The sequence below is a fragment of the Phocaeicola barnesiae DSM 18169 = JCM 13652 genome (assembly GCF_000374585.1).
GTDB lineage: Bacteria > Bacteroidota > Bacteroidia > Bacteroidales > Bacteroidaceae > Phocaeicola > Phocaeicola barnesiae.
The window spans coordinates 230,687-278,197 of the sequence record NZ_KB894645.1 but is presented as its reverse complement, the minus strand read 5'-3'; the positions used below and the strand labels follow the sequence as shown (position 1 = coordinate 278,197).

At 47.6% G+C, this 47,511-nt stretch carries 32 protein-coding genes and 1 rRNA gene (1 of these 33 running past the window's edge); 17 read left to right on the top strand and 16 right to left on the bottom strand.

The window, feature by feature from the left end; genetic code table 11:
- The first annotated feature begins 118 nt into the window (after positions 1-118).
- Positions 119-227, top strand: a 5S ribosomal RNA gene (gene rrf, locus C510_RS0105065).
- Between the two features lie 387 nt (positions 228-614).
- Here rrf and nadB read toward each other — a convergent pair.
- Positions 615-2,192, bottom strand: a complete 1,578-nt coding sequence (gene nadB, locus C510_RS0105060) for an L-aspartate oxidase (RefSeq protein ID WP_018710252.1) — start codon at positions 2,190-2,192, stop codon at positions 615-617.
- Positions 2,193-2,366: 174 nt separating this feature from the next.
- Between nadB and C510_RS0105055 the strand changes: the two genes are divergently transcribed.
- The 4 genes from C510_RS0105055 to dacB are packed head-to-tail and all read left to right on the top strand — an operon-like array spanning position 2,367 to position 6,000.
- Entirely contained in the window at positions 2,367-2,795 is a 429-nt protein-coding gene (locus C510_RS0105055; RefSeq protein ID WP_018710251.1) for a PH domain-containing protein, read from the top strand.
- Between the two features lie 15 nt (positions 2,796-2,810).
- Complete coding sequence (locus C510_RS0105050) at positions 2,811-3,203, top strand: hypothetical protein (RefSeq protein ID WP_022340483.1); 393 nt, start codon at positions 2,811-2,813, stop codon at positions 3,201-3,203.
- Between the two features lie 46 nt (positions 3,204-3,249).
- Positions 3,250-4,593, top strand: a complete 1,344-nt coding sequence (lpdA, locus tag C510_RS0105045) for a dihydrolipoyl dehydrogenase (RefSeq protein ID WP_018710249.1) — start codon at positions 3,250-3,252, stop codon at positions 4,591-4,593.
- Positions 4,594-4,602: 9 nt separating this feature from the next.
- Entirely contained in the window at positions 4,603-6,000 is a 1,398-nt protein-coding gene (gene dacB, locus C510_RS0105040) for a D-alanyl-D-alanine carboxypeptidase/D-alanyl-D-alanine endopeptidase (RefSeq protein WP_026320109.1), read from the top strand.
- An 82-nt stretch (positions 6,001-6,082) separates the two neighbouring features.
- Here dacB and C510_RS0105035 read toward each other — a convergent pair whose 3' ends face one another.
- The 5 genes from C510_RS0105035 to C510_RS0105010 form a co-directional block, all read right to left on the bottom strand.
- Complete coding sequence (locus C510_RS0105035; protein WP_018710247.1) at positions 6,083-6,694, bottom strand: polysaccharide deacetylase family protein; 612 nt, start codon at positions 6,692-6,694, stop codon at positions 6,083-6,085.
- Between the two features lie 8 nt (positions 6,695-6,702).
- Positions 6,703-10,032 carry a DUF2723 domain-containing protein gene (locus C510_RS0105030; RefSeq protein WP_018710246.1) on the bottom strand — a complete coding sequence of 1,110 codons (3,330 nt, stop codon included), beginning with the start codon at positions 10,030-10,032 and terminating at the stop codon, positions 6,703-6,705.
- Between the two features lie 545 nt (positions 10,033-10,577).
- On the bottom strand, positions 10,578-11,354 hold the full coding sequence (locus C510_RS0105020) for a metal ABC transporter ATP-binding protein (protein ID WP_018710244.1): 777 nt from the start codon (positions 11,352-11,354) through the stop codon (positions 10,578-10,580).
- Positions 11,355-11,364: 10 nt separating this feature from the next.
- On the bottom strand, positions 11,365-12,240 hold the full coding sequence (locus tag C510_RS0105015; protein ID WP_025892207.1) for a metal ABC transporter solute-binding protein, Zn/Mn family: 876 nt from the start codon (positions 12,238-12,240) through the stop codon (positions 11,365-11,367).
- Positions 12,241-12,422: 182 nt separating this feature from the next.
- Positions 12,423-16,367, bottom strand: a complete 3,945-nt coding sequence (locus tag C510_RS0105010; RefSeq protein ID WP_018710242.1) for a two-component regulator propeller domain-containing protein — start codon at positions 16,365-16,367, stop codon at positions 12,423-12,425.
- A 359-nt stretch (positions 16,368-16,726) separates the two neighbouring features.
- On the opposite strand from C510_RS0105010, the gene C510_RS0105005 reads away from it, so the two are divergent.
- Genes C510_RS0105005 through C510_RS0104990 form a run of 4 tightly spaced genes read left to right on the top strand, consistent with a single transcriptional unit; the run spans position 16,727 to position 24,308 of the window.
- On the top strand, positions 16,727-18,379 hold the full coding sequence (locus C510_RS0105005) for a carboxylesterase/lipase family protein (RefSeq protein ID WP_018710241.1): 1,653 nt from the start codon (positions 16,727-16,729) through the stop codon (positions 18,377-18,379).
- Positions 18,380-18,414: 35 nt separating this feature from the next.
- Positions 18,415-21,471: a SusC/RagA family TonB-linked outer membrane protein gene (locus tag C510_RS0105000; RefSeq protein ID WP_034775854.1), complete on the top strand. Its 3,057-nt coding sequence runs from the start codon at positions 18,415-18,417 to the stop codon at positions 21,469-21,471.
- Positions 21,472-21,483: 12 nt separating this feature from the next.
- The gene (locus C510_RS0104995; protein ID WP_022340472.1) at positions 21,484-23,073 is read left to right on the top strand and encodes a RagB/SusD family nutrient uptake outer membrane protein; all 1,590 of its coding nucleotides are present in this window, start codon (positions 21,484-21,486) and stop codon (positions 23,071-23,073) included.
- 35 nt (positions 23,074-23,108) lie between these two features.
- Entirely contained in the window at positions 23,109-24,308 is a 1,200-nt protein-coding gene (locus C510_RS0104990; RefSeq protein WP_025892210.1) for an esterase, read from the top strand.
- 117 nt (positions 24,309-24,425) lie between these two features.
- On the opposite strand, the gene mnmC2 is transcribed toward C510_RS0104990, so the two are convergent.
- The 7 genes from mnmC2 to C510_RS0104955 all read right to left on the bottom strand — a co-directional run bounded on the left by mnmC2 (position 24,426) and on the right by C510_RS0104955 (position 32,676).
- Positions 24,426-25,085, bottom strand: a complete 660-nt coding sequence (gene mnmC2 / locus C510_RS0104985) for a tRNA (5-methylaminomethyl-2-thiouridine)(34)-methyltransferase MnmC2 (RefSeq protein ID WP_025892211.1) — start codon at positions 25,083-25,085, stop codon at positions 24,426-24,428.
- A gap of 30 nt (positions 25,086-25,115) precedes the next feature.
- Positions 25,116-25,577 (bottom strand): YqaA family protein, encoded by a 462-nt coding sequence (locus C510_RS0104980; RefSeq protein ID WP_018710236.1) that lies wholly within the window; start codon positions 25,575-25,577, stop codon positions 25,116-25,118.
- Positions 25,553-26,488: a hypothetical protein gene (locus tag C510_RS0104975; protein ID WP_018710235.1), complete on the bottom strand. Its 936-nt coding sequence runs from the start codon at positions 26,486-26,488 to the stop codon at positions 25,553-25,555. Before C510_RS0104975 ends, C510_RS0104980 begins: the two co-directional genes overlap by 25 nt.
- Before the next feature lie 15 nt (positions 26,489-26,503).
- Positions 26,504-27,778, bottom strand: a complete 1,275-nt coding sequence (gene purD, locus C510_RS0104970) for a phosphoribosylamine--glycine ligase (RefSeq protein ID WP_018710234.1) — start codon at positions 27,776-27,778, stop codon at positions 26,504-26,506.
- Between the two features lie 23 nt (positions 27,779-27,801).
- Positions 27,802-30,078, bottom strand: a complete 2,277-nt coding sequence (locus C510_RS0104965) for a S9 family peptidase (protein ID WP_018710233.1) — start codon at positions 30,076-30,078, stop codon at positions 27,802-27,804.
- A gap of 16 nt (positions 30,079-30,094) precedes the next feature.
- Positions 30,095-31,660: a THUMP domain-containing class I SAM-dependent RNA methyltransferase gene (locus C510_RS0104960; protein WP_018710232.1), complete on the bottom strand. Its 1,566-nt coding sequence runs from the start codon at positions 31,658-31,660 to the stop codon at positions 30,095-30,097.
- A 110-nt stretch (positions 31,661-31,770) separates the two neighbouring features.
- Entirely contained in the window at positions 31,771-32,676 is a 906-nt protein-coding gene (locus C510_RS0104955; RefSeq protein WP_018710231.1) for a serine O-acetyltransferase, read from the bottom strand.
- Positions 32,677-32,950: 274 nt separating this feature from the next.
- Here C510_RS0104955 and C510_RS0104950 point away from each other — a divergent pair, with 274 nt between their 5' ends.
- The 3 genes from C510_RS0104950 to C510_RS17815 are packed head-to-tail and all read left to right on the top strand — an operon-like array spanning position 32,951 to position 36,389.
- A complete protein-coding gene (locus C510_RS0104950) occupies positions 32,951-34,723 on the top strand; it encodes a DUF6057 family protein (RefSeq protein WP_018710230.1) in 1,773 nt (590 codons plus the stop codon).
- 14 nt (positions 34,724-34,737) lie between these two features.
- Positions 34,738-36,219 carry a TolB family protein gene (locus C510_RS0104945; RefSeq protein ID WP_018710229.1) on the top strand — a complete coding sequence of 494 codons (1,482 nt, stop codon included), beginning with the start codon at positions 34,738-34,740 and terminating at the stop codon, positions 36,217-36,219.
- Between the two features lie 38 nt (positions 36,220-36,257).
- Positions 36,258-36,389 carry a hypothetical protein gene (locus C510_RS17815; RefSeq protein ID WP_018710228.1) on the top strand — a complete coding sequence of 44 codons (132 nt, stop codon included), beginning with the start codon at positions 36,258-36,260 and terminating at the stop codon, positions 36,387-36,389.
- A 108-nt stretch (positions 36,390-36,497) separates the two neighbouring features.
- Here C510_RS17815 and rnr read toward each other — a convergent pair whose 3' ends face one another.
- Positions 36,498-38,747 (bottom strand): ribonuclease R, encoded by a 2,250-nt coding sequence (rnr, locus tag C510_RS0104935; protein ID WP_018710227.1) that lies wholly within the window; start codon positions 38,745-38,747, stop codon positions 36,498-36,500.
- 242 nt (positions 38,748-38,989) lie between these two features.
- On the opposite strand from rnr, the gene C510_RS0104930 reads away from it, so the two are divergent.
- The 3 genes from C510_RS0104930 to C510_RS0104920 all read left to right on the top strand — a co-directional run bounded on the left by C510_RS0104930 (position 38,990) and on the right by C510_RS0104920 (position 42,003).
- The gene (locus C510_RS0104930) at positions 38,990-40,000 is read left to right on the top strand and encodes an NAD-dependent epimerase/dehydratase family protein (RefSeq protein ID WP_018710226.1); all 1,011 of its coding nucleotides are present in this window, start codon (positions 38,990-38,992) and stop codon (positions 39,998-40,000) included.
- A complete protein-coding gene (locus C510_RS0104925; RefSeq protein ID WP_018710225.1) occupies positions 39,991-40,971 on the top strand; it encodes a phosphatase PAP2 family protein in 981 nt (326 codons plus the stop codon). Before C510_RS0104930 ends, C510_RS0104925 begins: the two co-directional genes overlap by 10 nt.
- Positions 40,972-41,055: 84 nt before the next feature.
- Positions 41,056-42,003 carry a GIN domain-containing protein gene (locus C510_RS0104920; RefSeq protein WP_018710224.1) on the top strand — a complete coding sequence of 316 codons (948 nt, stop codon included), beginning with the start codon at positions 41,056-41,058 and terminating at the stop codon, positions 42,001-42,003.
- Positions 42,004-42,076: 73 nt separating this feature from the next.
- Here C510_RS0104920 and dusB read toward each other — a convergent pair whose 3' ends face one another.
- On the bottom strand, positions 42,077-43,066 hold the full coding sequence (dusB, locus tag C510_RS0104915; RefSeq protein ID WP_018710223.1) for a tRNA dihydrouridine synthase DusB: 990 nt from the start codon (positions 43,064-43,066) through the stop codon (positions 42,077-42,079).
- 89 nt (positions 43,067-43,155) lie between these two features.
- Here dusB and C510_RS0104910 point away from each other — a divergent pair, with 89 nt between their 5' ends.
- Positions 43,156-44,418, top strand: a complete 1,263-nt coding sequence (locus C510_RS0104910) for a peptidase U32 family protein (protein WP_018710222.1) — start codon at positions 43,156-43,158, stop codon at positions 44,416-44,418.
- 248 nt (positions 44,419-44,666) lie between these two features.
- A complete protein-coding gene (locus C510_RS0104905) occupies positions 44,667-46,442 on the top strand; it encodes a DUF4091 domain-containing protein (protein WP_025892212.1) in 1,776 nt (591 codons plus the stop codon).
- A 258-nt stretch (positions 46,443-46,700) separates the two neighbouring features.
- Here the strand turns inward: C510_RS0104905 and mnmA are convergent, their stop codons facing one another.
- Positions 46,701-47,511 carry the 3' portion of a tRNA 2-thiouridine(34) synthase MnmA gene (gene mnmA / locus C510_RS0104900; protein ID WP_018710220.1) on the bottom strand. 248 nt of this gene lie beyond the right edge of the window, so 811 of the gene's 1,059 nt are visible here — the last part of the coding sequence; the start codon falls outside the window, past its right edge; its stop codon occupies positions 46,701-46,703.

Genomic DNA, 47,511 nt, shown 5'->3' with positions numbered 1-47,511 from the left:
ATTGCCCGTCGACTTTCCCCGTTTCACGGAGGATGGGTGGCATATACGTCCGGCGCTTGCGTCGGGGACTTGGGCACTGTTGCTTGAGAATCATGTTACAGGGATATATGAAAGGTATTCAGGTGACTATAGCACGAAGGTTCCACCTCTTCCCATTCCGAACAGAGAAGTTAAGCTTCGTCACGCCGATGGTACTGCGCAAGTGGGAGAGTAGGTAGTCGCCGTCTTGAGGCCCCGGATTCCGCAAGGAGGTCCGGGGCTTTTTTTGTGTCCCGTCGTGCCGTCGGTCCGCCGGACGCCCCGCACGGCCTTCCGCCGTGAATCCTCGCTCGCGGGACATATCCTTCACGGTGAAACATCCCCCTTCACCGAAAATGCCTTGTATACCAGGCTGCTGCCTGGCTTGTGAAGGCGTGAAGTCTGTTTCCGGAAACACTTCTGTAAGAGATGCTGTGCTTGTCTATCTTCGTTTCATTGATTCTACCCTATATTTTTATACTTTGAGTAGAGGAATATCTACATACATGAAAGATTATAAAAAATGCCTTCTAGAAAATTTGATAACATTTTCTGGAAGGCATGATGAAACTCTTAGTCAAAAGACGAAGCTGTTGTTATTCTTGGTTTGTATGATGCGGATAATCGATGGTGTAGTGCAAACCACGGCTTTCTTTGCGTTCCATCGCTTGTCTGGTAATCAGATACCCTACATTAATCATGTTGCGCAACTCACAAATCTCACGAGAAGCCTTTACGCGCTTGAATAAGCGCTCTGTTTCTTCATAGAGTATATCCAGTCTGTTCCATGCACGAATGAGGCGGAGATTGCTTCGTACGATGCCTACATAGGCTTCCATAATCTGATTGACTTCCTTCATGCTTTGAGTAATCAGAATACGTTCTTCGTTGGATATGGTTCCTTCTGCATCCCATTCCGGAATATCTTCGTTGAAATCGTAGCGGTCTAGGACACTGATAGCATGTTTTGCGGCTGCATCTGCATAGACAACAGCTTCTATCAATGAATTTGAAGCCAGACGGTTTCCTCCATGCAGACCGGTGCAAGAACATTCACCGATGGCGTATAAGCGTTTGATGCTGGATTGTCCGTCCAAATCTACTTTGATACCTCCGCACAGATAGTGTGCTGCCGGTGCTACAGGAATATAGTCTTTGGTAATATCAATTCCAAGGCTCAGGCATTTCTTGTAGATATTGGGGAAATGTTTCTTGGTTTCTTCCGGGTCTTTGTGTGTTACATCCAGGTATACATGATCTTCTCCACGTAGTTTCATTTCACTGTCGATGGCTCTGGCTACGATATCTCTTGGGGCAAGAGACAGCCGTGGATCATATTTCTGCATGAATTCTTCTCCGGCCAGATTCTTGAGTACGGCACCGTATCCACGCATAGCTTCTGTTATCAGGAAGCTGGGACGATCTCCCGGATGATACAAGGCTGTGGGATGGAACTGGATAAATTCCATATCTTTTACTACTCCTTTTGCACGGTACACCATGGCGATACCGTCGCCTGTAGCTACCAACGGGTTTGTGGTGTGATTGTATACAGCTTCACAACCTCCTGTAGCCATGACTGTCACCTTAGAGAGGAAGGTATCTACTTCGCCGGTCGCTTCATTCAATACGTAAGCTCCGAAACATTTGATACCCGGAGTATGGCGGGTAACGATAATTCCCAAATGATGCTGAGTAATGATTTCTACCGCATAGAAATTGCTGAATACAGTAATGTTGGGGTGTTTCTTGACTGTTTCAATCAGACTGGTTTGAATTTCTGCGCCGGTATTGTCCTTGTGGTGGAGGATGCGGAACTCAGAATGTCCACCTTCCCGATGCAAATCAAATTCTCCGTTTTCTTTCTTGTCGAAGTCTACTCCCCATTTGATTAATTCTTCAATCTGTGCAGGAGCGTTCTTCACTACTTTTTCTACGGCAGCTGGATCACTTATCCAGTCACCGGCTACCATGGTATCGTGGATATGTTTTTCGAAGTCGTCTACTTTCAGATTCGTCACAGAGGCGATACCTCCTTGTGCATAGTAGGTATTTGCTTCTTCCAGTCCGGCTTTGCAGATCAGTGCAACCGAACCTTTATGCGCTACTTTCAGCGCAAAGCTCATTCCGGCAATTCCTGAACCGATAACGAGAAAATCGAATTTCCTTATCATAGTGTGTGTATATATATCACAAAACTACAAAAAAATTATCCGATATTTATTCATACAACTTTTTTTTACACAGATAAGCGTGCAGAAATTGCACATTTTGTAAAAAAATGGGCATTCCTTGCTTGATTTCTTCAGATTTTATATAACTTCACGGAAAATAAAGTCTTGTAATCTATGGATAGAATTTTTCATCCTCGTATCGGTTGGTGGTATTGGCTGTTGATAGCTGTTACTTCCGGCTTCTTGTTTTATTTCTTTTGGGAACATCACACACTGTTGATGTTGATATTGGCTGTCTGTGTCATTTTTGAAATAGAAATGCTTATCCATACACGTTATATCATTTCTGCTGACAATCATCTTCGGATAGAAACCGGGCGTTTTGTAAGGAATTCCACTATTGAACTGGAGCGTATTGTCCGCATCCGGAAAGTCCGTTCACTGGTATTCTGGGCACCTGCTCTTTCGTTTGACCGGTTAGAGATTATTTGTGAGAAGAAATCGGGAAATGGTACCGCTTCGGTGTTGATTGCACCGCAGAACCCGGATGATTTCATTCATTGGCTGTTGAAGCGCAATAGTCAGATTCAAGTAGATATTTAACTCATTTCAATATTTATGGTACGAAACTTTAAAATTAAACGGACTCCTCCCAGAGTGTGGATAGGAGTTATAATCGTGATTTTTGCTTTCATTTTAGTGGCTTGGAGTACAGATAGTTATTATGGCCTTATTCCGATTATCTTTCCGATTCTATTGTTGATAGATGAACTTCTTGCCAAGGTACAGGTGCAGGAGAATGGAGATATCTGGTTGAAAAGAGGTTTCAGTGGCAGTGTAAAGGCTTACGGAGTCATTCGGGTAGCACGGCGTAAGAAAGCTTTTTTTAGAGGTCGTATCGTGGTTTATTATACCAAAGGATTTATCAGCTTTGATTTGGCCGATGAAGAAGGCTTTTTGCGTTATGCCAAGGAATTGAATCCGCGTGCTATCTTTGTAGACGAAAATTAGAAACAATTTTTCTTCGGAACATCCCTTAACCATAAAATCTGAATCCATGAACTATCAACTTGCTATTATAGGTGGAGGTCCTGCCGGGTATACAGCTGCCGAGCTGGCTGGAAAAGCGGGATTGAGTGTCGTATTGTTCGAAAAGAACAGTTTAGGAGGTGTCTGCCTGAACGAAGGCTGTATTCCTACCAAAACATTGCTATATTCGGCTAAAGTCTATGATTCTGCCAAGCATGCTTCTAAATATGCAGTACAGGTATCGGACGCTTCGGTAGATTTGCCGAAGGTGATATCCCGAAAGAACAAGGTTGTCCGGAAACTGGTATTGGGTATCAAGGCCCGTCTGACGGCCGCTCACGTAAATCTGGTAACAGGAGAAGCTCGTATTGTAGACCGTCATACCATTCAGTGTGGAGAAGAATCTTATCAGTGTGAGAAGCTGATGATCTGTACAGGAAGTGAAACGTTTGTTCCTCAGATACCTGGTATGGAGGAAGTGAACTATTGGACACACCGGAATGCGCTGGAGGCAAAGGAGCTTCCGGCATCGCTTGTCATTGTAGGTGGGGGAGTCATCGGCATGGAATTCGCTTCTTTCTTCAGCAGTCTGGGAGTTCAGGTAACAGTCGTTGAAATGCTGGGAGAGATTCTGGGTGGTATTGACCATGAACTGGCAGCTCTTTTGCGGACGGAATATACCAAGCGTGGGGTAAAATTTCTGCTGAGTGCTAAAGTTATCGGAGTAAGCGAAGCGGATGGAAAAGTACAGGTGAAGATTGAACATCCGGATGGTCCGATAACAGTAGAAGCTGAGAAACTCCTGATGAGTGTAGGCAGAAGGCCTGTCATGAACGGATTTGGTCTGGAGAATCTGAATCTGGAGCTGACGGCCCGTAACCAGGTCAAAGTGGACGAACACATGGAAACTTCTGTACCGGGAGTTTATGTATGCGGTGATTTGAACGGGAAATCCATGCTGGCCCATACGGCTGTCCGCGAGGCAGAGGTAGCGGTTCATCACCTGTTGGGAGAGACTGATACCATGAGTTACCGTGCTATCCCGAACGTAGTCTATACAAATCCGGAAATCGCTTCGGTAGGAGCCAGCGAGGAATTTCTACAGATAACCGGTTTTTCCTACCGGATTATCCGTTTGCCGATGACCTATTCCGGGCGTTTTGTGGCTGAAAATGAAGGAGCTAACGGTGTGTGTAAGGCCTTGGTGGACGATGAAGGCCGTCTGTTGGGTGTACACCTGTTAGGAAATCCGGCATCCGAGTTGATTGTTCTGGCTGGAATGATGGTGGAAGACCACCGGAAATATACCGAATGGAAACAGTATGTATTTCCACATCCTACGGTTGGAGAAATCTTTAAAGAATTGGAGTAATCAATGAAAATACGCGAGATAGGAACCATATTCGTCTGTTGGCTGTCCGTAATGACCGGTATGGCTCAGAATTGGGCAGGACGGTTAGGACAGTTTCTGGATGAATCGCCTTTGCTGGAGACTTCTGAAGTAGGAGTCATGGTCTATGATTTGACTTCCGACAGTCTGGTATTTGCCCATCAGGCCGATAAGCTGTATCGGCCGGCTTCCACAGAGAAGGTCATTACAGCCGTTACGGCATTGGCTACGTTAGGAACCGATTATCCTTTCGTGACACAGGTGGCTTATACAGGAGAAGTAAAAGACAGTATCCTGAAAGGTGATGTGTACGTCATCGGTGCTTTCGACCCGGTATTTATGGAAAAGGATCTGGAACGGTTTTCCGATACGTTGGCAGGGAAGGGCATCCGCCGGATAGAAGGAAAACTGATAGGGGATGTTTCGCTGATGGATTCGGTGTATTGGGGACCGGGATGGTCGTGGGACGACACGCCTTATTCATTCCAGCCTTATCTGTCTCCGTTGATGCTGAACCGGGGATGTGTGGAGGTGACTGTACAACCTGCGGCCAAGGGGCTTCAAGGTACTGTAGAAGTATCTCCTTCTTCCGATTATTATCAGGTAGAAAACCGTTCGGTGAGTCGTACTCCTTCTGCAGGCAAACTGGTCATTACGCGCGATTGGCTGGAGCAGGGAAACCGTATTCAGGTGGCCGGTTGCATCTCTGCCAAACGGACCAAAACATTGAATCTATACGATTCTAAGGCCTTCTTTCTGGAAACGTTCCGTTATCAGTTGGCCAATCGAGGAATACAGGTGGATAGTGTAGGCTATGGCGAATGTCCGATAGGAGCCAAGGAACTGGTGCGCTGTACGCATCCTTTGACTGATGTATTGAAAGTGACACTCAAGAAAAGTGATAATCTGGCTGCTGAAGCCTTATTTTATCACGTAGGGAAGCACGGAACCGATAAAGGTGGTTCTTTAGGTAATTTGGACGGGCAGGTGGCTATCCGTAAATACATGAAGGAACTGGTGGGGATGGACCCTGACCGTTACAGCATTGCCGACGGAAGTGGAGTTTCCTTGTATAATTATATCTCTCCCCATCTGTTGTTGAGTTACCTGAATTATGCCTATCGTCATCCGGTTATTTTCCAACCTTTCTATGACTGTCTGCCGATAGCCGGGATAGACGGGACCTTAGCCAACCGGATGAAGAAGGGAAAGACTTACCGGAATGTACGGGCCAAGACAGGTACAGTAACCGGAGTTTCTTCTTTGGCCGGTTATGTGAAAGCCGGCAACGGCCATTGGCTTTCTTTCGTCATTATCAATCAGAATGTATTGAAGGGCAGGCAGGCCCGGCTCTTTCAGGATGAATTGTGCGAGATTCTGGCAAACTGAAGCCTGGATTATCCAATAAAATAAAAAGCGTCACAGAAGATTCTTGTAACAGTCTTCTGTGACGCTTTTAGTTGGGCTGTATTCAATCGAATACTTTGAATTCATATCCTTGTGCCAACAGCCATTCGATGGAGCGTGGAAGCGCGTATTTCATGTTCTGTTCCGATTTCAAGGAATCGTGGAAGGTGATGATGGAACCGTTCCGGACGTATTGCTTGACTTTCTGGAATACTTGCGGACCGTTCAGCCGTTTGCTGTAGTCGCGGGTTACCAGGTCCCACATCACGATGCGGTATTTGTGTTTCAGTACCCAATACTGAGGCCAGCGCATGTGTCCGTGAGGAGGACGGAACAAGTCGGTATGCAGATATTCATTGGCTTTATCTGCATTGGCCAGATAATTCTTGCTCAGGTATTCGAATCCCCGGATGTGGTTGAATGTATGATTACCGATACGGTGTCCACGTTCTACCACCATCTGATATTCTTTGGGATGTTTCCGGACATTGTCGCCTACCATAAAGAAAGTAGCCTTAATCTGGTATTTGTCCAATAAATCAAGCACCCACGGTGTCACTTCTGGAATCGGTCCGTCATCGAAAGTCAGGTAGACCGCTTTCACCTTCTTATCCATCCGCCAGAGGGCGTCCGGATAAAGAAGGCGTATCAGTTGCGGGGGTTGTTCTATAAACATGACTTTCTTTATTGGGCTGACGCTACACCAGCACGTTGTTCCAGCAGTTTATACAACTGGTTGAACTTATCTGTATAGTGAGTAGCCGAGTCTATTACTTTTCCATTTTCACCCTTCATCTGAGACAGTGTCTTGCATACATCGTCCAGGATGTATAAGTAGCGCATACAGTTCTCGTACGAGTTGGCGAATTGCAATTCATTCAGGCTCAAGTACCAGGTTATGTATTCTACGGCATTGTTTGCTAATGCGTTCAGAATATTTTCCGCCTTTTTATATTGACCTAATTGCATGTAGTCTTCCGCCATTTCCTTCGAGCTGCTCATGATGTAATCGTGCGGTACCGTAGTGCTTGGGATTACCTTCTCACAGTAGTCGAGTGCTTCCAATGCCTTGTCCTTCTTTCCTTCCTTGATGAGCTGGGTGGCCAGTTGGACGAACATGCGGCGGTGTGTGTCACACATGCGCAGTACGGTTTCATCCAGGTAGATGTCCGGATTGTCGATACCACCGAACTTGAACTTGTGCATCAGGTTGTCATACATCTTATCGGTATCAATACGTCTGCCAAGTTCTGTATTGTTGAACGGTGTGATACGGTAAGCCAGACCTTCCTGCAGGAAGTTGTCGGTCAGATTCAAATGGTTATCAGGTCCCACTGTAATGGCCATGTACATCGGTCGTTCCCAGTTGGTATTAGCCAGCATTTCCAGCATCATCAGTTCACTCTTATACAGCACCGATTTTCCCTTCAGTGAGATGTGCATGTATTCCGGAATGGAGTCCGGTGTCAGCATGCCTGAGCGTTTGATGGCTTCCTTATCCAGTTTGATGACGATACTGTCAGTCGGAATCATCTGCAGACCTGCGTCTTTCGGTGCACGTACCCAGTGAGCCAGGATATTCTTCAGTTCATACGGATTGTCGCCGAATTCCTTCTTGGCTTCCTCCGGATTCTGTTTGTAGAAGTTCAGTACCGTTTCCATGGCTTCCGGACGGACATAAACTGCTTCGTTATGACCCGATACATAGTCGATACGGTCCCAGTTGATAGGAACGGAAGGGGAATCATAGGCCGGACGTCTCATCTGGTCGATGTACCAGTCGGTCTGCAGATAGCTCAGGTTACATACACGTACATCGGTACGTACTCCTTCGGTATCCTGATTGTACCACAGAGGGAAGGTATCGTTATCTCCGTTGGTGAAAATTATCGGATTTCCTTCATCCTGTACAGAGTTCAGGTAATTCTGTCCGAAGTCGCGGCAGGTATATCGTCCGCTGCGGTCGTGGTCGTCCCAAGTCTGGCTCACCATCTGGATAGGAACCAGCAGACAGACTACACTGGCCAGGATGGCGGCAGGTTTCTCACCCATCTTCTTGCCGAGGTATTCGCTGATGGCAGCTACTCCCAGACCAATCCAGATGGCAAAGGCATAGAATGAACCGGCGTACGCGTAATCACGTTCACGCGGTTGCAGCGGTGTCTGGTTCAGGTACAATACGATGGCCAGACCGGTCATGAAGAAGAGGAAGAAGACCACCCAGAACTGCTGGATACCTTTTTCTCCCCGGTAAGCCTGCCAGAAGAGTCCGATGAGTCCCAATATCAATGGCAGACAGTAGAATACGTTGTGTCCCTTGTTGTTCTTCAGTTCACTCGGAAGCAGGCTTTGGTCGCCTACCAGTTTGTTGTCGATGAACGGGATACCTGTAATCCAGTTACCGTGTTCTATCTCGCCTTGTCCCTGGATGTCGTTCTGACGGCCGGCAAAGTTCCACATGAAATAACGCCAGTACATGTAGTTCAACTGGTAGATGAAGAAGAACTTGATGTTTTCCCATTGGGTAGGCATTTTCACCATAATCATTTCACCGCACTGGTCATACGGAACCTGGCGGCCTTCGATGCCTCCCAGCCAGTCTTCGTAGGCCTGTGCATGTGCATCGCTGTACATACGCGGGAAGAGCATGTTCTGGGCATATTTATATTCCGTTTTGTGACGTACGATTTCGTAGCTGTCCTTTTCATCGGGAGTTTCCTTTTCCTTCCGCTGGTAGACAGGAGCGCCTTCCACCACATCGTACATACATCCTCCGTCTACCTGCTTCAGTGCCGGTCTGGAAGAGTAAGCCTGTCCGTAGAAAAGCGGACGGGTACCGTACTGTTCACGTCCCAGGTATTCTCCCAAAGTGAAAATATCTTCCGGAGAGTTCTGGTCCATAGGCGGATTGGCCGAAGAACGGATAACGATGACGGCATACGATGAATACCCCACCAGCATCATCATCATGGCCAGCAGACTGGTGTTCAGTGTGCGTGCGCTGACGCGGTATTTCTGCGGAATATTGGCAAACAGGTAGAAAGCCAGGATGCCCAGTACGATGATACCGATGAAGACACTGCTCCATCCGTGACCGTAAAACGGAATACCCAGCATGGCTACACTGGCCAGGAAGGAAATGTTCATGCGTTTGCTGCTCCTCACCGTATAGCTTTCGTATACACTCCAGATGATGCAGGCAGTCAGCAGAATGATGTAGACTATCAGACCGCTGTTGAATGAAAATCCTAAATCGTTGACAAACAGAAGTTCAAACCAACCTCCTACTTTTACGATACCTGGAACGATACCGTACAGTACGACAGCAATCAGCACCATGGAACCGGCCAGGGCTAACAGACTGCCTTTCAGGTTAGCATTCGGATTCTTCTTGTAATAGTATACCAACACGATGGCCGAGATACACAACAGATTCAGCAGATGGACACCGATAGACAGACCGGTCAGGTAAGCTATCAGGATGAGCCAGCGGTCGCTGTGAGGTTCGTTCGCCCGGTTCTCCCATTTCAGGATGAGCCAGAATACCAGGGCTGTAAACAGGCTGGAGTAGGCGTAGACTTCGCCTTCTACGGCACTGAACCAGAATGTATCACTCCACGTATAAGCCAACGCTCCAACTACTCCGGAGCCCATGATGGTAATCAGTTTACCGGTAGTCATCTGGTTGTTGTCCGGACAAATCAGTTTTTTAGCCAGGTGGGTAATGCTCCAGAACAGGAACAGGATACAGGCGGCACTCATCAGGGCACTCATGATATTGACCATGCGGGCTACCTGCGACGGGTCACTGGCAAACTGACTGAACAAGTTGGCGGTAAGCATAAAGAAAGGTGCGCCGGGCGGGTGGCCGACTTCCAGTTTATAACCGGTGGTAATGAATTCAGGGCAATCCCAGAAGCTGGCGGTCGGTTCGATGGTCATGCAGTACGTAAAGGCTGCAACGACGAAAGTCAACCAACCTACCAGGTTGTTGATCGTGTTGTACTGTTTCATGAACTATTTTTTCTCGTTAACGTTAATCGCGGCAAAGATAGTAAACATTTGTCAATCAGAATACCAAAGAACGAATATTCTTGTCAACGCAAGTTAAAAGGCTTGTCAGGTTTCGGTATTTTCTTTAACGGTTCAGCTTTCAATGCTTACCTGAAGGTTTGAAGATATAAAATGCCAGATAAGTCAGAGCTCCACTGGCTAAGGTAGCTAACAAATAATAATAATCAAAAACGCCAAAAGGGATTATTTCATAAAGAAACCATACCATTACACTGTATAGAGTGGCTTTGTATGGGGTATATTTGTTCATTCCCACTACTAGCAGGGTTAAGGATGGAACAGCTACCCAGTTTCCTATAGTATCGGCAAAATGATAGTCATATAGATGATTGGCATAAATATATGGCCGATATGTATTGGACAATACTACTCCTAAGATAAAGAAAAACAGAGCACCTAAGATATATGTTATTTTATATTGCGTTTCTATTCGGCTGTTGTTTGGCTGATGTGAAGTGTTGATTGTCAATAGATTATTGATGAAATCAATGTTCTTCGGAATGGTGATGGCATTTCAGTACCCGGTGCGGCAGGTTGCCGTGTCCTAACAGCTCAATGGGACAGCCGAAATGTTCTTCCAGCCATTCGGCGGGGATTTCAGTGTCCGGATGATAGTCCAGGGTGCCGTTTACGCAGGCGATGGTCTTTACATTCTGGAGTACGGTGCCGATGTCGTGGCTGACCAGCACGATGGCGCATTCACGGTTGATGTCTTCCAGCAGGGAATAGAGTTTGGCTTCAAACCGCTTGTCGATGTATGTATTGGGTTCATCCAGGATAATCAGTTGCGGGCACGATACGATGGCCCGTCCCAGCAGAGCCCGCTGGAGCTGTCCGCCGCTCAACTGACCGATGGCTCGTTGTTCCAGCCCTTCCAGTCCCATACGGGCGATGGTTCTTTCTACCTGCCGGTGCTGTTCGGCGGTGAACCGGCTGAACAGTGATTTCTGTTTGTTCAGTCCGGAGAGTACCACTTCGTATACCGAGATGGGGAATTTCTTGTCGATGTGATTGTATTGAGGCAGATAGCCTATGCTTACTTCCGGCACTTCTTTTCCGTGACGGAAGAAACGGATGGTTCCGTGGACAGGTTTCAACAGGCCGAGGATAACTTTCATGAGGGTAGTCTTTCCCCCTCCGTTCGGCCCGATGACTCCCAGAAAATCTTTTTCGTACACGGTCAGGTTTACATCTGTCAGTACCTGTTTCCGGTCGTAGGCGGCCGAAATGTCGGTCAGTTGTATCAGCGGTTCGTGTGTCATAAGTCGGAGGTTAAGGGTTACTCAATGCTTTGGCGATGTTGATCATCTCCTCGTTCCAGTGGTAGCTGAGCGGATTGATGGGGATGACATTTACCTGCAGTTCCCGGGCGATGATTTCCGCGTTCCGCGTATCGAATTCCTTTTGGACGAAAATGATTTTGGGCTGTTCTTCCCGGCAGAGCTGAATCAGTTCCTTCAGGTGGGCAGGAGAGGGCTCCTTGCCATCGGCTTCGATGCTGATCTGGTTCAGTCCGTAATCGCGGGCAAAGTAGGTCAGTGCCGGATGATAAATCAGGAAAGTGCGGTCGGCATTTTCCATGAGGGTGTCCATTTCTTTTCCGGTATTGTCAATCACCTGAAGCAGGCTGTCCAACCGGTGCTGATAGTATGGAGTCTGCTCATTATCTATTTCAGACAGGGCCTGGAAGATGTTGTTGGCGATGATTCTGGCGTTTTTCACCGAATTCCAGATGTGCGGTTCCACACCTTCGTGCGCATGATTGTGGGCATTGTCTTCTTCGTGTGAACAGCTTCCGGCCATAAGGGCAACTCCTTTTGAGAGGTCGTAGAAAGGCTGTCCCGGAGCGTTGTCCTGCAGTTTCTTCAGCCAGGTCTGTTCGAACCCGATGTACCCGATACGCAGGAACGCCTTGCTTTTCGCTTGGGCGACAAGTTGCTGGGGGGTAGGGTCGTAAGTTTCCGGACTGTTCCCTTCGGGTACCATGCTGACCACCTTGAAACGGTCGCCCGCTATTGCTTCGGTAAAATAGCGCAACGGTTCGATGGAGACGGTAAGGGTCGGCTTTTCGTCGGTCTGTCTGGAAGGGGCACAAGCAGAAACGCCTATTGTAAATAGAATGATTATCAGGTATATGTATCTTTTCATAAATGAAATGTTTGTTTGATGGAGAGGCAAAGATACATATTTCTTTCCGTGTGCCGAAAACGAACTCATGTTTTATATCAAACGAACTCGTGTTTTCATGAAAACGTCCGGTTGTCTTCATGAAGACAACCGGACGTTTTTTTGCTGTTCAGGTCCGCTACCAGATACGGCAGTTTTCTTTCTTAATGTTTATATTCACTGGGCGGTACCCCGAATTTCTTCTTGAAACTGGCAGAGAAAAATGAAAGGGTGCTGAATCCGGTCATATCAGCTATTTCCGAGATTGTATATTTGCCGGTTGCCATCAGTTCGGCGGCACGGTTTAGTTTATAGTTCCGGAAGAATATACTTGGATTTTCACCCGTCAATGCTTTCAGTTTGTAGTAGAATTTGGTACGGCTTATCTTCATGACTTCTGTAATCTTGATGATATTCAGTTCCGGATTCGACAATTCCTTTTCCATCAACGCATACAGTTCATCCATGAATTTTTTGTCTTGCGGATTGATGGAACCTTCTTCCAGTTGTGTAGTATCTGTACTGTTGCCCAGAATGTTGCGAGCCATGTCTCTGTTGTTGAGTTGTGAAACCAGCAGTGCTTTCAGATATTCCGGGTCAAAGGGCTTGGTGACGTATGCGTTTGCTTGGGCTTTCAGACCTTCTATCTGTTCTTCCATCCTTGTTTTGGCAGTCAGAAGAATTACCGGAATGTGGCAGAAATGATTTCCCGACTTGATTTTCTTGCAGAAAGCTACACCATCCAGTTTTCCCGGCATGACTACATCGCTCAGAATCAGGTCCGGCTTGATGTTCTCCAGTTCGGAAAAAGCACTGTCGGCATCGTATCGGTGAACAATGTGATAACTTCGGCTGAACAGCAGTTTCAGATAAGCGGAGAGTTCGTTGTCATCTTCCACTATCAGTAATACGGGTTTTTCTGTATCTGTATCTGTTTCGTTCTCCAGTTTTTCTGTTTCATCTGTCATGGCTATGGATTCGAAGACAGGAACTTGTGTTGTAGATTGCCGTTCGTTTTCCGGATAGGCTTCATCGTCTACAGGAAGCAGGACAGTGAAGACCGCTCCATGAGGAACGGCATTCTTTACTTTGATGTAGCCATGGTGCAACCATACGAGCCGGCGTACAAAATACAGTCCGATACCTGTACCGCAATTGTAGACAGCTTGTTTGTCACTGTTTATCTGATAGTATTTCAGGAAGATACTTTCCATCTTTTCTTCCGGAATGCCGCAGCCAGTATCTGCCACTTCAAGCAGTACGTACTGATTGAATCTGTCATTTTCGTTCAGGGTGAATAAAGCCGAAGCCTGTTCATGGTTTATTTTTTCTACAGAAACGGTTATCTGTCCTCCTGACGGAGTGAACTTCAAGGCATTCGATAAAAGATTGGCCAGAATTTTTTCCAGTTTGTCTGTATCTATCCATGCAGATAAATTGGCAGGCATGTTGTCGTAGGCAAGTGTAATCTTTTTTTCATCGGCATTGATTTTTACTGTTTCCAGGTAATTACGTACTTCTTGTGTAAGGTCTGTTTTTGTAACGTATAGCCGCAGTGCGTCTCCTTCCAGTTTACCCAAATCCATGATTTGGTTAATCAGTTTCAGCATTCTGTTTACGCTTCGTTGTACCAGCTTCAGCAACCTGGTTTCTTCCTGACTGAAGCTGTTTTTCCGGCAAAGTGTGGCAATGGGGCCTGCTATCATGGTGAGTGGAGTACGGAACTCGTGTGATATGTTTGTAAAGAAGCTCAGGTGCATCTGATTGGTGCGTACTTCCTGTTCCCGTTCCATTTCTGCCCATTGCGCTTTCAGGTGTTCCTTACGGATTCTCTGGATGATATAGATACCAAGCAGGATGATTCCTAAGATAAACACAGAATAGATGAGATATGCCCACCAGCTGAGCCAGGGAGCAGGAGAAATGGCTATATGGATACTGTTTTCGGTTTCGACAATACTTTTGTCATTACTGAAAATACGTACTTTAAAGGTATAGTTTCCGGCGGGCAGATTGGAATAGATGGCTTCTCGGTTGTTCGAAGCATCTATCCAAAGCTTGTCGTGTCCTTCCAGTTTATATTGATAATGTATCTTTTGTGCATTGGTGAAGGTCAGTGCGGCGTACGAGATACTGAAACTGTTTTCATTGTAGTTTAGCCGGATATTGGGATTGAAGTTCAATGATTTGTCGATGATTCCTTCTTGGGTAGGATGTATCCATTCGTTGTATACTTTCAGCTGTTCGAACAGAACGGGAACCTGCTGTTTCCGTCCTACATCGATGGGGTTAAAGTAGGTGAGTCCATGGGCTCCTCCGAAAACGAGGGTACCATCTGCCAGTCTGCATGAACTGTATTGGGCAAACTGGTTTCCTCCGATACCGTCGGATGCATAGTAACCGGTGATGTGTGCATCGGTCTGGTCGTATTTAAACAATCCATATAAGGTACTTATCCAGATATTTCCCTGCTGGTCTTCCTCGAAACTGCAGATGTCTTCACTGGATACTCCTTTTATCTTTGTCAGTGTTTTCAGGTCGGGAGAGAAGTAATATACTCCATCTGAACGTGTACCTATCCAGACTTTTCCTTCTGAGTCCTGGAACATGCATTTTATGATGGCCAGTTTGTCATGAACCTTTTCTTTGAATGGGAGCGTAGTGATTTCGCCCGATACATTGTCGTACAGGTAAAGGTCCATATTGAATGGGGCTATGATGACTTTTCCTTCTTTGACAGGCAGGATGTCCTGTGAATAGATGTATGTTTTCGAACCTTGGCGGTCAAGGTATTGAATTTCTTCGAAGGTATTTTTTCCTGCCGACAGTTTGTATATGAATTCTTCCCGGGAGGATACGAAGACAGTACCGTTCGAATCGCTTCGTATGGCTGTACAAAGATTCGGAAGATGGAATTTCTGCCGGATCTGTAAAGTATTGTTTTGAAGGGTACAGCAATATATATCCTTTTCATTGCATAGAATCCACAAGTATCCTTTTTTGTCGAACTCGATAAACTGGATTCCCCGGGAAGATAAATAGGTGTTGTCCAGGGGAAATGGAACTGCTAGAAGTTCAATGTTGTCTTTCGAAGGTTGATACAGGTACAGGTGTGAGAACAGGTCGAAAGCAACCATTCTTCCTTCCTGGTCGGATGTGACTCCGGAAATATATTTTTTCTGGAAGAATTTGTCGACTACATTGTTGTAGTTGAAATAGTCTTTATTATTGGAGAGGAGGATGGCTCCTTGGTTGTAAGTGCCAAGCCACAGATTCTTTTGGGAATCGGTGAATAAGGTGGTTGCATGGTAGTCGGAAACCTGATACGGGAACGAACTCTCGGACTGGTGAATCATTTTCTGTTCATTGGACTTGTAAAGGAACAGCCCTTTGGAGGTAACCAGATACATTTCCGATTCGGTGTGAAAATGAATGAAAGAAACAATCGTTCCTTTGAAAAGCGGATGGGTAGTCATAGGAGTGGGGACAGGGATGAAATCTTCTGCCTTGGTATCGAAGATACAAAGTCCTTGTTCCGAAGAAATCCACAGATTTCCGTTATTGCTCAGAAAGTTGTATATGGCGATAAACGGTAGCTGGACTCGTTTGATGATTTGGTAGTTGTCTGGGGAGTAACATAATATTTCATTTCCTTCTACACTCCATATCCTGTCTTTCCGGTCTAGGAAATAATGTACAGAGGTAAATGGCTTGTCGTCGTCGAGGGTCAGTACGACATCAAAACTTGATGTCTTTTCGTTGTATTTGTACAGGTGACTGATGGCATCCAGATAGATTTCTCCTTTACTGTTCTCCAGGATGTGTTGAATATTCCAGTTTTCTCCATGTAAGATGAACTGTTTGAAGGTATCGTTTTCCTGATAGATGTTGACACCTCTTTGAGTTCCTACCCACAGACGTTTTTTAGAGTCCAGGTAGAGAGTATTTACTCCATTATAGCTTAAAGAGCTTGGATTGTCCGAGTGGAAGAACTGTTGGTATTGATAGCCGTTATATTTGTTCAGGCCTCTAAAGGTACCTATCCAGATATGGCCGAACTGGTCTTCGGTTATGCTTTGTACTTTCAGGTTGGAAATGGAATAATCCATTCGGACCATGTTTTCCGAATCCTTCGGCCCAGTTTCAAGCGAGGAGTGGCAACCAGGTAAAAATAAGCATACAATAAGGGCTAAGAGGCTAACTAAAGTTTTCATTTACTTTGTCGGTTTAGGTTTTTGTTTCAAGTGCTTTTCTGGTTTTGCAAAGGTAATATCTTTTGTGAAAGTAAGATAAAAATGATGGTAAAAAGTAATTGAAAGCCGTTCCATGAACACAGAAATAAGCCGTTGAACAAATAGAAAACTTCTTTTACTTGTACGAAAATCAATTGTACACGCATGAAAATCCACTGGAAATGAATTCTGTAATATTGTATTCAGAAAGTATAACCTTAAAACGAGTGAAGAATATGAAGAAACATCTGGTTACAGTGGGACTGTTTGCCGTGTTGTTGATGAACAATGCGTGCAGTAACAGCCAGGAGAAGGTTGGAAGGTATGAGAATACATCGCCGACTGAGCTGATTTCGTCTGAAGCAAGTACTGTGGCAGAAACAGAAGCAGGAAAGGTTTCAGGCTATATAGATAATGGAGTGTATATATATAAAGGTATACCTTATGCTACGGCCGAGCGTTTCATGCCGCCGGTTCCTGTAGAAAAGTGGGAAGGGGTAAGAAGTTCGAGAGCGTACGGACCTACTTGTCCACAGGCAGAGCGGGCAGGCTGGAGATCGGATGAGATAGCCTTTGCTTTCGATTGGGATGACGGATATCCGGGAGAGGACTGCTTGCGGGTAAATATCTGGACAAAAGGACTGGACAAGCAGCAGAAACGTCCGGTAATGGTATGGCTTCATGGCGGTGGTTACAGTGCCGGTTCCGGACAGGAATTGCCGGGTTATGATGGAGCGAACCTGGCCAGAAAGGGAGATGTAGTGGTGGTTACCTTGAATCACCGGTTGAATGTATTGGGTTTTCTTGATTTGTCTGCTTATGGAGAAAAATATGCCCAAAGTGGAAATGTCGGGCTATTGGACCTGGTAGCAGCATTGAAATGGGTACATGCAAATATCGCCAATTTCGGAGGTGATCCGAATAATGTAACCATTTTCGGTCAATCCGGTGGAGGAGGAAAAGTCTCTACGCTGTTGGCAACTCCTGCTGCCAAAGGATTGTTCCAGAAGGCTATTGTACAGAGTGGTTCCATGCTCCGTACCATGGAAAGCAGCTATTCACGCCGCATCGGTGCTGCTACTGTAGAGATTCTGGGCTTGAAATCACATAATATCGACCAGATAAAAGAAGTCCCTTATAAAGAACTGCTGGCTGCTGGTGAAAAGGCTGTTGCCCAAGTCAAAAAAGAAGTCGAAAAGGACGGTGTACATACATTTATTTTCGGATGGGCTCCGACGGTAGATGGAGTTGTCTTGCCGGCTCAACCGGAAGCATCCATCGAATTGTCGAAAGATATTCCGATGATGATTGGTACTACCTTGCATGAATTCTGTCCAAGTACGTATGTTCCGGCATTCCGTAATGCTACTATGGAACAGGTGAAGAAGATACTGCAGGATACATTTGGAAAACGTACGGATGAGTTTATTGATTTGTTCAAAAAGACTTATCCGGGTTGTCAACCCAAAGATATATTGGATGTAGACCGGATTTTCCGTCCGAATGCTATCGAACAAGGGAATTGGAAATCGGCAGCTCAAGGAGCACCGGTATATATGTATCAGTTTGCATGGGAGTCTCTGGCCTTGGACGGTATTTTACGTTCTACACACTGTATGGAAATACCTTTTGTGTTCGATAATATCGCCCGTAGTGCGGCGATGACCGGTGGTGGAAAAGATGCACAGGCATTGGCCGATAAGATGAGCAGTGCCTGGATACAGTTTGCCAAGACTGGAAATCCGAATGTAGCGGGACTTCCGGAATGGACGCCTTACACCAAGGAGAATGGTGCCTTGATGATTTTCAATAATACCTGCGAACTGAAATCTAATCCTGATACGCAACTGATGCAGTTCGTTGCAGAATTTCCTGTACGCGGCTTTTAATTCTAAATTACTAATATATGAAAATGACACAGAAAATGAATTGGATCAGACTGATCCTATGTGCGATGTTTGTATGCATGGCACATGTGGTATCCGCACAGCAGGTTGCGGTACGAGGACAAGTACTTGACGCTGGCACAAAAGAACCAATGATTGGAGTCAGTGTGCTTGAAAAAGGAACGACTAACGGAACCATTACCGATTTCGATGGTAACTATTCGCTGAACGTGGCTAGTGGAAAGACTTTGGTCTTTTCTTACATCGGTTATGTAACTCAGGAAATCGTTGTTTCCGGTGAAACAGTGAATGTAAGCATGAAAGAAGATTCAAAGACTTTGAGCGAAGTAGTGGTAGTAGGTTATGGTGTACAGAAGAAAAGTTCAGTAACAGGAGCCATTTCTCAGGTAAAGACTGAGGATTTGGAAAACCGTTCGGTTGCCAACCCGCAGGCAGCTCTGCAGGGTAAGACAGCCGGTGTGCAGATCATTTCTTCTTCTGCAGCTCCGGGTTCTTCACCTACAGTACGTGTACGTGGTTTCTCTTCTAACGTTTCATCCAATCCGTTGTATGTAGTGGATGGTGTCCGTCTGTCCGATATTTCAGGTCTTGACCCGAATGATATCGCTTCTATTGAAGTGTTGAAGGATGCTGCATCTGCTGCCATCTATGGTGCTGAGGCCGGTAATGGTGTCGTATTGATTTCTACCAAGAAAGGTACTAAAGGACAAGGTAAAATCAATTATGATTTCCAGTATACCATTCAGTCTGTAGGAAAAATTCCGGAACTGCTGAATGCGCAAGAATATAAGAACTATATGATGGAAGGTAATGTATACGATGCCAGTAAATTTGCGAATGACTGGGATGGTGTAACAGATACTAACTGGGCGGATGTTGTATTCGGAACAGGTATCATCCAGAAACATAATCTTTCATTCTCTAACGGAAATGATAAAGGTAACTATTACCTGTCTCTTTCTTATTTGGACAATGATGGTATCGTCAAAGGAGATGCCGACTTCTATAAACGTCTGACCGGTTCTATCAATGCGGATTATCAGATTAAAGACTGGTTGAAGGTAGGTACTACCAATCAGATTGAAAAATACAACTATCGTCAGCTGTCTCAGAACAATGCTTACGGAAGCTTCTTCCAGGCTGTAATGGAACTTGACCCGTTGACTCCGGATACTTATGCTCCGGGAAACCTGCCGGACAATATGGTAGCTGCAATGAACAACGGACAGACTCTGCTTACCGATGAAAACGGAAACTACTATGCTGTTTCTAAATTTGTGGAATCTGAAAACTATCATCCGATGATTATGAGAGACAATACAGTTCCGAAAAACAGCGGATTTAATGTCAACGGATCTGTATATGGAGAATTGAAACCGCTTGACGGATTGGTGATTACTTCTCGTTTCGGTTATCGTCTTTCCGGAACCCGTTCTTCTACAACGAACTTGCCGTATTATGGAAACTCTGTACAGAACAATAATTTCATTTCACAGAGTGGCACATCAAGTACAACCATTTATTGGCAGTGGGAAAACTTCGCGAACTATATCAAGACATTCAACGAACATACCATTACAGCTATGTTGGGTATGTCTTATCAGGAATCTACATACGATTATATTACAGCAGGCTATAGCGCAAACGGTGCAGATGCATTGCTGGGTAGAGATCCTTCTTTCTGGTATTTGAGCTACGGTAGCCCTTCTGCTTCCAAGAGTATTACCGGTGAAAAGACACGTACAGCCAAGTATTCTTACTTCGGACGTATCGGATATGATTTTGCAGGTAAGTATATGTTACAGGCTTCTCTTCGTGCTGATGCTGCCGATTTGGCTTATCTGCCTGCTAGCGGACGTTGGGGTTACTTCCCTGCAGTATCTGCCGGTTGGACAATCTCTGAAGAAAACTTCTTCGAACCGTTGAAGGATGTCGTTTCAAACTTGAAATTGCGTGCCAGCTGGGGTCAGAACGGTAGTTTGGCTGCCTTGGGTGGTTATGCATACGGTACTACCATGAACAATTCCGGTTATTATCCGTTTGTCCCGGGAAATACCTACATCACTGCTGTACGTCCGAATAGCTTGGGTAACGATGATTTGAAGTGGGAAACTTCTGAACAGTTGAATATCGGTTTGGATGCCCGTCTCTTCAATGACCGTCTGACTTTCTCTGTTGACTGGTTCAACAAGAAAACAAAAGACTTGCTGGTAACAGGAACTACTCCTTCCTTGATTATCGGTGGTACTACTTCACCGATTAATGCAGGTAATGTAAGTAATAAAGGTGTTGAATTTGAATTGGGATGGAGAGACAACATCGGTGATTTCAATTATAGCATTAAGGGAAATCTGGCTACATTGAAGAATGAGGTTACTTACCTGGATCCTTCTTTGACCCGTTTGGCAGGAACAACTTTCCATACCAGTACGATTACTTATTTTGAAGAAGGATATCCGGTTTACTATTTCCGTGGTTATGAATACGAAGGTGTAGATCCTGAAACAGGTGAACCGATTTTTGCAGATGTTGATGGTGATGGAACTGTCAATGAAAATGATAAGACTTATATCGGCGATGCAATTCCTGACTTTACATACGGTATTACTTTGACAGCAGCCTGGAAAGGATTGGATTTGACTGTATTCGGAAGCGGTTCGTACGGAAACGATATCTTCAATTGTGCTACCCGTTCAGACCATATTTCAGCCAACAAGATGAAGAAGTTCTTCTATGATGACCGTTGGACTCCAGAACACACACAAGCTTCTGTTCCGAGAGCAAATGCTACTTCCATGGATAAATATCTGGTATCTGATGCTATGGTATTCGATGGTTCTTATTTCAAGATCAAACAGATTCAGTTGGGTTATACATTGCCGAAAGCGTGGACAAAGAAAGCTTTCATCCAGAACATGAGACTGTATGTTTCTTTGGAAGATTTCTTCACGTTTACTAAGTATGATGGATTTGATCCGGAAGCTTCTGCCAGCGATACTTCTGGTATGGGTATCGATATGGGTACTTATCCTACTTCAAAGAAAGTAATGTTAGGCTTCAATGTTGAATTTTAAATCAGAATTATTATGAAAAAGAAAAATAGATTATATATGATGGCCGGACTTTTATGTCTTGCCAGCCTTACAGGATGTGAAGACCGCCTGAATATTGGAAAACATGGAGATGTAGGTAGTCAGGAAACCTATTATCAGACGGATGATCAAGTTGAATCTGCAGCGTCGGCTTTATATGTGGCTTTCCGTTCCCAGCATTACAATTGGTTTTTTGTCAAGAACCTTTTGTCAGACGATATGTATACCGGAGGTGGTTCACGAGGTGACAACTCTGATATGGAACGTTTGAATGAGTATACTTTCGGTTCGGATCATGGAATGATTTCCAGTCTGTATTCTGGTTTGTATACGGTGGTGTATAATGCGAATCTGATTATTGATAAGGTAACTCCCGATACAGAAGCAAAACGTAGGGCAATTGCCGAGGCAAAATTCTTCCGCGCCTTTTCTTATATTGATTTGATTACTCTTTTTGGTAATGTGCCGATGGTGGATCATCTGCTTACTCCGGATGAATACCACATGGGAAATACCCCGAAAGAAACCTTGTGGGCATTTGTTGAAAGTGACTTGAATGCGGCTATCGGTGATGTAAACGGTGCCAGTGACCTTCCATCTAAATCAGATGTAAACGACAATACAGGTAATATCCGTGTGACAAAGGAAGCAGCCATGTCCTATTTGGGAAAGGCTTACCTGTTCCAAGGAAAATATGCTGAGGCAGCGGCTATTCTGGATAAAGTGATAGAATCCGGTAAATATGCCTTGTATCCTAACCTGGAAGGTCTGCAGCATGTGGAAGCCAACAACTGCTGCGAATCTATTCTGGAAGGACAGATGAGAAATGATGCTGAACAGATGTGGAATCAGTTTACTCAGTTATACTGTATGCTGGGATGGCGTTCATCCATGATGGATTTCTCTGAACAGGCTTCTGCATTTTCACAGGGGTGTTACGGATTCGGTAATCCGACAAAGGAACTGTATCAGGCTTTTGTGGATGAAGAAGGTAAGGACGGATATCGTTTGAACAAGTCAATCATTACCTATGACCAGTTGAAGGCTTTGGGAATTACCGTTCGTGACGGACAGAACATGCCTGGAAATGCCGGATATTTCTCATGGAAGTACCGGGCCTTGAAATCAGATTGTATGTTCGATAATCCGGGACTGCAATTCTATCAGTACATTAATGTGAAATTCATGCGTTATGCTGAAGTACTGCTGATGGCAGCCGAAGCGCATGTAATGGCTGGTAGCGGACAGGACAAAGCCGATGATTATGTGAACCAGATTAGAACACGTGCACAACTTCCAAGCAAGACCAATGTAACGCTCGAAGACATCAAGATAGAGAAGAGACTGGAACTGTGTATGGAATCTGTACGTTTCCAGGATCTGGTACGCTGGGGAGACACCGATGTTTTGGTTAATCAAGGAAAGAGTGTACCTTCGTTTATGATGCAGAATGGTACACCTACAGTGAACGCCGATGGTTTTACTAATAATCAGGCTGGTTTTAAAGAAAAAAACTTACTTTTGCCTATTCCTGAAAAAGAAATCATGTTGAATACAAACATGGAACAGAATCCGGGATGGTAAAAACGGAAGATATGTGTAATTAAAAATGATTTATTATGAAAAAACTGACATTATTTGCTAGCGCCTTTTTACTTTGTTTGGGAGTGAATGCCCAGCAGGCTCTTTGGGGAGGTACAGATTTGGTTTCCCCTCAGATCAACGAAGATAATACGGTAACTTTCCGCATACATGCTCCTAAAGCTTCGAAGGTAGAGATTGAGGGGGATTTTCTTCCTCCTACCAAAGTAGATACTCCGTTCGGTCCGCAGGATATTCCGAGCAGAGCTTCCTTCAAGGAAGGAAAGAATGGAGTATGGGAATATACTTCTTCAGTATTGCCCAGCGAACTTTACAGTTATTCTTTGTATGTGAATGATTTGAAGATGCCGGACCCGAACAACGTTTATCAGAACCGTGATATTGCCACCATGACCAATATCTTTCTGATTGGTGGTGGACAGGCCGATAACTATATGGTTCAGGAAGTTCCTCATGGAACAGTTGCCAAGGTATGGTACAGTAGTCCGGGACTGGATATGGAAGCCCGGAGAATGACAGTGTATACACCGGCTGGTTATGAAAGCAGCAAGAAGAAATATCCGGTTCTTTATCTGTTGCACGGAGCAGGTGGCGATGAGAACGCATGGACAGAATTGGGACGTGCCGCACAGATTCTGGATAACCTGATTGCCCAGGGAAAGGCTGAACCGATGATTGTGGTTATGCCGAACGGAAACGGTGCCCAGGAAGCGGCTCCGGGTGAAGCTCCGAACAGCATGGTGAAACCTTCATTCATGAACCCGAAAACCATGGATGGAGCCATCGAAAAGGCGTTTCCGGATGTCATGAAGTACATCGAGAAGAATTATCGGGTATATACCGATAAGAATCACCGGGCTATCGCCGGTCTGTCAATGGGTGGATTCCATTCATTGTATATCTCGGCTTATTATCCGGATAAGTTCGGTTATGTAGGACTTTTCTCCGCGGCTACCAGTAAGCAGGTAAACAAAGGAGTTACCTCGGATGTATACGAGAATCTGGAAGATAAATTGGCTGTACAGTTCAAAAATGCTCCGAAACTGTATTGGATTGGTATCGGTAAGACAGACTTCCTGTACAAGGACAATGCAGATTTCCGGAAAATATTGGATGATAATGGCTATAAATATACCTATATGGAAACAGACGGTGGCCATATATGGAAGAACTGGCGTATTTATCTGACAGAGTTTGCTCCGAAACTGTTCAAATAAAAACGGATTATAGGTTAGTCTTGTTGATATAGGGGGTTAGAATCGCTGTATTAATGCTTCCACTGAGGCATTAGTTACAGCGATTCTTTTTTTGTTGGGGAGAAGGGTAAGATTGGTTCAGAGGCGTTTGGTTGCCCGTAGAATTTCCCGTTTTCCTCCCGGAGGACCCGGCAGACGTTCTACCATGAATCCTGCAGCCTGTAACATGCGTCTTACGGCTCCTTTGGCACAGTAAGTCGTCAGGATGCCTTGTGGATTCAGTTGTTGATACAAAGTGTCGAACAAGGATTGTGTCCACATTTCCGGCTGTTTTTCCGGTGCGAAGGCATCGAAGTAGATGACGTCGTAGGTGGCGGGAAAGGTATACGAGGTGAAGTCTGTTTCTACCTTGTGCAGGGTGAAATAAGGGGTTAGCTGTACGTCGGTATTCCAGGCAGCCTGATGCAGGGCCTGGAAATCATCCTTTCTTTCCGGACAAATCAGTTCCGGGTATGTCAGCTGTTCAATCAATGCCGGCGTAACGGGATAACGTTCCAGCGTTGTATAATGGATGTTCCGTTGGTCGGTATCGGCTGTCAGCAGCGTGAGGAAAGCGTTCAGTCCTGTACCGAATCCGATTTCCAGTACGTGCGGGGCTTCTACAGAAGAATGTTTCAGTCCCATCTGGATAAAGATATGTTCCGATTCTGTCAGTGCCCCTTTTACGGAATGATAATGTTCGTTCAGTTCCGGCACGAAAAGGGTCTGGCTGCCATCGGCTGTCTGTTCAATTTGAATCATAGGTGTTTTTGTTTTAAGAGGGAAAGTTTAGAAAAGGCGGAAGATGCCCAAAGCGGCTGCCACGAGCAGTACGTACCGTATCAGTTTCCCCAGGGTCATGGAGAAAGTGACGATACCTATGTGGGCACGCATCAGTCCCAATACGATGAGGATAGCGTCGCCGATGACGGGCAGAAAAGAAAACAGTGCCATCCAGGCACCTTTCCCATGGATGAAGCGGGATGCTTTGTCCAGCTGTTTCTTGTCCACTTTCAGGTATTTTTCTATCCATTCCATTTTGCCCAGGTGTCCTATCCAGTAGCAGGTCAGTCCGCCCAAAGCGTTTCCGGCGGTGGTGGAGATAGTAGACCATACGGGGTCGAGTCCCAGACCGATACAGGCCAGTAATACAGCTTCCGAACTGAAGGGCAGGATGGTCCCTGCCAGGAAGGCGGAAATGAACATACCGATGTATCCCCATTCCGTCAGATAGTGTAAAAATGCGTCCATACGTTGAAAAGTGTCATGATGCCTAGAAGGGCGAGGATAACCCACAGGCTGATTTGTGTGAACCGGTTGAATACCAGCGCAAAAAAATGGCCGAAGAATATCGAGGCGCATATCAGCAGCATCGGGAACAACCCGTTGAAAGAGGCAGGAAGTAACAGGATGAAGGCGATAACGATGATTTCCAGTGCCATGAGTGTCCGTAGCAGAATACGGGTCTGTACCTTGTCCTGATAGGTTTGAGTCAGGCTTTGTGCCGTACACAGAAGGGTGATGGCCAGTAGGATTCCCAACGACAGGTATTGGTCCCATCCGAGCAGGTTATAATCGGGTATAACCGGTATCAGCTGTTGGCGGAATTCCTGGGCTGTTTCCAGCCAGTTCCCTTTGTAGAGCAGGTAGCAGCTTCCTAACCAGTAGGGAGTCAGCAGTCCCAGCACACCGGCAAAGAAGGTGCGTGGATTCAGGGAGCGGAGCTGAATCATCAGCAGATACAGGACGGGAGTCAGGTAAAGTGTCTGCGGAACGATGATTCCGATGATTCCTACACAGCAGAATGCGTGATAGATGGTGGTCGATGCGGAAGGCAATTCGAAGCTTCTGAACAGGGAGAAAAGCATACCGATGAACAGCAGCGGCAGAAAGGTCCCGGCACCGAAGGTATGTAGGAACGGACAGACGGAAAAACAGACTAGAAAGAACGCGGAGGGGAGTGAAGTACGTGTCCGTATCAGGGCAAAGGTGGTGTTCAATTCGATAATCAGGTAGGTGACGCAGGCACACATGAGCCATGCACCCAGACTCTCCCAGCCCTGGAAGGAGATTCCGCAGAACACCAATGACAAAAGAATAGCAACGGGAAGAGTCAATCTACCCGTTGCTACCTGATATTGGAATCTGTTTTTTACAGACATAGTTTTCTTGATTGATTACAGATCGAATCCGATGTCGGAACGGAAATACTTCTTTTCGAAGTGAATCTTTCCGGCATTTTCGAATGACAGAGCCAAGGCTTCTTCCTTGTTGGTTCCGTAAGAGCTGACAGCGATGACGCGTCCGCCGCTGGTCACTACCTGATTGTCCTTCATGGCGGTTCCTGCGTGGAAAACGATACTGCCACCAGCCTTTGCTTCTTCGATACCTGTCATCGGGAATCCTTTTTCGTAGGCTTCCGGATAACCGCCGGATACCAGCATGACGCAGACTGCCGAACGCGGGTCGATTTCGAGGGATTTCTCGGCCAGGTTACCGGCAGCGACTCCTTCGAACAGGTCTACCAGGTCGCTCTTGATACGCAGCATGACACTTTCTGTTTCCGGGTCGCCCATGCGTACGTTGTATTCGATGACCATCGGCTCACCTTTCACATTGATGAGGCCGAAGAAGATGAAACCTTTGTAGTCGATGCCTTCGGCGGCCAGTCCTTCTACGGTCGGACGGATGATGCGGTCTTCCACCTTCTTCATCCAGGCAGCATCGGCAAACGGAACCGGAGATACAGAACCCATACCGCCGGTATTCAGGCCTTTATCGCCTTCGCCGATACGTTTGTAGTCCTTGGCTTCCGGCAGAATCTTGTAGTTTTTTCCGTCGGTCAGTACGAATACCGAGCATTCGATACCGCTCAGGAACTCTTCGATGACTACGGTCGATGAGGCGTTTCCGAACATACCGCCCAACATCTCCTTCAGCTCTTTCTTGGCTTCTTCCAGGGTAGGCAGAATCAGTACGCCTTTTCCGGCGCACAGACCGTCGGCTTTCAGTACGTATGGAGCTTCCAGTGTTTCCAGGAAAGCCAGTCCCTCTTCCAGGTTGGCGGCAGTGATGCTCTTGTAGCCGGCAGTCGGGATGTGGTGACGCTGCATGAAGCCTTTGGCAAATTCCTTGCTGCCTTCCAGTACGGCTCCGGCTTTGGATGGACCGATGACCGGAACGGCTTTCAGCGCTTCATTGTTCTTGAAGTAGTCATAGATACCTTTTACCAGCGGGTCTTCCGGTCCTACTACTACCATGTCGATACCTTTTTCCAGTACCAGCTGTTTGATGGCATCGAAATCGTCGGCCTTGATGGCTACGTTTTCGCCTACTTCACGTGTTCCGGCATTTCCCGGAGCGATGTATAATTTTTCGATTTTCGGGCTTTGGGCGATTTTCCATGCCAGGGCATGTTCACGTCCACCTGAACCTAATAATAAAAGCTTCATATCGTTGTAAAGGTTTAATTGGTTTATTTCAGGTAATCTTCAAAGTAACGGGTGATGTGTTCATGCAGGTGTACCCGGTCTCTTCCCATCATGTTGTGACCGTCCTCCGGATAGATGAACAGGTCCGGATGTGTGCCGGCTTCGATGCAGGCACGCAGGAAGGTATAGGTATGTTGCGGTACACAGGTCGGGTCCGTTCCGCCGATGATGACCTGCAGACGGCCTTTCAGGTTGCCGGCCTTTTCGCGGAGGTTGGAGTTCTTGTAGCCTTCCGGATTGTCCTGTGGACTGTCCATGTAGCGTTCTCCGTACATCACTTCATACAGGTGCCAGTCGATGACCGGACCTCCGGCTACGCCTACCTTGAAGATTTCCGGATAAGTCAGCATCAGGTTGGTGGTCATGAAACCTCCGAAGCTCCAGCCGTGTACACCGATTTTATCTGCATCTACATAGGGTAGGGATTGCAGGAATTTGGCTCCTTCTACCTGGTCTTTCATTTCTTCTTCACCCAGGTGACGGAAGGTGCAGTTCTCGAAGTTCAATCCGCGGTTGTCGCTGCCACGGCTGTCAACCGTAAGCATGACATATCCTTTCTGAGCCATGTACAGGTCCCATCCACGGGCATCGTAGAAGCGGTTGTTATGAATCAGTTGGGCATGCGGACCACCGTATACATAGATGATGGCCGGGTATTTCTTGTTCGGGTCGAAGTTGACCGGTTTGATAAGACGGTAGTAGAGGTCTGTCTTTCCGTCGGCCGATTTCAATGTACCCAGTGTGATTTCCGGCAGGTTGTAGTTTTCAATCAGCGGGTCGGTAGCGGTCAGCAGTACGGTTCCCTGTTTTCCGTTGGTCGGTAGCAGACTGATTTCACGTGGAACACTGAAGGAATTGAAGTTGTCTATCAGATAAGTACCGCTGGCCGATAATTGGGCGTAGTGCATACCGTCTTCCTTGCCGATTAAGGTACGCTTTCCGTCGTTTACATTGACCGTGAAGATATTGGTCTGCAACGGAGAGATTTCCGTACTTCCGATGATGACCTGTTTCTTGGCCGGGTTGAATCCCAATACCTGCTGTACCAGCCAGTCTCCCTGGGTCAGTGGAGTGACCTTGACAGATTCCTTGTAGGTACCGCCGGCCTTCGCTTCTTTTTCCACCGGAGTCACTTCCGATGCCGTATCAAACAGATACAGGTGGTTGAAGCCGTCACGCTGGCTCTGATACAGGAACTTGCTGCTGTCCCACGGCAGGAACAGCAAGGGTTGCTGAGGCTCTACGTATTTCGGGTGAGTCTCTTCGTAGAGAACAGCCTCCTTGGCACCGGTTTCGGCGTTGTAGCGTACCAGTTGGGCATGGTTCTGGTCACGGTTCAGTTCGATGACGTAGATGTTCTTTTCATCCGGCGACCAGCTGATGTTGGTGAAGTAGCGGTCGGTCGGATCGCCTGCCTGCAGGTATACAGTCTTGCCGGACTGTACGTTGTATACCCCGACGGTTACCTGATGGCTGGTCATGCCTGCCATCGGATATTTGTCCGGTTCCAGGGTGGCGATGCGGGTAGAGGTGTTCACCTGCGGATAATCGGTCACCATGCTCTGGTCCATGCGGTAGAAGGCCAGGTAAGTGCCTTTCGGACTCCAGAATGTACCTTTATAGATACCGAATTCGTTGCGGTGTACGGCCTGTCCGTATACGATGTCATGCAGTTTCTCGTTGTCTTTCTCCGGGCTGACAGCCTTGCTGGTCTCTCCCTGGTTGGCGATGTACAGGTGGTCGCCGGCTGTATAGGCCAGGTAACCGTTGGCCTTGCAGAAATCATAGTTGGCAGCTCCCTGTTCCGGGATACGGAACATGTTGGTAATCTGTTTCTTTCCGAAGTCGTAGCAGAACATGTAGTTTTCGCTGACCTGTTCGTTGCCGGCCTTTCCTGAGAACAGGATGACCTTCCGGTCGCCCCATGGCAGTGAAGCGCCGGACAAGGTACGCAGCGGTTTGATGGAATATTCCGGCTTATACGGCAGGTTGTTGCCGGACAAGGCCGCGTTTACCTCTTCCAGTGTAACGAGCGGTTTTTCTTTGCCGTTCTTTAAATCAATCTGTTGGATAGCTTCCACATCGGTGCGGACACAGACATCTCCCCACCATTGCAGGCCGGGCATTGATTTCGGAACCAGGTTGAAGTAGTTCTCTCCACCCGGAATGACATCTTCCAGGGTAAATGCCTTCTTTTCTTGTGCAGTAGCGCTCAGTGCCGTCATACAGCAGAACAGTATGAAATGAAATATACGTTTCATGAATAATCGGGTTTTATCAGTCTTCGTTCAATTCTTCTCTTTTCTTGCGCAGGTCGTGCATGTACTGCGGACGTGGTCCCGGTTTCGGACGTCCGTCGTCGGTATTCGGCCGTTTCGGACGCGGATTCTCAGTATCTCTGTTACGGAAGCTGTTGCGGCGTTCGCGGTCTTCGCGGAATCCTTCCTTGCGGTCTCCACGGAAACCTTCTTTCCGGTCACCTCGGAAACCTCCCTTGCGGTCTTCGCGGAAGCCTTCTTTCCGGTCGCGGAATCCACCTTTGCGCTCACCGCGTTCTTCTTCATTCCGTCTGCTGCGGCCTTCGGAACGTCTGTTCCGGTCGTAGGTAGCCTTTTCTGCTGTCATGCGTGGGCGTCTGAACGGTTTCTTGTCTTCTCCTTCCCGTTTCGGTTTGAATTCGGTATCGCTGTTTTCACTGCGGAAATCCTTGAATTTACCGTCGAAAAGCTGGTATTTGCGGAGCTGGCATTCCAGGGCACCGTTGAACAGAGGTATCTTTACAGAGGCTTTCAAGCCAATCTGGTCGAAACATTCGTCGCGGTAGCTCAGAATCCAGGCGTCATTCCCTGTAAAGGCATGTTTCAGGCGTTCACCGATCATCTGATACAGCCCCAGCAAGTCTTCCGAAGAGATACGTTCGCCGTAAGGCGGGTTCATGATGATGATACTCTTTTCCGCCGGCTGTTCGAACTGCTGGAACGGTTGGATGGCCAGTATGACATCCTTGCTGACGCCCGCTGCCTTCACGTTGTGGGTAGCGATTTCGTTCGCTTTCGGATTGTTGTCGTATCCGTATATCTTGTGGGTAAATTCTTTTTCCTGTGAATCGTCGTTATAGATGGAATCGAACAGTTCCTGGTCGAAGTCTTTCCATTTTTCGAAGCCATATTCCTTGCGGAACACACCCGGAGCGATGTTGCGGGCAATCAGAGCCGCCTCGATAGGAATGGTACCCGAACCGCACATCGGGTCAATCAGGTCGCATTCTCCACGCCAGCCGGTCATCAGGATGATACCTGCGGCCAGTACCTCGTTCAGCGGAGCTTCCACCTGTTCCTGACGGTAGCCGCGTCGGTGCAGTGACTCGCCGGAACTGTCGAGCGAAAGGGTACACTGGTCTTCGGCAATGTGGATGTTGATGGCCAGGTCCGGATTGTTGATGCGTACTGACGGACGGTTACCGGTCTTTTCGCGGAAATAGTCTACGATAGCATCTTTCACCTTATAAGCCACGAACTTGGAATGACGGAACTCGGTCGAGAATACTACGGCATCTACGGCAAAGCTGCTCATGTTGTCCAGATAGTTTTCCCAGGCGATGCTTTTTACGGCGTCGTATACTTCGTCTGCTGTCTTGGCAGTAAAATGTTTGATGGGTTTCAGGATACGGATAGCGGTACGCAGGCAGAAATTGGCCTTATACATCATAGCTTTGTCGCCTGTAAAGGAAACCATGCGGCGTCCGATTTCAATGTTGCTCGCTCCTAACTCGGTGAGTTCTTGTGCCAATACATCTTCCAGCCCTTGGAAGGTTTTGGCAATCAGCTCGAATTCTTGATTCATGTTGATTTAATTACGTAATTTCAAATGATTGTGCAAAAATAGGTATTTTCAGCCAGTCGGTCAACTGTTTGTACATAAAATGCTTGACATGACGGCTGTTTGGAAACAGCTTAGAAATCCTTGCTTTTCCGCTGTACGATGCGGGCGCCCGGTTCTACACTTTCCGTTACCCAGATGTTACCGCCGATGGTAGCTCCCTTGCCGATGGTGATACGGCCCAGGATGGTAGCGTTGGAATAGACAATGACATCGTCTTCCAGGATGGGGTGGCGGGGGATTCCCTTGATGGGGTTTCCGTCATCGTCCAGCGGGAAACTTTTGGCTCCCAAGGTGACTCCCTGATACAGTTTGACATTGTTTCCGATGATGCAGGTCGCACCAATGACAACTCCTGTTCCGTGGTCGATGGTGAAGTGGTGTCCTATCTGTGCGCCCGGATGAATATCGATACCGGTTTCCGAGTGTGCCATTTCGGTGATGATGCGCGGAATAAGTGGAATATTCAGTTTATACAGTTCGTGAGCAATCCGGTAATTCGTGATGGCACGGATAATCGGATAACAGCAGATGATTTCGCCGAAACAGGTAGCTGCCGGGTCGCCGTAGTAGGCGGCTTCCACATCGGTAGCCAGAATCTGCCGCATTTCGGGCAGGTGACTGATGAATTCGGCGGCAAGTTTGGCCGACGTGGCACGGCAGGGAGATTCATATTCCTGGATGCCGGAGTTCTCCACACCGAAACAGAGTCCGGCCTGAATCTGGTCGGTCAGCAGTTCGAAGAGTTCCTCGATGTTTACTCCGATGTGGTAGTTGATGGTCTGGCTGTTGATGGTGGAATTTCCGAAATACCCCGGGAAGAGGATGGAGCGGGCCAGCTCTACGATGCGTTGCAGCGATTTCCCCGACGGGAGCGGTTCACCTTCCTTGTGCTGGTGGAACAGTCCCTGATAGGATTGGCTGTCTGACAGCTCGTCCACCGCTTTGGTCAGTATGTGTGTATAATCTAACGGACTCATAATCGATTCTTTGTGTGATGATTTGCAAAGGTACGAAAAAATTGATGCAATGGGCTTTTCCCGCTTGAAAATGTATGCGATTATGCCGTTGAGATGTCTTCCGGAAAAACGTCCGTTTGTTTGACTTGGAACGAACGGACGTTTTCCTCAAGATGTCCGTTCGTTTGCTCCGATACGTCCGTTCGTTTTTTCCCGGGCTGTTTTTAGGGTTCTTGAGGAATCTTTTATACCTTTGGGCACTTATATGAAACACTGGAATATTTAAGGAAACTACATGGATACCTGGAAAAAACATGTCGTAAGTGGGGGAGGCTGGCTGCTGTTGGGACTGGCGGTAGCCGGTTATTGCCAGTCTTTTCTGGCTTATCATTTCTTTTATCAGGAACAGTTCTACATGTTCCGCTTCAGCAAGGAATATGCTGTCGATACCTTGTGGCAGGTAGGAGGTGTAACCGCTTATCTGGCTGCTTTCGTTGTCCAGTTCTTTCTGATACCTTTTGTCGGTCCGCTGGTAATGGGATTGTCGGTTGTAGTCCTGGGCTGGTTGATGAAAAATGTCTGGAGAAAGATAGCTGTGTCCTGCTCCCTTCCGTTGCTGTACCTGTTGCCGGGTATCTGTACGGTCTGGGCCTGTATGGATTTCAATTATCATTTTGACGGTCTGTTGAGCCTGTTGCTGGCGCTGGTCTGTCTGAACGGTTACTTACGGATAGGCAGTTTCCGCTGGCGGATGGTGTATGGGGCTGTTACCGCATGGGTAGGATATCTGCTGGCAGGTCCTCATCTGTTGCTGGCGGTGATAGCGGCCGTACTTTGGGAAGTATGTTGCGGGAAGAGCCGGTGGAAAGGAGGAAGCCTGTTGCTGCTTCCTTGGGGATTCGGACTTCCGTTGCTGTTGTATGGCTTGGGATGGGGAGGAGAATGGCGCCTGTTGGCTACGCCCGATGCCTATTATCATCCGTTGCTGCTGTCTCAGAAAGTCAATTACCTGCCGGGAATCCTGGTGCTGCTGAATGTGTTGGCAGCCTGTATATTGCACCGGAGCCGGAAATCTTTGTCCGGCTGGAGGCTTTGGGCTTCTTGGGGAATACAGATATGCCTGTTGGCCGGAATTTTCCATCAGGGCATCAGACACTATAGCAATGACCGGAACTATGAAATCAAGGTGTTGGATTATTACAGCCGTACCGGACAGTGGCAGCAGATACTCGATTATCCGGGACTGCGTGCCGGACAGAACGCCATGCACGCCTGTTATCAGAATCTGGCTCTCTCTCATCTCGGTAAATTGGGAGACGAACTTTTCCGTTATCCGCAGTGTGGAAGATGGGGGGCCGTCATTTCCTGGAATAAAACGGTCAATGCTTCCATGCTGTTGAGCGATGTCTATTATCAGATGGGGAATCTTGCTTTGTCTCAGGAAATGGCTTTCGAGGGAATGATTGCTTCGGAGCGGGCTGTGAATCCCCGCCTGTTGCTGAGGCTGGTACAGACCAATCTGATTGGCGGTCATGATGCAGTGGCCGAAAAATACATATCGTTGCTGGAAGAGACCTGCATGTATGCGGAACAGGCCGGTGCATACCGTCGTTTCCTGCATCATCCGGAACTGCTTCGGCAGGATGCGGAGCTGGGTCCCCGGCAGGCTTGTGTACAGCATGCTTCAGGACTGACGAATGCGCAGAAAGCGGCGGTAGACTTGTTTCAGGTGGTCCGCTCGAATCCGGAGTATCAGCCGGCTTTCCAATATTTCGGAGCCATTTGTCTGTTATGTAAGGATTTGAAGTCTTTCGGCGAACTGATGGAATACTGGAAACAGGCAGGCAGTGTCTGTCCGTTGCCGGTCGCTTTTCAGGAAGCATGGGTCTTTATGCATGCCGGAGAGCCGGAGTTATGGGCGGCATACGGTGTGTCGGAAGCTGTGGCCGGACGTTTCAAGGAATACGGAGGACTGGTCTCTGCCGGTCGGCAGGATCATAGTCTGGCCTATCGGTTGCAGAATCATTTCGGAGATACTTTCTGGTTTTATTACATGTTTACGAAATAAGAGAGAAAAAACAGATGAAACAGAATCGGATAATAATTATATATGTATGGTTCCTGCTGATGGCTTTTGTGGGGACAGGATGTTCTTCGTCTGAACCGGTGGCAGAAGAAACCTTATCGGAGCAGCCGGCTATTTTCCCGGATTACCTGGATGTGACAATTCCGGCGAATATTGCTCCTTTGTGTTTCTGCCTGGAAATGGAAATTGGAGAAGAAGCTGTGGCAACCGTGTCTTGCGGAACGGAGAAACTGGTGGTCGGTTCCAGTGAAGACGGTTTCCGGATTCCGGAAAAAGGATGGAAGCGGTTGTTGGAAACGGCAGCCGGCAAGGACCTGGAAGTGAAGGTATTCGTCAAGCGACAGGGAAAATGGGTGGTCTATCAGCCTTTCCGGTGGCATGTATCGGCCGATGCGGTCGACCCGTATCTGGTGTATCGACTGATAGGGCCGGGGTATGAATTATGGAATACCATGGGTATCTACCAGCGTGACCTGACCGGTTTCCGTCAGACGGCCATTCTGACCAATGAATCCACACAGCATAACTGCATGAATTGCCATTCGTTCCGTTCGCAAGACCCGTCGGAAATGCTGTTTCACATGCGGGCCAAGTTGGGAGGAACCTATCTGGCAGGAAAAGAGGGGGTGGAAAAACTGGATACCAAGGTGAACGAGGCTATCCAGACTTTGGTTTATCCGTCGTGGCACCCTTCTGGCAATTATGTTGCTTTTTCGGTCAACCAGACCCGTCAGGCTTTTCACATGAACCATCCCAACCGGATAGAGGTGTACGATCTGGCATCGGATGTAGTGGTATACGATGTCCGTCGGCATGAGGTCGTGACCGATTCGTTGTTGTCGGCTTCCGGTGCTTTCGAGACTTTTCCCACCTTTTCTCCCGATGGGAAAACCCTTTATTTCTGTTCGGCAACGGCCCGGCCGATGCCTGCCGAGTTCGAACAGGTGCGGTACAGTCTGTGTGCCATCGGCTTCGACTCTGAAAATAGGAAGTTCGGGAATCAGGTGGATACTTTGTTTCAGGCCGATAATCTGAAAAAGAGTGTTTCTTTCCCTCGGGTATCGCCGGATGGCAGATTTCTGGTGTTTACGGCTGCCTCTTATGGTAATTTCTCTATCTGGCACAAGGATGCCGATTTGTATCTGATGGATTTGCATACCCGGAAATGGACTCCGATGACAGCAGCCAACAGTCGGGATGTAGAAAGTTATCACTCCTGGAGCAGCAGCGGCCGGTGGCTGGTGTTCAGCAGCCGGCGGATAGACGGACTGTATACCCATCCTTACCTGGTACACATTGGTGCGGACGGCGTGTGCAGCAAGCCTTTTGTGGTGCCGCAGGAATCTCCGGATTTCTATCGGCGTTTCCTGTATTCGTTCAATATTCCGGAACTGGTGAAAGGAAAGGTGGAAGTGAATCGTCGGAAGGTGGTGGAAGCGGCTGCTCGACCGGGGACACCCGTTACCTTGGGAAAATGAGTCTTTGATTTTAAAAATGAATCTGTGAGGATATATATATGGTAGTGAACAAGAAGAACCCTTTTGCCTACAAAGCGAAGCAGGCGGGGAAGAAGAAAACCAGCGGAAAACGTGTCGGGAAGTCCCGTCCCGAAAAGGCGAATAACCAGTTGAACCGACGGGTGAAATAAGGAGAAAGGTCACAGTCTCCGTAATACGGAGGTTGTGACCTTTTTAAATACTTTTCAGACGATGCTCAATTGACATTTCAATGATAATTGAATTCGTCTGATGGGGTTTTAGCGTTTCTTGGAACTTTTACGGCGGCTACCGGACTTCTTCGTTTCCTTGACCGGTTCTGCTGCTTTTGTTTCTGTTTCCGGGACATCCGGTGTCAGTACATTGTCTGCCAAGACGAAATCCAGCTGTTTCTTTTCCAGGTTGGCACGCGCCACCTTGATTTGAATCGGGTCGCCCAGGCTGAATTTCTGGTGGTGACGACGGCCGATGAGGCAGTAGTTCTTTTCATCGAACTCGTAGTAGTCATTGCCCAAATCGCGCATGGAAACCATGCCTTCGCATTTGTTTTCGTTGATTTCGACGTAAAGTCCCCATTCCGTTACACCAGAGATGACACCGTCGTATACATTACCGATACGCTCACCCATGAATTCCACCTGTTTGTATTTGATGGAGGCACGTTCGGCACTGGCTGCCGTCTGCTCCATGGCAGAACTGTGTTCACACAACGCTTCGTACTTGTCGGCTTGGGCAGTACGTCCTCCGGCCAGGTAACGGGTCAGCAGACGGTGTACCATCAGGTCCGGATACCGGCGGATCGGCGAGGTGAAGTGGGTATAATAATCGAAGGCCAGTCCGTAGTGTCCGATGTTGTGGATGGAGTAACGTGCCTTCTGCATGGCCCGTAGGGAGACGGTCTCTATCAGGTTCTGTTCCTTCTTTCCGCTGATGTCGGCCAACAGGCGGTTGATGGATTTCGAAACGTCTGTCTTGCTGCCTCCGGTCCGTATCTTGTAGCCGAAGCGGGCGATGAACTGGCTCAGATTATCCAGTTTGTCCGGGTCCGGTAAATCGTGGATACGGTAGGGAAGGACTTTCGCCTTTTTGTTCTTGGGCACTTTACCGATGTGTTCGGCTACGGTACGGTTGGCCAGTAGCATAAACTCTTCTATCAGTTTGTTGGCTTCCTTCGATTCCTTGAAGTAGACACTCAGCGGCTTGCCGGTCTCGTCGATTTCGAAGCGTACTTCGCAACGGTCGAAATTGATGGAACCGTTCGCCATTCGTTTTTCGCGGAGAATCTGGGCCAGCTTGTTCAGAGTCAGAATCTCTTCCTTGTATTCCCCTTCGCCGGTTTCGATAATCTGTTGTGCCTCTTCGTACGTAAAGCGGCGGTTGGACTTGATGACGGTATGTCGGATGCGGTAGTCTTTTACTTCGGCCCGTTCGTTCAGGGTGAAGATGACCGAATAGGCCAGTTTTTCTTCATCCGGACGCAGGGAGCAGATGAAGTTACACAGACGTTCCGGAAGCATCGGGATGGTACGGTCTACCAGGTATACGGAAGTCGCCCGTTGGGCAGCCTCCTTGTCGATGACACTGCCTTCCTTGACATAATGCGATACATCGGCGATGTGTACACCTACTTCCCACAGTCCCGGTTTCAGCTGCCGGATGGAAAGGGCATCATCGAAGTCCTTGGCGTCTTTCGGGTCGATGGTGAAGGTTACCACTTCCCGGCAGTCTTCACGTTCCGCATAGTCTTCGGGAGTGATTTCAGCCGGAATCTTTTCGGCGGCTGCTTCTACGTTCTGCGGGTAAGTATACGGTAATCCGTATTCGGCCAGAATGGCGTGCATTTCGGTGGTATTCTCACCGGCCTTGCCCAGAATATCGATGACAGCTCCGAAGGGGTTCTTGGCTTCTTCGGGCCATTCCGTAATTTTCACTACAGCCTTGTCGCCGTCTTTACCGCCTTTCAGCTTGTCCTTCGGGATGAAGATATCGTTGGCCAGGGTACTGGTTTCCGTCAGCAGGAAAGCATAGTTCTTGCTGACCTTCAGAGTTCCTACGAAGGTTGTATTGGCACGTTCCAGAATCTCGATGACCTGACCTTCCAGGCTTTTCTTCTTGCATTTGGCACACAAGGCCACTTTTACCTTGTCGTTGTTCATGGCATGGGCCGAATTCCGTTCGGCAATGAAGATCGGTTCTCCTCCGTCTTCCGGAATGAACGAGTTCTTTCCGTTGCTTTTGCGTTGGAAGGTACCCGTCAGAATTTGTCCCTTGTCATTCAGTTTGTATTTGCCTTTTTCTACTTCGATGAGGAAGTTATCTTCGACCATTTCCTGAACGGTGTCTGCACAGAGCATCTTCAGTGGATGGGTAGTCAAGTTGAGTCCCTGAAACAACTGTTTGAGGCTGAATGCTTCAAACGGCTTGGTGCGGATGTAGCTGATAAGCGTTTCTACCAGCTCTTTTTTCTTCATGCGTTTTCCGCCTTTTTTTTCTTTCTTTTTCTTAGCCATGTCGTTCCTTATTTAAAAATTAGTATCTACAAAGTAAACAAAATAAATGCAATTCGCTGCGATTTCATCCGTTTATTTTCTGACAAGGAATTAAAAACCATTATCTTTGTACATTCCTAACCAGAATGTAACAGAATGGAAATTATTTTTTCCAAGACATAGGGAGAAATAGGCGTTTAAATGTTTTCAATGATAGGAAAAGCCGGGAATAGTCGGTGGATGTAGAACCCGAAACAAAAGTTATGAAGAAAAAAATATTAGTGACCGGATCCAGTGGCTTCATCGGGAGTTTTCTGGTAGAAGGCGGATTGGAACGTGGATTCCAGGTTTGGGCCGGTGTGCGGAAACGGAGCAGCCGGAAATACCTGCAGGATAGCCGTATCCAGTTCGCGGAGCTGGATTTTACGGACAGTACGCATTTGGAGGAACAGTTGAAGCAGCATCGGATGCAACATGGAGGATGGGATTACATCATTCATTGTGCGGGTGTGACCAAATGTCTTGATAAGGCAGACTTCGAGATGGGTAATTACTGGGCGACCCGTCTGTTTATCGAAACCCTGCAACGACTGAATATGGTTCCGGAACGGTTCCTGTATCTCAGTTCGTTGAGTGTGTTCGGCCCGATTCATGAAAAGAATTATCAGTCTATCACAGAAACCGATGTCCCGAAACCTGATACGGCGTATGGACTGAGCAAGTTACATACGGAAGAATACCTGGCTTCCTTGAAGGATTTTCCATACGTCATTTTCCGGCCGACCGGTGTGTACGGTCCACGGGAACGGGATTATTTCCTGATGGCAAAGTCTATCCGGAATCATGTGGATTTCATGGCCGGTTTCCGGCGGCAGGACCTGACTTTTGTCTTTGTGAAAGACCTGGTGCAGGCTATTTACCTGGCTATCGACAAACAGGTGATACGTCGGTCTTATTTTGTAACGGATGGCGATGTATACAGCAGCCGTACGTTTTCGGACCTGATACGGAAGGAATTGGGAAATCCCTGGATGTTCCGTTTCATCTGTCCGTTGTGGTTGCTGAAAGTGATTTCGTTCGTTTCGGAAAACGTCGCGAAATTGCTTCGCAAGCCGAGTACGCTGAATTGCGACAAATACAAAATCATGAGGCAGCGCAACTGGCGGTGCGACATTACACCGCTGGAAAAGGAATTGGGATACCGTCCGGAGTATCCGTTGGAGAGAGGTGTCAAAGAAATAATCGCTTGGTATAAGAAAGAAGGATGGCTATAGATTTGAAATTGTTTGAACGGGTACACAGTGGCAGGGGACTGTTTGCCGTAGAAAGTATCAGCTTGATATACAATGCGCTGACATCAATCCTGATATTGATTCTGTTTTCGCGGATGGACCATCCGGAACTGATGCTGATGGAGCGTCTGGGTATCGTTGTCCTGACGTTCGGGTTGATTTACCTGTACCAGTTGTTCCCTTGCCGGCTGACGGCTTTCATCCGTATGGCGGTACAGATGTCTTTGTTGGCATACTGGTACCCCGATACGTTCGAGTTCAACCGCCTGTTCCCGAACCTGGACCATGTGTTTGCCCGGTTGGAGCAATGGCTGTTCCATTGCCAGCCTTCGGTGGAGTTCTGTAAGCTCTGTCCGTCCGCCTGGTTCAGCGAACCGTTCAATATGGGGTATTTCTTTTATTATCCCATGATTCTGGTGGTGGTAGTCTATTATTTCCTGAACCGTTTCGAATGGTTCGAGAAAATCTGTTTTGTGCTGGTTACTTCTTTCTTTATCTACTACCTGTTCTATATCCTGGTTCCGGTGGCAGGTCCTCAGTTCTATTTTCCGGCCATTGGGATGGATAAGGTAAATGCCTGTGATTTTCCGGCTATCGGTACTTATTTCAATACGAACGATTACCTGATTCCGGGCCCTGGTTATGAACACGGCTTTTTCTACAATTTGGTAGAAGCTTCGCAGGAAGTAGGGGAACGTCCTACGGCGGCTTTCCCGAGTTCGCACGTGGGTATCTCTACCATTGTGATGATTATGGCCTGGCGTATCAATCATAAACTGGCTTATGTGCTGGCTCCGTTCTATATCCTGTTGTGCTGTGCTACGGTATACATTCAGGCGCATTACCTGATTGATGCTTTGGTGGGCTTTGGTACGGCTTTCTTTGTCTACCAGTTGGCTACACTGATGTACAAGCGTTGGTTCATCTCGCCAGTTTTTCGGGTAAAAGAGTAAAAAAATCCGTTTTTTCTGTTACCTTTGAGTGAAAACTGCGTTTAATAGGTAGAAATAGAAATTTTAAATCAATCACAAACAGAAATGAAAACATTAGCACAAGTGAAATCGGCAGCGTTCATCGTTGCTTTGTCAGTGAGTTTATCAAGCTGTTTCGCTGGAAGCAGCAGTAATGGAAACGGCCTGTTCCAGACTCAGGGAATTGTTCCCAGTAAAACGTATGTAACGAAAAAGGTATCTCTTTCGGATATCCAGGCTATCAGTTCCTCTTCTTCGGTCGATGTGGTCTATTATCAGACGGCTACCTCATCTCCATACGCCGAGATTTATGCACCGGACAATCTGATAGAACGTATCCGTGTGGAAGAATCGCATGGTACACTTAATGTCGGTATGCAACGCGGTACTTCCATCAAAGGGAAATGTACCTACGAGGTACGTGTCTATGCGCCGGAAGTCGTTTCTTTTGAGACAGGAAGCTCTTCCGATATCGAATTGGCTAACGGTTTGACGACCCAGAAACCGGTCAGTCTTTCGGCTTCGAGCAGTGGCGATATTACGGCTGAGTCGGTAAAATGTGGTGACTTGACCGCACAGATTTCCAGCAGTGGAGATATTGCGCTCAATCGGGTAGAATGTCAGCGTGCTTCGGTAGATGTTTCCAGTAGCGGTGATGTCAAGATGGAGTCGTTGCGTTGCACTCAATTGAAAACTGAGGTTTCTTCTTCGGGCGACTGTAAGATTAAAGGTATTGATTGCCGAGGCGATGTGCAGGCTTCTGCCAGTTCTTCGGGCGACATCGTGTTGGAAGGTACTTGCCGGAACGCTGTCCTTGAGTCGGGTTCTGCCGGTGATGTCCGTGCCGACAAGTTACGTGCCGCCGATGTGACAGCCAGCAGTTCTTCTGCCGGTGACATAACCTGTTCTGCCAGCGGTACTTTGGACGTACATATTTCCAGTGCCGGTTCGGTAAGCTACGCAGGTACCCCGGCCCGTATAACCGGAGATGTCAAGAAGGCATCACGGATGTAGGATATACAGCGGATATATTATAAAAATAGAGAGACGGTATACTGGTTGCTCAGTGTATCGTCTCTCTGTCTTTTTATGCTTCTTTTCCGAAAGTCTCTTCAATATGGTTCAGGATATTATTCAGGTCTTCTACCGTTTCTGCGCGGAGCATGGCAATACGGGTTTCTTTGAAGTTGGGGATACCCTTGAACAATGGAGAGGCGGCCAGGTGGCGGCGTACGTGCAGGATACCCCGGCGTTCGTCCAGCAGGTTTACGCTATCGGCTATTTCACGGCGCAGGACATCCATTCTCCATTTGAAGGAAAGAGGAGGAAGCAGTTCGCCGGTCTGGAGGTAATGTTTCACTTCCTTGAATATCCAGGGACGGCCGAAACTGGCCCGTCCGATCATGATGGCGTCTACTCCGTATTTCTCGAAACATTCCTTGGCCCGTTCGGGAGTCGTGACATCGCCGTTGCCGATAATCGGAATGCGCATGCGTGGGTTCTTCTTTACTTCTCCTATCAGGGTCCAGTCGGCTTCGCCGGTATACATCTGGGCACGGGTACGTCCGTGAATGGTCAACGCTTCGATACCGCAATCCTGTAACTGTTCGGCCAGGTCTACGATAATCTTGTGGTCGGCATCCCATCCCAGGCGGGTCTTGACGGTGACCGGAACTTTGACGGCATCGACGATGGTACGTGTCATTTCCAGCATTTTCGGTACATTCTGCAACATACCGGCACCGGCACCCTTTCCGGCTACTCGTTTCACGGGGCATCCGAAATTGATGTCGATGATGTCTGGGTTCGCTTCTTCAATGATGCGGGCCGCTTCTACCATGGTATCGGTGTCTTTACCATATACCTGGATGGCTACGGGACGTTCCGCATCGCTGATGTTCAGCTTCAGTATGGTTTTCCCGACCGAACGGATCAGTGCGTCGCTCGAAACGAATTCTGTATAGACCATATCGGCACCGAACTCTTTGCACAACAGGCGGAAGGCAGGATCGGTTACGTCTTCCATCGGAGCCAGCAGTACCGGCTTTTCTCCTAAATCGATGTTTCTTATCTTCATTGCATGACTTTTGAGGGTGCAAAGATACGAAATTTGCCGTATCATTTGGCGGAAAATCACTACCTTTGCAGTCCATTAATTTGTAGAAGATGAGTTATTCAATAAAAGACTTTGAAATCATGGCTCCCGTAGGCTCCCGTGAGTCTTTGGCGGCTGCCATCCATGCCGGAGCAGATTCCATCTACTTCGGAATTGAAAGCCTGAACATGCGTGCCCGTTCAGCCAGCACGTTTACCATCAATGATTTGAGGGAGATAGCCCGTATCTGTGACGAAAACGGAGTGAAGAGTTACCTCACCATCAACACCATTATTTATGATGAAGACCTGGAATTGATGCGTCGGATTGTCGATGCGGCCAAGGAAGCCGGTATCAGCGCGGTGATTGCCGCCGATGTAGCGGTGATGGCTTACTGCAATCAGGTGGGGCAGGAAGTACACCTTTCTACCCAGTTGAACATCAGTAACGTGGAGGCATTGAAGTTCTATTCGCAGTTTGCCGATGTAGTGGTACTGGCGCGTGAACTGAACCTGAAACAGGTACGGAAAATCTATGAAGCTATCCAGGAACAACAGATTAAGGGTCCGATGGGCGAACTGGTGCGGATAGAGATGTTCTGTCACGGTGCCTTGTGTATGGCGGTTTCCGGAAAATGTTACCTGAGTCTGAATGAGCTGAATGCTTCGGCCAACCGGGGCGCTTGTATGCAGGTGTGCCGCCGGGCTTATATCGTGAAGGATAAGGAAAGCGACATCGAACTGGAAGTAGACAACAAATACATCATGTCGCCGAAAGACCTGAAGACCATTCATTTCATGGACGAAATGATAGAGGCCGGCGTACGGGTATTCAAGATAGAAGGACGTGCCCGCGGACCTGAGTACGTAAAGACCGTGGTGGAATGTTACAAGGAGGCAATCCGTTCGTACCTGGACGGTACCTTTACGGAAGAAAAGGTAGCCGATTGGGATACCCGTTTGAAGACTGTCTTTAACCGTGGTTTCTGGAACGGGTATTATTTGGGACAGCGTCTGGGTGAATGGAGCAAGAACTATGGTTCTGAAGCGACTGAGCGGAAAGTCTATGCCGGACGCGGTATCAAGTATTTCTCCAACATCGGTGTGGCTGAATTCCTGATAGAGGCTGCCGAGATTAAGGTAGGCGATAAGTTGCTCATTACCGGACCGACGACCGGAGCGATGTATCTTACCTTGGATGAGGCTCGTGTGGACCTGAAACCGGTGGATGTGGTAAAGAAAGGAGTGCATGTATCGTTCAAGGTACCTGAGCGTATCCGTCCGAGCGACAAACTTTATCGTATTGTTCCAGCTGAAGACTTGAAAAAGAAATGATAGGTTCCGGGGAAACTTCCCCGGAATTTTTGTATCTATGCGGTTCTATTTGCGGCATGCAGGTGACGGGTCGGAACAGTCAAATTTGAAAAAACTTCGTTTTTCATTTGCCTCTCCGCTTACCTTTCACTATATTTGGTCGTTGCCTTGATGCATCGGAGACCTCTCAAGAATAGAAAATCTTGTGAGGCTTCTGAGGGCATCAGGGCTTTTTTGTTTGATTTATGTTGTAATATACTCAATCTGTTATGAAAAAACTACTTCTATTAGCACTGTTGCTGACAGGTACTACTTATGCCAGCGCGCAGCAGACTGAACGCTTCCCGTTGGCTCAGTTTGAGGAATGGACTGATACCAAACCTCATGACGATGCTGCCGTATGGGATAAGATGAAGCAGGCAGCTTGCTTCAGTTGGGCAACTACGGATGTCCGTTACAAGAAACTGGATGTCCCCGAGGTGAAACAACAGAACAGCATCCGGCTGGAGGGCTGGCGAGGAGAGCGGGTGAACGCTCAGGCACTGTTGTGGACTAAAGAAGACTTGGGTGAGGTGAAGATGGAAATGTCTGAACTCAAGAGCGGGAAGAAAGTGATACCTGCCTCGGCGGTACGTACGCATTTTGTGAGATATGTCATGACCGACGAACTGAATAAAGACGGTAAGGGAGGTTGCGGAGAACGCCTGAACAAAGCCGACTGGGATTCATCCATGGTAGCCGATATCCTGGATGCCGGTTCGCTGCTTCCGGTCAAGGCCCGTACGGTTCAGCCGGTATGGGTGAATGTCTGGATTCCGGCCACTGCCGAGCCGGGTGTTTATCGGGGAAAGCTGTCTGTATCGAGCGAGAAACTTGGAAAGAAATCGTTGACAGTGGAAGTACGGGTAGATGAAAGGACATTGCCTGCACCGAAAGATTGGAAGATGTATGTTGATTTGTGGCAGAATCCGTATGCCATAGCCCGTTATTATCAGGTTCCGTTGTGGAGCAAGGAACATTTTGATGCCATGCGTCCCATCATGCGGATGTTGGCAGATGCCGGACAACGCACCATTACGGCCAGTATCATGCACAAGCCTTGGGCCGGACAGACGTACGACCATTATGACAGCATGATTTTCCGGATGAAGAAGCTGGACGGTACCTGGGCATTCGATTATACGGTATTCGACAAGTGGGTAGATTTTATGATGAACGATGTCGGCATCGACGGATTGATAAGCTGTTATACAATGGTACCTTGGGAATTGAGCTTCGACTATTATGACCAGGCTACTAACCGGGTACTGTTCGTCAAGGCCAAACCGGGCGAACAGGCCTATACGGACTATTGGGGTACCTTCCTGAAAGATTTTGCTCGTCACCTCAAGGAAAAAGGATGGTTCGGAAAGACTTCCATTTCCATGGATGAACGTCCGTTGAAAGACATGCAGGAAGCCATCAAGGTCATCAAAGAGGCCGACCCGGAATACAAGATTATGCTGGCCGGTAACTATCATGATGAAATTCAGTCAGACTTGTATTACCTGTGTATTCCTTACGGACAGACTTTCCCAGCCAAGGTAAAGGCAGAACGGGAAAATAATGGGCAGATCAGTACGTATTATACCTGCTGTACGGAACCTTTCCCGAATATCTTTACTTTCTCTGCACCGGCTGAGGCCGCCTGGACCGCTATTCATGCTGTAGCCGGAGGATATGACGGTTATCTGCGTTGGTCTACCATGAGTTGGCCTGCCGACCCGTTGCACGATTCCCGTTTCCGTACCTGGGCTGCCGGCGATACTTATTGCATCTATCCGGGTCCGCGAAGCAGTATCCGGTTTGAACGGTTGGTGGAAGGATTGCAGTGTTGCGAGAAGATACTCATCCTGCGCGATGAACTGGTACGTAAGAATGCCCGTCGTGAATTAGGGAAACTGAATAAATTGTTGGGAGGATTTATGCCGGGTAGTGAAAGTTACACTCATCAGTCGGCTGCCGATATGGTGAAGGAACTGAATGCGTATGTAAATTCTCTGTAGAAGGAATAAGATTAAAAAAGTGGGCATCTGCAGCGTTTCGGAAGAGGCGTTGCAGATGCCTTTTTTATCTTCCTTATCCTTTCCGGAGTTTTCAACAGGGATGTGGATAAGGTTGTTCATATAAAAATCTGTCCCAATATGAATATTTGATAAATTTCTTATAATCAATATTTAATAGCTGTTCTTTGTTTGTGAACAGGTTGTGGATAAACGGTCAATGATGGGTGGATAAGTATGGTTTACCTGTCCGATACCGGTTTATCGGCTGGAAGCGATGATTCCACCTCCCAGTACCACATTGTCCCGGTAGAAGGCAGCGGCCTGTCCGCTAGCAATGGCAGCCAACGGTTCGTGCAGTTGGACGTGCAGGTTACCGTCGGTGGTACGGGTTACGGTGCAGCGGTTGGCCTGTTTCCGATAGCGTATCTTGACAATGACGTCGTTTTGTCCCAGTAAGGCGGAAGGATTGGTGATGTTCCAGTCCGTCAGTATCATTTCGTGTTGCTCCAAGGCTTGCAGATTGTCGCTGAGAATGACTCGGTTGCTTGCCGGATGAATTTCCTTGACGAAGACCGCTTTGTTGAGGTGGATGCCGAGTCCTCTCCGTTGGCCGATGGTGTAGAACGGATAGCCGTCATGCTTCCCAAGAAAGTTCCCTTGCTCGTCGTAGAAATTTCCGGGCATAATGTGTCCGTCGGTAACGTGTTCCTGTAAGAAGGTGCGGTAGTCCATGGGGCAGAAGCAGACTCCCAGACTGTCCCGTTTACGGGCAGCTTTCAGGAATCCCCGTTCGGCTGCTATTTCGCGTACCCGGGTTTTCGTCAGTGTTCCCATCGGAAGCAGCATCCGTTGCAGGATGGATTGCGGAAGTCCCCACAGGAAGAACGACTGGTCCTTGTCGGGGTCGGCTCCCTGTGTGATGTGCCAGTATCCGTCAATCTGTTGTTTCTGGACATAGTGTCCGGTAGCAAAATAATCGCATCCTTGCTCATCGGCTACTTGCTGCAGTAGCGGCCATTTCAGGTAATTGTTGCACAAGGTGCAGGGGACAGGCGTACGTCCTTCCAGG

Coding starts and splice junctions, on each gene's coding strand:
- C510_RS0104905 (WP_025892212.1), top strand. CDS start 44,667: ATGAAAAAACTACTTCTATTAGCACTGTTGCTGACAGGTACTACTTAT.
- C510_RS0104960 (WP_018710232.1), bottom strand. CDS start 31,660: ATGAATCAAGAATTCGAGCTGATTGCCAAAACCTTCCAAGGGCTGGAA.
- C510_RS0104975 (WP_018710235.1), bottom strand. CDS start 26,488: ATGTCTGTAAAAAACAGATTCCAATATCAGGTAGCAACGGGTAGATTG.
- rnr (WP_018710227.1), bottom strand. CDS start 38,747: ATGGCTAAGAAAAAGAAAGAAAAAAAAGGCGGAAAACGCATGAAGAAA.
- C510_RS0104910 (WP_018710222.1), top strand. CDS start 43,156: ATGAGTTATTCAATAAAAGACTTTGAAATCATGGCTCCCGTAGGCTCC.
- C510_RS0105020 (WP_018710244.1), bottom strand. CDS start 11,354: ATGACACACGAACCGCTGATACAACTGACCGACATTTCGGCCGCCTAC.
- C510_RS0105030 (WP_018710246.1), bottom strand. CDS start 10,032: ATGAAACAGTACAACACGATCAACAACCTGGTAGGTTGGTTGACTTTC.
- lpdA (WP_018710249.1), top strand. CDS start 3,250: ATGAACTATCAACTTGCTATTATAGGTGGAGGTCCTGCCGGGTATACA.
- nadB (WP_018710252.1), bottom strand. CDS start 2,192: ATGATAAGGAAATTCGATTTTCTCGTTATCGGTTCAGGAATTGCCGGA.
- C510_RS0105035 (WP_018710247.1), bottom strand. CDS start 6,694: ATGTTTATAGAACAACCCCCGCAACTGATACGCCTTCTTTATCCGGAC.
- purD (WP_018710234.1), bottom strand. CDS start 27,778: ATGAAGCTTTTATTATTAGGTTCAGGTGGACGTGAACATGCCCTGGCA.
- C510_RS0104955 (WP_018710231.1), bottom strand. CDS start 32,676: ATGAGTCCGTTAGATTATACACACATACTGACCAAAGCGGTGGACGAG.
- C510_RS0104965 (WP_018710233.1), bottom strand. CDS start 30,078: ATGAAACGTATATTTCATTTCATACTGTTCTGCTGTATGACGGCACTG.
- C510_RS0105010 (WP_018710242.1), bottom strand. CDS start 16,367: ATGGATTATTCCATTTCCAACCTGAAAGTACAAAGCATAACCGAAGAC.
- dusB (WP_018710223.1), bottom strand. CDS start 43,066: ATGAAGATAAGAAACATCGATTTAGGAGAAAAGCCGGTACTGCTGGCT.
- C510_RS0104925 (WP_018710225.1), top strand. CDS start 39,991: ATGGCTATAGATTTGAAATTGTTTGAACGGGTACACAGTGGCAGGGGA.
- C510_RS0105005 (WP_018710241.1), top strand. CDS start 16,727: ATGAAGAAACATCTGGTTACAGTGGGACTGTTTGCCGTGTTGTTGATG.
- C510_RS0105055 (WP_018710251.1), top strand. CDS start 2,367: ATGGATAGAATTTTTCATCCTCGTATCGGTTGGTGGTATTGGCTGTTG.
- C510_RS0105000 (WP_034775854.1), top strand. CDS start 18,415: ATGAATTGGATCAGACTGATCCTATGTGCGATGTTTGTATGCATGGCA.
- C510_RS0104950 (WP_018710230.1), top strand. CDS start 32,951: ATGGATACCTGGAAAAAACATGTCGTAAGTGGGGGAGGCTGGCTGCTG.
- C510_RS0105015 (WP_025892207.1), bottom strand. CDS start 12,240: ATGAAAAGATACATATACCTGATAATCATTCTATTTACAATAGGCGTT.
- C510_RS0104995 (WP_022340472.1), top strand. CDS start 21,484: ATGAAAAAGAAAAATAGATTATATATGATGGCCGGACTTTTATGTCTT.
- C510_RS0105050 (WP_022340483.1), top strand. CDS start 2,811: ATGGTACGAAACTTTAAAATTAAACGGACTCCTCCCAGAGTGTGGATA.
- C510_RS17815 (WP_018710228.1), top strand. CDS start 36,258: ATGGTAGTGAACAAGAAGAACCCTTTTGCCTACAAAGCGAAGCAGGCG.
- C510_RS0104980 (WP_018710236.1), bottom strand. CDS start 25,577: ATGGACGCATTTTTACACTATCTGACGGAATGGGGATACATCGGTATG.
- C510_RS0104990 (WP_025892210.1), top strand. CDS start 23,109: ATGAAAAAACTGACATTATTTGCTAGCGCCTTTTTACTTTGTTTGGGA.
- C510_RS0104945 (WP_018710229.1), top strand. CDS start 34,738: ATGAAACAGAATCGGATAATAATTATATATGTATGGTTCCTGCTGATG.
- C510_RS0104930 (WP_018710226.1), top strand. CDS start 38,990: ATGAAGAAAAAAATATTAGTGACCGGATCCAGTGGCTTCATCGGGAGT.
- C510_RS0104920 (WP_018710224.1), top strand. CDS start 41,056: ATGAAAACATTAGCACAAGTGAAATCGGCAGCGTTCATCGTTGCTTTG.